The 57,671-nt window shown below is 36.4% G+C and carries 48 protein-coding genes (2 of these 48 cut by a window edge); 27 read left to right on the top strand and 21 right to left on the bottom strand.

Annotation, left to right across the window (positions count from 1 at the left end; genetic code table 11):
* Positions 1–657 carry the 5' portion of a carbohydrate-binding family 9-like protein gene (locus DCS95_RS07570; RefSeq protein WP_116770216.1) on the bottom strand. Its footprint begins 432 nt before the window's first position, so 657 of the gene's 1,089 nt are visible here — the first part of the coding sequence; its start codon is at positions 655–657; its stop codon lies beyond the left edge, outside the window.
* Positions 658–991: 334 nt separating this feature from the next.
* On the opposite strand from DCS95_RS07570, the gene DCS95_RS07575 reads away from it, so the two are divergent.
* The 4 genes from DCS95_RS07575 to DCS95_RS07590 are packed head-to-tail and all read left to right on the top strand — an operon-like array spanning position 992 to position 4,766.
* Positions 992–2,077 carry a sensor histidine kinase gene (locus DCS95_RS07575; RefSeq protein WP_116770217.1) on the top strand — a complete coding sequence of 362 codons (1,086 nt, stop codon included), beginning with the start codon at positions 992–994 and terminating at the stop codon, positions 2,075–2,077.
* The gene (locus tag DCS95_RS07580; protein ID WP_116770218.1) at positions 2,074–2,787 is read left to right on the top strand and encodes a LytR/AlgR family response regulator transcription factor; all 714 of its coding nucleotides are present in this window, start codon (positions 2,074–2,076) and stop codon (positions 2,785–2,787) included. The genes DCS95_RS07575 and DCS95_RS07580 overlap by 4 nt, the downstream gene beginning before the upstream one ends.
* Positions 2,788–2,818: 31 nt before the next feature.
* Positions 2,819–3,532: a tRNA1(Val) (adenine(37)-N6)-methyltransferase gene (locus DCS95_RS07585; RefSeq protein WP_116770219.1), complete on the top strand. Its 714-nt coding sequence runs from the start codon at positions 2,819–2,821 to the stop codon at positions 3,530–3,532.
* Positions 3,533–3,587: 55 nt separating this feature from the next.
* On the top strand, positions 3,588–4,766 hold the full coding sequence (locus tag DCS95_RS07590; RefSeq protein WP_116770220.1) for an acyl-CoA dehydrogenase family protein: 1,179 nt from the start codon (positions 3,588–3,590) through the stop codon (positions 4,764–4,766).
* A 126-nt stretch (positions 4,767–4,892) separates the two neighbouring features.
* On the opposite strand, the gene DCS95_RS07595 is transcribed toward DCS95_RS07590, so the two are convergent.
* The 6 genes from DCS95_RS07595 to DCS95_RS07620 all read right to left on the bottom strand — a co-directional run bounded on the left by DCS95_RS07595 (position 4,893) and on the right by DCS95_RS07620 (position 12,263).
* Positions 4,893–6,260 carry a GH1 family beta-glucosidase gene (locus tag DCS95_RS07595; RefSeq protein ID WP_208630754.1) on the bottom strand — a complete coding sequence of 456 codons (1,368 nt, stop codon included), beginning with the start codon at positions 6,258–6,260 and terminating at the stop codon, positions 4,893–4,895.
* Positions 6,261–6,276: 16 nt separating this feature from the next.
* The gene (locus tag DCS95_RS07600; protein ID WP_116770221.1) at positions 6,277–7,275 is read right to left on the bottom strand and encodes a glycosyltransferase family protein; all 999 of its coding nucleotides are present in this window, start codon (positions 7,273–7,275) and stop codon (positions 6,277–6,279) included.
* The gene (locus DCS95_RS07605; RefSeq protein ID WP_116770222.1) at positions 7,272–8,135 is read right to left on the bottom strand and encodes a UDP-2,3-diacylglucosamine diphosphatase; all 864 of its coding nucleotides are present in this window, start codon (positions 8,133–8,135) and stop codon (positions 7,272–7,274) included. The genes DCS95_RS07600 and DCS95_RS07605 overlap by 4 nt, the downstream gene beginning before the upstream one ends.
* A 239-nt stretch (positions 8,136–8,374) precedes the next feature.
* The gene (locus DCS95_RS07610) at positions 8,375–10,672 is read right to left on the bottom strand and encodes an FdhF/YdeP family oxidoreductase (RefSeq protein WP_116770223.1); all 2,298 of its coding nucleotides are present in this window, start codon (positions 10,670–10,672) and stop codon (positions 8,375–8,377) included.
* Between the two features lie 83 nt (positions 10,673–10,755).
* The gene (locus DCS95_RS07615; protein WP_116770224.1) at positions 10,756–11,121 is read right to left on the bottom strand and encodes a DUF7009 family protein; all 366 of its coding nucleotides are present in this window, start codon (positions 11,119–11,121) and stop codon (positions 10,756–10,758) included.
* Between the two features lie 263 nt (positions 11,122–11,384).
* The gene (locus DCS95_RS07620; RefSeq protein ID WP_244178416.1) at positions 11,385–12,263 is read right to left on the bottom strand and encodes a nucleotidyltransferase family protein; all 879 of its coding nucleotides are present in this window, start codon (positions 12,261–12,263) and stop codon (positions 11,385–11,387) included.
* 142 nt (positions 12,264–12,405) lie between these two features.
* Between DCS95_RS07620 and DCS95_RS07625 the strand changes: the two genes are divergently transcribed.
* Positions 12,406–13,758, top strand: coding sequence for a Gfo/Idh/MocA family protein (locus DCS95_RS07625; protein ID WP_116770225.1), 1,353 nt, complete (start codon positions 12,406–12,408; stop codon positions 13,756–13,758).
* 3 nt (positions 13,759–13,761) lie between these two features.
* On the opposite strand, the gene DCS95_RS07630 is transcribed toward DCS95_RS07625, so the two are convergent.
* From DCS95_RS07630 to DCS95_RS07645, 4 genes are all read right to left on the bottom strand, one after another.
* The gene (locus DCS95_RS07630) at positions 13,762–14,949 is read right to left on the bottom strand and encodes an AEC family transporter (protein WP_116770226.1); all 1,188 of its coding nucleotides are present in this window, start codon (positions 14,947–14,949) and stop codon (positions 13,762–13,764) included.
* A 120-nt stretch (positions 14,950–15,069) separates the two neighbouring features.
* Complete coding sequence (locus DCS95_RS07635; protein WP_116770227.1) at positions 15,070–16,260, bottom strand: pyridoxal phosphate-dependent aminotransferase; 1,191 nt, start codon at positions 16,258–16,260, stop codon at positions 15,070–15,072.
* Positions 16,261–16,291: 31 nt separating this feature from the next.
* Positions 16,292–16,792 (bottom strand): hypothetical protein, encoded by a 501-nt coding sequence (locus DCS95_RS07640; protein WP_116770228.1) that lies wholly within the window; start codon positions 16,790–16,792, stop codon positions 16,292–16,294.
* Between the two features lie 30 nt (positions 16,793–16,822).
* A complete protein-coding gene (locus DCS95_RS07645) occupies positions 16,823–19,765 on the bottom strand; it encodes a TonB-dependent receptor (protein WP_164674150.1) in 2,943 nt (980 codons plus the stop codon).
* Positions 19,766–20,298: 533 nt separating this feature from the next.
* Here DCS95_RS07645 and DCS95_RS07650 point away from each other — a divergent pair.
* Positions 20,299–20,772 (top strand): Lrp/AsnC family transcriptional regulator, encoded by a 474-nt coding sequence (locus tag DCS95_RS07650; RefSeq protein ID WP_116770230.1) that lies wholly within the window; start codon positions 20,299–20,301, stop codon positions 20,770–20,772.
* Here the strand turns inward: DCS95_RS07650 and DCS95_RS07655 are convergent, their stop codons facing one another.
* Positions 20,773–22,164 (bottom strand): Gfo/Idh/MocA family protein, encoded by a 1,392-nt coding sequence (locus DCS95_RS07655; RefSeq protein WP_116770231.1) that lies wholly within the window; start codon positions 22,162–22,164, stop codon positions 20,773–20,775.
* A 226-nt stretch (positions 22,165–22,390) separates the two neighbouring features.
* On the opposite strand from DCS95_RS07655, the gene DCS95_RS07660 reads away from it, so the two are divergent.
* Both DCS95_RS07660 and DCS95_RS07665 read left to right on the top strand, forming a co-directional pair.
* A complete protein-coding gene (locus DCS95_RS07660; protein ID WP_116770911.1) occupies positions 22,391–22,849 on the top strand; it encodes a COG2426 family protein in 459 nt (152 codons plus the stop codon).
* 106 nt (positions 22,850–22,955) lie between these two features.
* A complete protein-coding gene (locus DCS95_RS07665; RefSeq protein WP_116770232.1) occupies positions 22,956–23,309 on the top strand; it encodes a pyruvate kinase in 354 nt (117 codons plus the stop codon).
* 184 nt (positions 23,310–23,493) lie between these two features.
* Here the strand turns inward: DCS95_RS07665 and hutG are convergent, their stop codons facing one another.
* The 4 genes from hutG to hutH form a co-directional block, all read right to left on the bottom strand.
* Positions 23,494–24,450, bottom strand: coding sequence for a formimidoylglutamase (hutG, locus tag DCS95_RS07670; RefSeq protein WP_116770233.1), 957 nt, complete (start codon positions 24,448–24,450; stop codon positions 23,494–23,496).
* Positions 24,451–24,620: 170 nt separating this feature from the next.
* Positions 24,621–26,621: a urocanate hydratase gene (locus DCS95_RS07675; RefSeq protein WP_116770234.1), complete on the bottom strand. Its 2,001-nt coding sequence runs from the start codon at positions 26,619–26,621 to the stop codon at positions 24,621–24,623.
* A 55-nt stretch (positions 26,622–26,676) separates the two neighbouring features.
* Entirely contained in the window at positions 26,677–27,930 is a 1,254-nt protein-coding gene (hutI, locus tag DCS95_RS07680) for an imidazolonepropionase (RefSeq protein WP_116770235.1), read from the bottom strand.
* Positions 27,931–27,934: 4 nt separating this feature from the next.
* Positions 27,935–29,509, bottom strand: a complete 1,575-nt coding sequence (gene hutH / locus DCS95_RS07685; protein ID WP_116770236.1) for a histidine ammonia-lyase — start codon at positions 29,507–29,509, stop codon at positions 27,935–27,937.
* Between the two features lie 84 nt (positions 29,510–29,593).
* Between hutH and DCS95_RS07690 the strand changes: the two genes are divergently transcribed.
* Complete coding sequence (locus DCS95_RS07690; RefSeq protein WP_116770237.1) at positions 29,594–30,481, top strand: LysR family transcriptional regulator; 888 nt, start codon at positions 29,594–29,596, stop codon at positions 30,479–30,481.
* A gap of 235 nt (positions 30,482–30,716) precedes the next feature.
* Positions 30,717–31,274 (top strand): nitroreductase family protein, encoded by a 558-nt coding sequence (locus DCS95_RS07695; RefSeq protein ID WP_116770238.1) that lies wholly within the window; start codon positions 30,717–30,719, stop codon positions 31,272–31,274.
* 7 nt (positions 31,275–31,281) lie between these two features.
* On the opposite strand, the gene DCS95_RS07700 is transcribed toward DCS95_RS07695, so the two are convergent.
* Entirely contained in the window at positions 31,282–31,797 is a 516-nt protein-coding gene (locus DCS95_RS07700; protein WP_116770239.1) for a DUF456 domain-containing protein, read from the bottom strand.
* Positions 31,798–31,940: 143 nt separating this feature from the next.
* Between DCS95_RS07700 and DCS95_RS07705 the strand changes: the two genes are divergently transcribed.
* From DCS95_RS07705 to DCS95_RS07785, 16 genes are all read left to right on the top strand, one after another.
* The gene (locus DCS95_RS07705) at positions 31,941–32,303 is read left to right on the top strand and encodes a BlaI/MecI/CopY family transcriptional regulator (RefSeq protein ID WP_116770240.1); all 363 of its coding nucleotides are present in this window, start codon (positions 31,941–31,943) and stop codon (positions 32,301–32,303) included.
* Positions 32,300–34,744: a M56 family metallopeptidase gene (locus DCS95_RS20505; protein ID WP_244178417.1), complete on the top strand. Its 2,445-nt coding sequence runs from the start codon at positions 32,300–32,302 to the stop codon at positions 34,742–34,744. The genes DCS95_RS07705 and DCS95_RS20505 overlap by 4 nt, the downstream gene beginning before the upstream one ends.
* A 3-nt stretch (positions 34,745–34,747) precedes the next feature.
* Complete coding sequence (locus tag DCS95_RS07720) at positions 34,748–35,887, top strand: tetratricopeptide repeat protein (RefSeq protein ID WP_116770241.1); 1,140 nt, start codon at positions 34,748–34,750, stop codon at positions 35,885–35,887.
* Between the two features lie 41 nt (positions 35,888–35,928).
* A complete protein-coding gene (locus DCS95_RS07725; RefSeq protein ID WP_116770242.1) occupies positions 35,929–36,405 on the top strand; it encodes an energy transducer TonB in 477 nt (158 codons plus the stop codon).
* Positions 36,406–36,410: 5 nt separating this feature from the next.
* On the top strand, positions 36,411–36,971 hold the full coding sequence (gene ruvC, locus DCS95_RS07730; protein ID WP_116770243.1) for a crossover junction endodeoxyribonuclease RuvC: 561 nt from the start codon (positions 36,411–36,413) through the stop codon (positions 36,969–36,971).
* Between the two features lie 44 nt (positions 36,972–37,015).
* Entirely contained in the window at positions 37,016–37,378 is a 363-nt protein-coding gene (locus DCS95_RS07735) for a four helix bundle protein (RefSeq protein ID WP_116770244.1), read from the top strand.
* Between the two features lie 36 nt (positions 37,379–37,414).
* Positions 37,415–38,548, top strand: coding sequence for a radical SAM family heme chaperone HemW (gene hemW / locus DCS95_RS07740; RefSeq protein ID WP_116770245.1), 1,134 nt, complete (start codon positions 37,415–37,417; stop codon positions 38,546–38,548).
* Between the two features lie 125 nt (positions 38,549–38,673).
* The gene (locus DCS95_RS07745; RefSeq protein ID WP_116770246.1) at positions 38,674–39,420 is read left to right on the top strand and encodes a cyclase family protein; all 747 of its coding nucleotides are present in this window, start codon (positions 38,674–38,676) and stop codon (positions 39,418–39,420) included.
* A gap of 2 nt (positions 39,421–39,422) precedes the next feature.
* Positions 39,423–39,782, top strand: coding sequence for a DUF4260 domain-containing protein (locus DCS95_RS07750; RefSeq protein ID WP_116770247.1), 360 nt, complete (start codon positions 39,423–39,425; stop codon positions 39,780–39,782).
* Positions 39,775–40,401: a DUF4230 domain-containing protein gene (locus DCS95_RS07755; RefSeq protein WP_116770248.1), complete on the top strand. Its 627-nt coding sequence runs from the start codon at positions 39,775–39,777 to the stop codon at positions 40,399–40,401. Before DCS95_RS07750 ends, DCS95_RS07755 begins: the two co-directional genes overlap by 8 nt.
* Before the next feature lie 17 nt (positions 40,402–40,418).
* Positions 40,419–40,814, top strand: coding sequence for a Dabb family protein (locus DCS95_RS07760; protein WP_116770913.1), 396 nt, complete (start codon positions 40,419–40,421; stop codon positions 40,812–40,814).
* Positions 40,815–40,824: 10 nt separating this feature from the next.
* A complete protein-coding gene (locus tag DCS95_RS07765) occupies positions 40,825–41,373 on the top strand; it encodes a GNAT family N-acetyltransferase (protein ID WP_164674151.1) in 549 nt (182 codons plus the stop codon).
* A complete protein-coding gene (locus DCS95_RS07770) occupies positions 41,370–41,723 on the top strand; it encodes an MmcQ/YjbR family DNA-binding protein (protein WP_116770250.1) in 354 nt (117 codons plus the stop codon). The genes DCS95_RS07765 and DCS95_RS07770 overlap by 4 nt, the downstream gene beginning before the upstream one ends.
* 69 nt (positions 41,724–41,792) lie before the next feature.
* A complete protein-coding gene (locus tag DCS95_RS07775; RefSeq protein WP_116770251.1) occupies positions 41,793–43,565 on the top strand; it encodes a MutS-related protein in 1,773 nt (590 codons plus the stop codon).
* A gap of 50 nt (positions 43,566–43,615) precedes the next feature.
* Positions 43,616–46,015, top strand: a complete 2,400-nt coding sequence (locus DCS95_RS07780; RefSeq protein ID WP_116770252.1) for a hypothetical protein — start codon at positions 43,616–43,618, stop codon at positions 46,013–46,015.
* 75 nt (positions 46,016–46,090) lie between these two features.
* Positions 46,091–47,092, top strand: coding sequence for a metal-dependent hydrolase (locus DCS95_RS07785; protein WP_116770253.1), 1,002 nt, complete (start codon positions 46,091–46,093; stop codon positions 47,090–47,092).
* Between the two features lie 3 nt (positions 47,093–47,095).
* Here DCS95_RS07785 and tamL read toward each other — a convergent pair whose 3' ends face one another.
* Both tamL and DCS95_RS07795 read right to left on the bottom strand, forming a co-directional pair.
* The gene (gene tamL / locus DCS95_RS07790; protein ID WP_116770254.1) at positions 47,096–49,417 is read right to left on the bottom strand and encodes a translocation and assembly module lipoprotein TamL; all 2,322 of its coding nucleotides are present in this window, start codon (positions 49,415–49,417) and stop codon (positions 47,096–47,098) included.
* Complete coding sequence (locus DCS95_RS07795; protein WP_116770255.1) at positions 49,407–54,395, bottom strand: translocation/assembly module TamB domain-containing protein; 4,989 nt, start codon at positions 54,393–54,395, stop codon at positions 49,407–49,409. The genes tamL and DCS95_RS07795 overlap by 11 nt, the downstream gene beginning before the upstream one ends.
* Before the next feature lie 427 nt (positions 54,396–54,822).
* Here DCS95_RS07795 and DCS95_RS20595 point away from each other — a divergent pair, with 427 nt between their 5' ends.
* Positions 54,823–54,951 (top strand): hypothetical protein, encoded by a 129-nt coding sequence (locus DCS95_RS20595; protein WP_279629385.1) that lies wholly within the window; start codon positions 54,823–54,825, stop codon positions 54,949–54,951.
* 60 nt (positions 54,952–55,011) lie between these two features.
* Here the strand turns inward: DCS95_RS20595 and DCS95_RS07800 are convergent, their stop codons facing one another.
* Positions 55,012–56,115 (bottom strand): DUF4407 domain-containing protein, encoded by a 1,104-nt coding sequence (locus DCS95_RS07800; RefSeq protein WP_116770256.1) that lies wholly within the window; start codon positions 56,113–56,115, stop codon positions 55,012–55,014.
* A 116-nt stretch (positions 56,116–56,231) separates the two neighbouring features.
* Positions 56,232–57,671, bottom strand: the 3' portion of a protein-coding gene (locus DCS95_RS07805) for a M56 family metallopeptidase (RefSeq protein WP_116770257.1). The gene runs 873 nt beyond the window's last position; the window shows 1,440 of its 2,313 coding nt (coding positions 874–2,313); its start codon lies beyond the right edge, outside the window; the stop codon is at positions 56,232–56,234.

A 57,671-nucleotide genomic window follows, 5' to 3' on the forward strand; every position in this document is an offset into this window, starting at 1 on the left:
CCTAGAAAAGTTGATTCTCCAAAATTCATTTTCTGGTACTTTGGTAGTACCGCCCGGGGCTGTGGTAAATGACCATGGAATGGCTATTTCAATGTTCCACCCTTTATCTATGTCAGATGAGTTATTTAATGTACCATTTATATTCACTGCTGTTTCAATTCCCTTAAAATCCCATCCATCCATAATATACCCATGATTTCTATAGGGTTTTGATAGGTACAGATCCCAAATGGTATTTAGGGCATTCATCTCGAATTCATAATAATTATGGGTATCACCATCTGGATCTATAAATATTTCAAAATCATTGTTGTAGAAGATAATGGTGTCTCTTTGCTTTAAGTTAGCCCAAACATGGGACTCTTCAAGTTGTGCAAAAAAGTACATGTACTGTTGGTCCCATAACATTTTAAACTTTGTAGGGTAAGTAGGTTTTTTAATGCCTTCTATATCAATGAAGTTACTTGACCAGTTAGCAGACTGCCATGCATCTTCGTTCATTTTACCATCAATTGAAATAGGTTCAGTTGTGTTTTCTGCTATATAGGTACGTGGTGTTTCTTGAGCTATCAATGATATTGCACCAAGATAGATAAGAAACAATAGTAATGCTATGGCTTTCTTTGTTTTTAGTGATTTTTTATCGGTTATTTCCATAGCCTAATATTTTGGTCTGTTCTTGTTGTCTAACTCATAACCTAAAGAATAGGGAAAATAGAAGCAATTAATTAGGCTAACTTCTATATTTAGCAGTGCTAGGCACCAAAAACAGTATTGCAGTATAAAGCTTTGTCTTTTGTTTAGACTTTTAAAATGCGCTTTTGCTCAAGTTGTTTTAACTACATTTAGCAATAATTAGCTTTTATGGTTATTCTGAGATTATTGTTGAATATTTTTAAAATTCTTCGTAAACTGAATATTTTTAGCCTAACAACTATGGATCGTTGCCCAACGTCATATTAGGGCAGAATAAAATTAGTGTTTGAAGCCTATGGATATTAGATTAATGAAGTTATTGAGAAGGCCCAAATTTTTTGGTACCAGTGAGATCAAACCTTGGCACCATATTTTATTTTGGTCGGTCTATTTTGTCTTCAATACTTTTAGGTGGACGTTTATACATGACGATTTCTTACTTTCTTTACGAACTAACCTTATCGGTTTTCCTATTCATATGTTTTTGGCATATTTAAATGCCTATTACCTAATGCCCAAGTTTATTTATACAAAGAGGTATTTGGAGTATACGGTGTATATACTGCTATCATTGTTTATAATGCTTTTGGTGAAATATAATCTTACCTATTATTTGGTGAGTACAGATGTAATGCCAGAAGGACCAGAAGTTATCAATACCCTTACTATTGGCTATGCCGTGCAAACTATGATAGGCGAAGTTTATGTAATCTCTTTCTTTACGGCGATAAAACTGACTATAGATTGGTTGAGGGAAAGTAGTAAACTACACGATTTAGAGAAGCGACAACTTAAGACAGAACTTCGCTTTTTGAGGTCGCAGGTATCACCCCATTTTTTCTTTAATACATTGAATAATATTTATTCATTGACCTTAGAAAAATCTGATCAAGCCCCAGAGGTAATTTTGAAACTCTCAGAACTAATGCGCTATTTACTATACGCAACGAAGAAACAGAGGCAAGATTTAACCAGTGAAATTAATTGTATTAGAAATTACATAGATTTGGAACGTATTAGGTTCGATGATTCGTTGAAGATAGATATGAATATATCTGGTAATCTAGATAATTGTAAAATACCACCAATGCTATTGATTCCCCTTATTGAGAATTGCTTTAAACATGGGGCTAGTAAGAATATAGGGGATATGAAAATTAAGATTGATGTAAAGGTTGATGATGATTGGATGGATTTTAAAGTGTCCAACTCTATTCCACTTGTAAACAAAGAATACGTATACCCTGTAAAAAGAGGAGGCATAGGTCTTTCTAATGTCAAAAAAAGGTTGGAGCTGGGGTATGCGAAGAACGAATATGATTTAAAGATTTTCGAGGAGGATAAAATGTTCAATGTGTTTTTAAAGCTTAAGGTAATATGATTTTAAAAGTAATAGTAGTAGATGATGAGCCATTGGCGGTAAATGTGATTAAGAACTATATACTGAGGGTGAAAGAATTGCAGCTGGTCGGTACTTTTTCCAATGCTTTGGATGCATCTACTTTTTTAAGGGATAACGAGGTAGATATTATGTTCTTGGATATTAATATGCCTTTTCTTGACGGATTGGAGTTTTTAAGCACCTTGCACAAAAAACCTTTTGTAATTATGACAACCGCTCATGAAGAGCATGCCTTAAGGAGTTTTGAACTGGAGGCTATTGATTATTTGGTGAAACCAATTTCATTACCTCGATTTTTCAAATCTGTTGATCGTATCATCGGTCTTAGGAAAATAGGCAATAATGGTGGTGCTGACAAAGATGAGAAGCCTTCCATTTTTGTTAAGGTGGATAAAAAGAAATTGCAGAAAATTTACCTTGATGAGATTATGGTGATAGAAAGCCTTAAGGACTATATCAGGATTATTACACCTACCGCTAAATATATTATTCATAGAACCTTAAGTAGCTTTACGGATGAGCTACCTGGTGATAATTTTATTAGAATACACCGTTCGTACACTATAGCCGTTGATAAAGTAAGTGTAGTAGAAGGTAATAGTGTGGAGATTGGGGGTATTAGATATACTATTGGAAGAAGCTATTTAGCCGATGCCAAAAGTAGAATACTCAATAACCTGACGGACTAAAATTTTCTACTAATTTTAGAAATAAATTACGTTGAGCAAGCTATTTAAATTTAAACAATTCAATATTGAACAAGACCGTTGTGCTATGAAAATTGGTACAGACGGTGTTCTGTTGGGTGCTTGGGCGCCAATTATAGGTTCGCCCATATCTATTCTTGATATTGGGGCAGGTACGGGTGTCATCGCTTTAATGTTGGCTCAGAGGAGCAATGCAGAGGTAATTGATGCTCTTGAAATCGATGCTGAAGCCTATGAGCAATGTGTGGAGAATTTTGAATGCTCCCCTTGGGGAGATCGACTGTACTGTTATCATGCCGGTTTAGATGAATTTGTTGATGAGATCGATGATGAATATGAGTTAATAGTATGTAATCCGCCTTTTTATTCTGAAACGGTTGCATCTGGAAATTTACAGCGTGATCAAGCAAGGCAAAATGAATTTCTTCCTTTTGATGAACTTTTAGAAGGCGCTGCCAAATTATTGGCGGAAAACGGAACGTTTGCCACTATAATTCCTTTCAAGGAAAAAGATGCTTTTTTAAATATGGCGGTAGGGCTGGGCTTGTTTCCCTATAAATGTTTGCATGTAAAAGGTAACCCTAAGGCAGAAGTTAAGCGGGTGCTGTTGGCATTTTCTAAAGAACAAAAAGACTGTGAAACTTCTGAATTGATTATTGAAATTGAAAGACATCGGTATACTACTGAATATGTAGACTTGACAAAAGATTTTTATTTAAAAATGTAACTTTAGCGTTACTTATTGTTATATTTCTTTATTTATCTTTGAGGAAAGCTTTGTTATGAGACCAGATTTATTTGAAGCACCAGACTACTACAATTTAGATGATTTACTTTCTGAAGAGCATTTGCTAGTTCGCGATGCTGCACGCCAATGGGTGAAAAGAGATGTATCTCCTATTATTGAAGAATATGCCCAAAAGGCAGAATTCCCCAAACAGATTATTAAAGGTCTTGCCGAAATTGGTGCCTTTGGTCCTTATATACCCGAAGAGTATGGTGGGGCTGGGTTAGATCAAATAAGTTACGGACTTATCATGCAAGAAATTGAGAGAGGGGATAGCGGCGTTCGGTCTACGGCATCGGTACAATCTTCTTTGGTGATGTACCCTATATATACCTATGGTACGGAAGAACAACGTAAAAAATATTTACCCAAACTAGCAACTGGCGAATGGATGGGGTCTTTTGGGTTGACCGAACCCAACCACGGTTCTAACCCAAGCGGTATGGAAACCAAGTATAAAGATATGGGAGAATATTATCTACTGAACGGAGCCAAACTTTGGATTTCCAATTCACCCTTCTGTGATATTGCCGTAGTATGGGCAAAAAATGAAGAAGGTCGTATTCACGGATTAATCGTAGAACGTGGTATGGAAGGCTTTACTACGCCAGAAACCCATAATAAATGGTCATTGAGAGCATCAGCAACCGGTGAATTGATTTTTGATAATGTAAAGGTGCCGAAAGAAAACTTATTGCCAAACAAATCTGGATTGGGAGCACCATTGGGTTGTTTGGATTCTGCAAGATTTGGAATTTCTTGGGGAGCTATAGGTGCCGCTATGGATTGTTATGATACTGCTTTAAGGTATGCCAAAGAACGTATTCAATTTGGTAAACCTATTGCCGCAACTCAATTACAACAAAAGAAATTGGCTGAAATGATTACTGAAATCACCAAGGCGCAATTGTTGGCTTTTAGATTGGGACAATTAAAAAATCAAGGGAAAGCTACCTCTGCCCAAATTTCTATGGCCAAACGAAACAATGTGGAAATGGCCATAAAAATAGCACGTGAGGCAAGACAGGTGCTTGGCGGTATGGGTATTACCGGTGAGTACAGTATTATGAGGCATATGATGAATTTAGAAAGTGTGATCACGTATGAAGGTACACATGATATTCATCTATTGATTACAGGTGCCGATATTACCGGAATGCCTGCTTTTCAATAACTTAACGGTTTGCTTTAATCGGCATAACATTTAAAAAAGAAAGGCAATCTATCTTTGGTATGCGCGTGTAAGATGTGTGCATGTTTTTTTAGATATAAGCTATGGCCGATGGAAACATCGGCTTTTTTATTGCTGATTTTTCGAGGATAAAAATTGGGAGAACCATTTGCCGGAAGCTTTTATAGTTCTTTTTAAAGTTTTAAAATTGATATGTACCAAGCCAAATCTAGGATAATATCCTTCTGCCCATTCAAAATTATCGGTAAAGGTCCAAACGAAATATCCGTGAACATTCAACCCATCTTGTTTTGCTTTTAAAACTTGCTCTAAATAGCGTTGTAAAAAGTGTACTCGTTCGGTATCTTTTACGGTATCTCCAGTAAAGGTGTCCTTAAAAGCAGCACCGTTCTCCGTGATTATTATTTTCTTTATTTGGGGATACCCACTGTATTTCTTAATCATATTGTAAATGCTGGGTGGGTAAACCTCCCAATCCATCAACGTAGTTTGTACGTTTCGTTTACTTGCTTTAACAATTTTTGCCCTTATATACGGTACCAGAATACTATATTTTACTTTTTCACGTGTGTAATTCTGAATCCCGATAAAATCAAAATCGAACTTACAGTCCTCCATGTCCGATGCTTTAATGTAGGGCTGTAGTTTCTTTAAGACTGGAGCGTCTTTTACGGGATAACCTAAACCTAAAGCCGGTTCAATAAACAACCGGTTCAATAATGCATCAACTTTAATAGCGGTTTTTCGATCTCTTTTGTTCTGTCTATACGGTGTAATTTGAGAGCAGGAAAATGTAGTGCCTATTTTAGCATTGATCACGGATTTTCTTAGTATTCTGCCTCCTTCGGCTTGGCATAATACAGCATGGTGGGCAGCAGGTAGAAAATTCTTCAACCTTTTTTTGCCAGGAGCATGAACGCCTAAAAAATATCCCGCACCTGTAAAAACCATAGGTTCGTTCAAGACCATCCAATGTTTTACCCTATCTCCAAAAGCGTTGGCACATACTTGTGTAAATTCTGAAAACCATCGTATAATGTTTCTATTTGTCCATCCACCTTTATCCTCTAAAACCTGTGGTAGATCCCAATGGTATAATGTTATCCATGGGGTAATGCCCTGTTCTAAGCAGAAATTGATGACATTATTATAAAATTGAACACCTGGATCGTTTATAGAGCCAATGCCATTCGGAAGAATTCGAGCCCATGATATTGAGAAACGGTAGTTGTCAATATTCATGGATTTCATCAGTAAAATATCTTCTTTATACTTATTATAGAAATCGCAAGATACCTTGGCATTGTCCCCGTTTAATACTGCTTTTGGTTTGGATGTAAAATTATCCCATATAGAAGGTCCTTTTCCATCGGCATTATACGCCCCTTCAATTTGGAAGGCTGCGGTAGAAACGCCCCACGTGAATTTTTTGCCAAAGTCTTGTGCATTCAAAAAGAATTCTTCTTGTTCTCTCAATGGAGTAGGGGCTTTTTTAATGTGTTTTTAGAGAGGTCTCTAAAAGTTGGGTTACAATTTGGTCGGTAATATCTGGGTAGTCTACCGGTACAATCGTTTCTGTATTCAGCCAATGTTGTAGTTTGGCCAGGTGTTTTGTTTTTAGGGATTTTATGACGGGTACACCCATATCTGCCAAGGCTGCGGCATTGCATTGTTGTTCATATTGCCCTTTCATTGGTATTACCAGTAGCTTTTTTTGCATATACAGGCTTTCTGCCGGTGTTTCAAAACCAGCACCACATAGTATACCTTTACTGGTGGCCATGCTATGTACAAATGCTTCATTGGTAATAGGCTTTATATGTATGTTCTTTTTAAAATATTCATATGTATTGTGCTTTGAAAAGACTTCCCATTTAACCCTTTTCATCTTACTCAAAAATTTCAGTAATTTCTCATCGCTATATGAAGGTAGGTATACGGTGTAGTGTTCTTCCTTACTAATGGTTGCAGATCGAATATCACTTCTAATTATTGGGGTATAGATATTAGGTTCATACGATTTAAAATGAAGCCCGAATTGATGACTTGTAGGTGCATAATTATTTAAGATCCATTTACCCATACGGTCCTTTTTTTTAGGTTTTGGGGCTAATGTAGAAAGAACTGCCGCTTGGTGGCTAAAGCTGTAACAGGGAATGTTCTTTAATTTACATGCCCACGCCGTAACAGGCTCAAAATCATTAATGATCAAATCATAATCTTCTACCGGTATACTTTTTATCTCTTTTTGTAAACGCATAGAGTTTGCCCTATAGTAGGTTTTCCAAACATCTACGCCACCTTTTTTTCCAAAAATAAAGCTAAGTCCTTTTAACTGGTACTTTACGGGATAGGGCAATTTAATATCTGCCTGTATACCACTTACTAAAAGGTCTAATGAAACGTTATGTTTTAAAAGTGCCGGTATTACATCTCTGGCCCTGCTTAAATGGCCGTTGCCGGTACCTTGAATTGCGTATAGTATTCTCATTTACTTTGATGGGTCATTCCACTTATTCTAAACTCTTCAAGTAGGCTTTGAAAGAGTTCTGCTTTTTCTAGAACGTAGGTTTCTTCTTTTATGTCTTCTTGGTGGTCAATGGTTAATTGATCTTCAAGATAAGAGTATAGTTTCCATGTGCCGTTATGGTATTCTAGAGCGGTTAAATTTTCTATCCAATCTCCAGAATTTAAGTAGGTAACTTCGCCTTTGTCGGTTTTTATTTTTCGAATTTCCGGTTGGTGAATGTGACCGCAAATAACATAGTCATAGCCATTTTCTATAGCAATATCAGCAGCTATTTGCTCAAAATCGTTAATGAATTTTACTGCGGATTTTACACCGTTCTTTATCTTTTTTGACATGGAAATAGGACCCTTGCCCATTTTCTTGCTAATAAAATTAATGGCTCTGTTCAATAATATTAAAAAGTCGTACCCTTTGGCACCAAGTTTGGCTACCCATTTAGAATGTTGCATGGTTACATCGAACACATCACCATGAAAAATCCAAGCTTTTTTGTCCTCAAGCGGAATCACCATTTTGTTGACAATGCCCAAAGATCCCATGCTGTTACCAGAAAATTTGCGCAAAAGCTCGTCGTGATTACCCGTAATATAATGTACAGGCACTCCTTTAGCCACCCATTCGAGTAATAGCTTAATCACCTTCATGTGAGACTTGGGCCAATAACGTTTGCTAAATTGCCAAATGTCTACAATGTCACCGTTGAGAATAACCTCTTTTGGTTTTATTGATTTTAAATATTTTAAAAGCTCTTTGGCGTGGCAACCGTATGTTCCTAAGTGAACATCAGAAATGACCACAATGTCAACTGGTCTTTTTTTCATAAATAAATGGAAGGTTCCTTAACTAGGAATGTTAAAAAAATAAAAGGGGGCAGAACGACCACAAACTTGGCATGGAGTGCAAGAATGGCAATAGGGAAAGCGGCCAATTCAATAGATTTCATATACTGAAACTTATGACCGTAAAGTTTCAAAAATTATAGCTATAGTAAGGTTACTGCTAACTTATTTTTTAGTTATCAGATTGTTAGGTAATTGAACTTCAGTACTGTATTTGGTAACTATTTCTTTACCAATCGAACTTTGACAGACTTGCTAATGGGTGTTTTGCTTTTGTCTGCAAAATGATTGTATGGCACCAGTACATTTGTTTCGGGAAAATAGGAAGCCAAGTTCCCCGAAGGAATATTATAAGGTACAATCTTAAAATTATGTGCGGTTCTTACCTGTCCGTCATACGTGCTGGTAATGTCTACAATGTCTAGCTTATTGACACCTATGGCTTTCATGTCATCTACATTCATAAAGACGACCCTTCTTGCATTATAAACTCCTCTATAGCGATCATCTAAACCGTAAATGGTAGTGTTGAACTGGTCGTGAGAACGTATGGTCATTAACATGTACTCGTCTTTTTCAAGGGTATGTTCCGGTAGTTTGTTAATGGTAAATTGAGCCTTGCCGTTAGGTAACATGCTAAAATCCAATTCACGAACATTATTTGGCAAATAGTAACCGGCACCAACAGACCGTTCTTCTGTTTTACTAAAGCCTTTGGCTACTTGGTCAATTTGCTTTCTTATTAATTCGTAATCTTCGCCTAAAGATTTCCAGTTCATTGGGTGTTCTTCTCCAAATAAAGCATGCCCCATATTGGCAATGATTTCTGGTTCGCTCATTATGGTATCTGCAGCAGGCTTTAATATTCCTTTGGATCTTTTTACCCTTCCCATGCTGTTCTCTACAGTAAAGTGACGAGGTTTACCATTTTTCATATCCTTTTCAGATCTTCCAATGGTCGGTAGAATTAAAGCTGTTTTGCCGGTGATTAAATGTGTACGGTTCAATTTTGTACTGATCTGTACGGTAAGGTCACAATTTTGAATACCTTTTGCGGTATACTCAGTATCGGATGCCGCCATTAAAAAATTACCCCCAAGACACATAAATACTTTTGCCTTGCCTTCATACATAGCTTTCAACGTACCTACAACATCTACACCTTCGTGATCTGGCGGTGTAAAACCTAAGTGCTCTTTAATACGGGCATTCATGTCTTTGTCCACAAAATGCTGAATACCAACACTACGGTCGCCCTGTACATTACTGTGACCGCGAACTGGGCAAGTGCCTGCATTTGGTTTGCCAATTGCTCCCTTTAATAAAAGCAGGTTTATGAACTCTCTAATATTCTCTACACCATTCTTATGTTGGGTAAGACCCATGGCCCAACACACGATTATTTTAGATTTATTTGCTAATAAATCTACGGTGTCATTTATTTTTTCTTCGGATACACCTGTGTGACTTAGTAGGTCTTCTGAATTATAATTTTTTAGATCGGCAATCAATGCTTCATAGCCATCTGTATATTTTTTAATGAATGCATAATCGAAAACGGATTTACCTTCTTCTTCTAAGGCAACTAGTTTCTTCAATATCAATTTCACCAATGGGATATCTTGATTGATGTTGACTGGTAAATGAATATCTGCCATGTCTTCACCACCACCGATCCATCCGCCCAGGTGTTGCGGATTTTTAAAATTGACCAATCCTGATTCCTCTAGTGGGTTTATACTGATAACCTTACCGCCGTTTTGCTTACATTTTTCTAAAGCAGATAACATTCTTGGGTGATTGGTACCTGGGTTTTGTCCAACAATCAAAATAACCTCAGCTTCGTAAAGATCTTCTAAAGTTGTGGATCCTTTACCGATGCCTAAAGTTTCTCCTAAGGCAACACCACTACTCTCATGGCACATATTAGAGCAATCTGGTAAATTATTGGTGCCTAATGCACGTGCAAACATTCCATATAAGAATGCGGCTTCGTTACTAGATCTCCCAGAGGTGTAAAAAATAGCTTCATCTGGGTTGTTCAGTTTTTTTAATTCAGATGCTATTAAGTCAAAGGCATCTTGCCATGAAATAGGTTGATAATGAACGCTGCCCGGTTTTAATACCAATGGTTCTACTAAACGCCCAAATTTATTAAGCTCATAATCTGTTAGTTGAGATAATTCTTCTACGGAATTTTTTTGGAAAAAACTTGCACCAATTTGTTGTGTTGTAGCTTCATCACCAAGTGCCTTTGCTCCATTTTCGCAATATTCGGCAACGGGCGATGGGTGTTCTGGGTCTGGCCACGCGCAACTAGGGCAATCAAAACCGTCTTTTTGGTTCATGCTAAGCAAGGTTCGCATAGATCGTAAAACCCCCATTTCTTTAAATGTATGTTTTAAAGCTTCACGCACACCTAAATAACCAGCGGCATGTGTAATAGGGTCTTTTACTTCAATGTCAAGAAATTCTTCCGATCCTCTAAATGAGACCTTGCGTTCCGTTTTTGCATCCATACCTTAAACTTAGTAAATGTAAAAATAACGGCAGTGCTAGAATGCACTAAAACTGCCTTGAAAATGTTAGAATATAGTAGACTTTAACTCAACTTTGGGTTAGGGTAGTTGTCAGACTGATCTTCAATAGTATTGTCTAAACAGGTAAAATCTTTTTCCAGCAATAAGTAAAGATCATTTCCTGAAGAAGTCTTTAATGTATGGTCGTAGGTGATAATATCATTTGAAAACCATTCTTCACCTGTTTTTTTTGGCATTTCAAGTACGATGGCATTTTTCTCATAGCTTATGTGTAATTGGTCTATGTCACTATTCAGCACTACGCCATAATTAAATTTTATAGACCCAAAATTAGTACTGTCGAAAATCTTTCCATTTTCAGATAGCGATTTTACTTCTGTTTGAGTAAGTCTAAACCGTACGGAATCACCTTTTATTCTAATTTTCATGGCTATAAATTGAGTTCACAACAAAAATAGCCCATCTGACAACAAAATATAAGGGGTTGACATCAAATTGTTTCTATTATTTAACCTTACCTATATATTTACGATGTAATAAAAAACGAAATAAATTTTTTCATTTTCATATAGTGTTCTCGTAAAAGAGTCCGGTCTAATAAGATCGGACTCTTTTTAGTTTAGGTCAATCAAGGATATAAAAAAAGCCCATTAAATAGTTTTTAATAGGCTTAGATAAACGTTTGTAAGTTTTATTTCCAAATAGGTGCAGGGTATTTACCTGTATCTGATTTTTCTTTTAAACTGTTCATAGCCTTTTCTTTATCGCTTGCGTAAGTAACCCCAAACCAATCTCCACCAGAAGGAATACATTTTACTTCAATTTCATTGGCCTGTAACATTTCTTGTATCATTAAAGGAATGTAAAGCTCGCTATTTGCAATACGGTCTTCATCTTTCAAGAAAATTCTAAATTCAGATTCTATTTTATCAAAGATAGACGGTCTGCATACCCAAAAGTTCATACTGGCTTGTTCGTCGCCCGTAAATTCTAAATTGGTATCCTCGTCGATTATTTTATCGCCTTGTTGAACAAGTTTTAAGCGCTCTTGTACAGAAATAAGGTTGTCGCCGTTTACTTCGCAAACACCTCTAGATACAGAACCGTGCTCAGACAAGGTATCTTTTAAGGTGTAACCCAATAATGCATATGCACTATCATCGGACTTCATAAAATCAGCTGCTTTTTTGTATGCAGATTGACCATAAAAATCGTCGGCGTTGATTACCACAAAGGGGCCGTTGATTACATTTCTTGCCGTCCAAACCGCATGGGCAGTACCCCAAGGTTTCTTACGTTCGCCGGTGAACGTAACTCCGTCAGGTAAATCTGTAAGTTCTTGAGCAAGAACGTTTAGTTTAATATTGCTAGGTATTCTTTTAGAAAGATGTTCTTCTAAGAAAGAAACATTCTCTTTTTTGGTGATAACTACAATTTGTTCAAAATTATTTTGAATAGCATCATAAATGGCAAATTCCATTAAGAACTCACCGTTTGGACCTAAATCATCAAATTGTTTCAGTTTTCCATATCTACTACCGCTACCGGCAGCCATTAAAAGTAATGTCATGATTTTTGTGTTTAAATATCAAAAATATGAAATGCTAATAGAAATTATGGCTCATTTAAGATGTATGATGGTTAAAATTGATAATTAGTTAATATGAATCATCAAGATTTTTATAAATTCAAAGTTCAAACAACCACCAAATATGACATCAAGAAGAAAATTTATCAGAAATACATCTATAGCAAGTATGGGTATGGTTACAATACCGGCATTTGCCCATAAAACATTTAGTGCCGCAGATAAACTTAATGTCGGTCTAATCGGGGTAGGTCTGCGAGGAACCAATCATTTACGTAATTTATTGCTTAGAAAAGATGTAAACGTTACTGCTATTTGTGATGTTGATGATAATAGGATTGCCATTGCCAAAAAACATATTGCTGAAGCGAATGGTAAGACACCTAAAATATTTGGGGCTAATGATTTTGATTATAAGAATCTTTTGTCCTTAGCAGAGGTAGATGCCGTAATAATAGCAACGCCATGGTTATGGCATACCCGTATGACAGTGGATGCTATGGAAGCTGGTAAGTATGCTGGGGTTGAGGTTTCTGCATCAAATACCTTAGAGGAATGCTGGGATCTGGTGAATACACATGAGCGTACCGGAACACATATGATGATTCTAGAAAATGTGAATTACAGAAGAGATGTTTTGGCAGTTCTCAATATGGTGAAGCAGAATGTATTTGGGGAAATGGTGCATTACAGATGTGGCTATCAGCATGATTTACGACATGTTAAATTTAATGATGGTAAAACTGCTTATGGTAAAGGTGTTGAATTTGGCGATAAGGGTATTTCTGAATCTAAATGGCGTACAGAACATTCTGTAAAAAGAAATGCCGATGTTTACCCAACTCATGGGTTAGGTCCTGTGGCTGTTATGGCAGATGTTAATAGAGGTAATAGGTTTGTGTCTATGACTTCTCATGCATCTAAAGGTATAGGGCTACACAATTATGTTGTAAAGGAAGGTGGAATAGATCACCCGAATGCAAAAGTGAAATTCAAGCAGGGTGATGTAATTACCTCAACCATTAATACAGCAAATGGCGAAACAATAATCATTACACACGACTGTAATTTGCCAAGGCCTTATTCATTAGGTTTTCGTGTACAAGGCGCAAACGGACTCTGGGAAGTGGACGGAGGCCGCATTTACCTGGAAGGTAAGTCTGAACCACATACATGGGATGAAGCCAAACCTTGGTTAGATACTTATGATCACCCCTTGTGGAAAAAATATGGTGAATATGCCTTAAATGCTGGGCATGGCGGAATGGATTTCTTTGTGCTTAACTCATTTGTGGAATCTGCCAAACAAAACATAGCACCGCCTTTAGATGCATATGATGCAGCAGCTTGGAGTGCCGTAACACCACTTTCAGAGGCTTCCATTGCGAATAATGGCGAACCACAAGATTTCCCTGATTTTACTCGAGGACTTTGGATAAAAAGAAAGCCTTACGAATGGATGAAAGAAGCGTATTAGAATTTAACTAGCCTTAGCTTCTTTTATATTCTCATTTTTTTCAAATTCATCTGTGGCTATTGTCATTTTCGATTTTTTTTTCCAGATGTTACGTGAAATTTTACGTTCGCGATCAGCTCTAAAGCTGGTTGACTTAATAATATCTGGAGCAAAAGTAACACCTAAAATAATTGCACCTAAACCAAGAAGGGTAATAGGGTTGATAAAATATTCGCTAAAAGAGAATATCCCTATTATTAAAAGTGTTGAAAAGGGTAGGGAACAAGCTAGAATGTTTAATCCGAAATTAACGTCGAATGTAGGTTTTGGCTGTTCATCTTTTTCTTCCATAGATTGTATTGCACTCATATGGGCAAATGGCCAAAAGCTACAGGCACTCTGCGGAAATACTACTAAAAGTAAAATCATTGCAGGAGTTAAAGCAGGCAGAATATAGGCGAAAACACCACTAAGTAAAAATGCCAGACCCATTCTGCGTAAAAGCATGGAAATAATCAATTTAAACTCCCCCTTGTTTATTCTCACTGCCATACCTATGAATAATAGTACTAACGGAGTCATAAGACCTTTAATGCTCAATGCGGTATTTTGAAAGAAGGTAGGCAGGGAAGATAGATCCCATCCAAAACCTAACATGACCAAGCCTATTACAATGACCATATTAATGGGTTCGTTGATTAATGAAATGAAAAGTCCTTTTAATTTACTTTTGGAAGATTCTTGTTTTTTAATAACCGAATTTTTTCGGTACCAATGCATGGCGAGCATGTACAATAAAATAAGAACGAATATTTTATTTCCTATATCGGCAAGAGCGGCTAATGCAAGTGTATCATCACCTAAATAAGCAACTATAAAAGGAAAACATGAAAGACCAGGTGCTGTTGATGGCAACAACATCATTAAGGTTCGCTTTTTGCTTTTTTCTTCTTTATGTAAAGATGCTGCCAAGAAATATTTGGTAGCCGCCAGCATTAAAAGATTAAAAGTTAGGGCAATTAACGGAAATACCAATAAGGTGCCGTTAAGTTCTATTTTTAATAGTGCAACAAAAATCGTTGCGGGCAATGCTACACTTAGTATTAGAACCTTTACACCTTTTAAATCTTGTTTTGCAACTTTTTTTTGTAGTAGTAAACCAAGACCTATGATCAGTATTAATTCGAGGGTTTTCTGTAGTGCAAAATTCATATTTTGAGAAGTTTAGTTTGAGATAGTTTGGTGTACTATGAATAGTCCTTAGGAGTTGAACTCAGGGTATTTGTGTCAAGGCAATTATCCTTACTGCCAACTCCCGGACTAATTCAAAACTTAAACGAGCACTTTTTCAAGGGCTGCAGTAAACAACTTCATCTCTTCCATGGTACCCATGCTCACGCGGCACCAGTTTTTTCCGTAGATTTCAAAAGCTCTTACACCAACACCTTCGGCGGTCATTTTCTCTAAGAAAGGTTTACCGTCCATTTCGATTGGAAATATGATAAAACTTGTTGACGAGGGTACATATTCAAACCCCAATCTGTCTAGGTTCTCATATACGTATTCCCTACATTCTTTGTTCAATTTTCTAGATTTGTCTTTAAAGGCAACATCTTCCATACTTGCCATGGCTGCGTAAACTGATGGTAATGATATACCCATGCCACCACGTGTAATTTTTTGGATAATGTCTAAAGTTTCTGGTTGTGCCACTACATAACCAACACGTAAACCGGCCATACCCTGTATTTTAGAAAATGTACGGGCAATAATTACGTTTTTACCTTCATTGATAAGTGATACCATACTCTTTTTCGCGGCATCTTCTAAAAAGCCTAAATAGGCTTCATCAATGAAAATTGGAGTCTTTTCAGATACACGAGAACAGAAATCAACAAGTTCATCATGGTCTGTCATACTACCTGTTGGGTTATTTGGGTTACAGATGTAAACCAACTTGGTGTCTTCATCAACTGCGGCCTCCATTGCAGCTAGATCATGAGACCAATCTTTTTTTAATGGAATTGGTTTCCAAGTTGCGCCGGTTGCTTCTGCTACTTTAATAAGTGACATATATGCAGGATCTGCAGAAACAATATTTCCTCCGTTTTGAAAGAACACCATAGCCGTTTTTTCCAATAGATCAGATGAACCAGGACCCATCATTATATTTTCTTGTTTAACACCCTCTTCAACCGCAATTTTGTCCATTAACTCATACAGTTCTTTCCAAGCATAACGATTACCTTTTGGTGCATACTCTTGCATTGCCGTAACCGCCATTGGTGATGGACCGTACGGGTTTTCATTTGCATTAAGTTTAGCTGCCAGTGCCAAAGGTTGCATAGGTGCTTGTGGAAGATATTCCTTAAAGAACGGTGTGTAAGGAATATTTCCTTTCGCATCTAAGGATATGGGTTGTGACGGGAAAGCCCCGTAGGTCAAATAAGGTGCTGCCATGACACCTGCTGCTGAAAGAACGCCTTTTTTAAGCCAATCTCTTCTGTTTACATTTGTTTTCATTGTGTGCTATGTTTAAGTTATTAATATTCTGTCAGTTTGTTTCCACAGGATCTGCATTTGTACCAATATCTCCTGTGGCAACGATAGTATCATCATCGGTACTTAAGTAAATACTAACATGGGCATCCAACATACCAAGTGAATCATAAAAGGTTTCATCGGTAATCACAAAGAATTTGCTCGAAGAAAACTCACCCGATGAACCATCTATATTATCTAAGGTTATAGATGTTGTGGTTCCTGTACCAGATGGACCATCTAGAATTAAGGCAGGATGCATAAGACCATCAATAGTATTATACAATGATATTTGAACTAATGTTTGGTCTAATGTCGTTTTATAGAAAACCACTCGGCCATATACATTGGAGCCCATTGGGTCTGTAGATTCAATAGTGTATGCAGTGTACGTACTTAGCGTTCCTCCACCTTCTGCAGTTGTTAGTTCAGGTTCTAGACGTTCTTGTTCACAAGAGACCATCGCACCAAAAACCAATGTTAATATCAGTATGTTCTTTATATATTTTCTCATAATTTTATCTTTAACGGTTTAACTAAATAATTATAGGCTAAATGTTAGTCTACCAAAATAATAAGCACCTGCTGATCCTTGTTGATATTGAGAGTACAGGTTAAAAGTACGTAGCTCATATCGTATGATTTCTGGGTACTCATTGAAGATGTTATTACCACCTACCGTTAAGCTAATAGCATCTGAAAATTTATATGTAAGTCCTATATCCGTAGTAAATTCCGGTGTAAAATATTGATCGGCATAATCTGTGGTGCCATCCAATAAAGTTCTTGTTCTACTGTCTCTAGTTTGTACAGAACCGTAGCGTGTACCCCTTAACATTGCTGAGAATTTGCCGATGGAATAGTTAAGTGTACCAATGATTTTAGAACTAGGTGTACCAGTTTCAAATTGACCTATTAGTGATCGGCTTACATAAAGATCTACCAACTCATCATCCGTTAGTGTGGTATTCAGATCGGGTACATTGGCACCTTCAAATTTGTTCTCTCTAAATGTACCGGCAAGTACCATACCTAGTTTACCTGCGCCAAGGCTTGTGTTGTAATTTACAACGGCCTCAATACCTTTTGTGCTTACATCTCCACCATTGATTCTGAAACTTGCCAATCCGCTACCAATTATTGGTTCAAGCACTGGTGCGCTTGCTGCATCAAATTCACCCGTTTCAAATATTCTATCAAGAATGTCAATTTTATAAGCATCAACGGTAATGTCTAATTTTCCAATTTTAGTTGTAAAACCAATACTCATATTTCTTGATCTTTCTTCGGTCAACTGCCCTATGCCCAAGGCTCTTGCCGCAGAACTACTGTTAGGGTACAATGTGCCATCAAAAGGTACAAGACCTAAAAAGAAAGTATAGCTATGAGAATAGTTCAGTTCTTGTAATGACGGAGCTCTAAAACCGCTACTGTAAGAACCTCTTAAGGCAAAATTGTCTCCAATTTTATAACGACCGGCAATTTTACCTGTCATTACATTTCCAAAATCTGAGTAGTTTTCAACCCTAAGTGCACCTGATACCAAAAAGTCGTCGGTTACATCTAGTTCCATATCAAGGTAAGCTGCCATAACAGAACGCCAGCTGTCGCTTTCGTTCTCTGGAGCAAAGCCTCTAAAACATTGACAGTTCAATGCGTAATTTTTTACCAATAGCTGACTTACACCTGCATACTCCAATGTTTGTGGGGCACCTGAATCATCTACATAAGGGTTTCCGCTCAAATCTTCCAAAGGAAAACCATCTGGACCAACCAATGCTTGGTTATCTTCGGTTGCAGTAACTACACCGTAAGTTCCAGAGGTGTAACTTTCTTCTTGTCCTGCTTCTATTGCATAGTTCTCGAATCTAAGTTCGCCGCCAAAGGCAACGTTTAAACCAGATAAGATATCTTCATAATAATGAGATGCATCTAAGTTAATAGTGTTTTGTAGAAAACTGTGCGTACCTAAATTCATTTCGGTAGGCGAACCGGGACCAATACTGGCGTTCCATGTATTGAACATGCCGAACTGTGCGGCATTGTTTCCAAAAGTATTACTAAGATCAAACTCATAATCGCCCATAGTACCAGATACTCCTGTTGCCAGGCTGATATTATATTGGTCATTGTAGATTTGTGGTCTAAATCCGTTAGGGTAAAGGTCAAAACTTGCACGGTCAGATTGTGCGGCCCTTCTATAGAAGCAACTATATGCGTCTGAGTATTGGTAACCCACATCACCAAAAGCGTAGAAGCTTGCAGTATCAGATAAAGGTGTTTCCAAATTAAAAGCAAAACTCATATTTGTTTTTGCAGGTAGTCCAGAGTATGTAGCAACATCGATTTGTTCAATATCCCTTGCCTCCATTAAACCTCTTACCGTTTGTAGGCTTGCAATGGCTTCGGCGTCTCCGGCAGCTTGGGCTGCAATTAATTCTGGATTGGTAATTATAGGTAGTCCTTCTGTCGTTGTTCTACCGTTAGAAAGGTAAAGATCATCATAAAGCGGAGCTCTGTCGATACCTAATACTGTTGGTCTTACCGTTCGTTCCGATTGTGCTACCATAATCGATGCATTGAAATAACCACCGTTTTCGAATCCGATACCATAATTACCATCGAACTGAAAGTTTTCACCATCCCAGCCATCTAATGATCTAGTGAGTTCTCGTTCGCCTTCGGTAAGGTCAGATTCGTCATAATTTGGTTTGTTTGTATAGGCACCTGCTGTTAAGCTACCGGTAAATTCGCCCGTGCCTTTTTTCATTACCATGTTGATTACACCGGCAATGGCATCTGACCCGTATTGAGCAGATGCACCATCTCTTAGAATTTCAATTCGTTCTACACCAACTGAGGGTATAAAACGCATATCAACACCAGGACCCGGAGTACCTGTTTGGTTTGCGGCTAAAATAGCCGATGAGTGTCTTCTTTTGCCATTTACCAATACCAACATTTGACTTGCAGCCAAACCTCTTAAACTAGGTTGACTTACAAATGATGACAGGTCACCGCCACCACTTGTAAATGCGGTGAACGAGGGTGCTGCGGCCGCTAACATTTGAGAAATGTCTTGCTGGGGCATGTTGATGGCATCTTGTGCTATATCAATAACATCTACCGGTACGGGAGTATCTAGTTTTGTACGCCCCTGTTTTCTAGAACCTACTACTACGGTCTCAGTAAGTTGCTGGGCAGATTCTTCTAAAATGGCATTAATAGTAGTTTTGCTGTTAACAGGTATTTCTAATTTTGCATACCCTATAAAGGAGAATACGAGTATGGCATCACTTGATGCGCTAATGGAGTACATACCGTCAAAGTCGGTAATGACTCCTTTAGTGGTTCCTTTGACCATAACGTTAACACCGGGCAAGGGGCCTTGTGCATCGGACACTTTACCGTTTATGCTTATTTCTTGAGCTTGAACTATGTAGATATGTAGTAAGGACAAGACGGTTATAAATAGAATTTTCTTCATAATCATGTGAGTTTAGTTGTTTCTCAATGATGCATTACCTTTTAGTGTTCCTGTGGTTAATAGGAATACAATAGGGGGAATACATTATGCGTAAAAGAAAAGTTCCGGACACTTTACTGGTCAGATAATCATGTTATTAGGTGATCAAATGACTTAGACAATATTATCAAATGTAAAAGAGATAAAAAAACACGGTGTTTTTACAAATGATTGTTTTTGAAAGGGTTGTGAAGGTTTAAATTGTGGTATCGGTAGATTTTTGAATAAAAAATAACTTTTATTCAAACTTTTTAGATTTTAAAATTGATAATGTGACAATTTGATATTATTGCCCAAAAATGTGCTTTTTATGCATTTAATAATTTGATCAGAGGAAAATAAATAAAAACGCATTTATTGGCTTGTTTATTGTCATATTAATACGAAAAATTCTAATAGTATGAATTAAATTTGTTAAAATGGGTTAAAAGCCTATAATAGTTTAATGAATATTCAGTTTTTATAGCAAAAGGATTTTAAAAAGATTAGGACAGATGAGGAACAAACTAGACCATGTAGACTTTAGTATTTTAAATATTTTGGCCGAAAATGCCCAGACCCCGTACACTGATGTTGCCAAAAAGTTGATTGTTTCTCCAGGTACTGTACACATGCGAATGCGTAAAATGAAAGAGATGGGCTTGATTACCGGGGCTACCTTAAGTCTTGATTATGCTAAAATGGGTTGGAAGATGACCATTTTCTTAGGTATATTTTTAAGTGAAATCAGCTTATTTAAGAAAGTGATGCAAAGATTGAACGACATTGAGGAAGTGGTGAAAATACACCACGTAACCGGAAAATATGATGTCTTTATAAAAATGCATGCAAGAGATAGTTTTCATTACAAACAAGTGTATCAAGATGAAATACTAAGTATTTCTGGTATACGTGGTATAGAATCATTTATTTCAATTGAAGAGAATTTGGAGCGCCATATTCAATTCGTGGCAACTGAAGAGAATTAACTATAACAATTTCATTTCGGTAGGATTCCAGTGAACCGGTTGTTTTTTTGAATAGCTTTCATTGGCAAGTAGTGCCGCACCTGCTGCTCTTAGTCCAAACTTTGGGTCTTGTATAACTTCACCATTGGTTCTAATACTTCTAAAAAAATTGAAAAAATGATCGTAATGCGCCCCTTTGTAATCTCGCGGTGCTTGCCAGGTTGTAGTACCGGTAGCCAAATTACTTATTCGGGTATCTATTTTTTTAGCGGCATATTCTTTTCTTATTTGTGCCTGCATATCTTCGGTAAATGATATCATGGAATATCCACTTGGTTCCATGCCAAGTTTTGAACGGTTTACGGTAACCGAATTCTGCCCTATTTCCATTTCTCCTTCGGTACCTATTAATTTGAATCCGCCACCACCGCCACTACCAGCAATGAAATTGATACGGAAAGCTGCGTTAAAAGGGGCATGATTTTCCGTTTTTGGGTAGTCATAAAGTGTTATAGAAACATCTGGCACATCTCTGCCGTCTTTCCAATAGCGGAGTCCGCCTGTTGCCATAGCCCTATTTGGACCCTCTGAACTAATCACATAATTTAGGGTAGAGAATGCATGAACGAACAAATCTCCAGCAACCCCGGTGCCGTAATCTTGATAATTTCTCCATCTAAAAAATCGGTTGTTATCAAAAGGTACTTTTGGTGCACTTCCTAAAAATCTATCGAAATCTACCGTATCATTATTGGCATCTGTTGGTATAGGGTATTGCCATGCACCTTCAGATGAATACCTATCATTATACATGTCTAACATCACAATATCTCCGATAGCACCATCTTCATAAAGTTCTTTTGCTTTTTCATTCCCTAAAGAGGCCATTCCTTGACTTCCTATCTGGCATATTTTACCCGATTTTTTTTGAGCTCTTATAATTTCTTGTCCCTCGTTGAAATTTTGAATCATCGGTTTTTCGCAGTATACATGTTTACCCGCTTTTAATGCGGCAACCGTAATGGTTTGGTGCCAATGATCAGGTGTGGCGATTAAAACGGCATCTATGTCCTTTCTACTTAAAATTTCGCGATAATCTCTGGTTACAAAAATATCTTGACCCCAAAGTTCTTTGGCGCGGTCAAGTCTGCCGGTATACAGGTCGCATGCAGCAACTATGTTTACACCATCAACCTTTAAGGCGGCCTGTGTGTCGTAAATACCTTGAATACCCGACCCTATAAGAGCAATGTTTATTTGGTCATTACTATTGTATTGTTCTAATGCATATGCTCTAAATAAAACTTGTGTTTTGTTATTGGAAGCGGATAATATATAAGGAGCCGTACCCAAGGCTGCAGTGGTCAATGATGCCCGTTTAATAAATGATCTTCTAGAGTTCTTTTGATCCATGTTGTTTAAGTTGTTGTTTGTTGTTAGCTACTAAAAATACCAAATAATTAACCTTGCTACGTGGTCATGTTTGGATAATTTGAATTTATCAATTGTAAAATGACAAGGTGTTTTTTTATGTGGGGTAGTTCATCTGTATATTTTGTTAGTTGACAACATTTATGATATAAATGGCAAACAAATTTTCTGGATCACCGTAATTTTGCGTTCGCTTAAAAAGAAAATTTTGTTGAAAGATATATTTATAGCAGCACTTTGGAGTATCTCGCCGTTAGGAGAGGCTAAAGTTGGTATACCCTACGGTCTTTTTCATGGGGTTAATATTTATGTGGTTTTTTTAGTTTGTTTTTTAGCGAATGTTCTGGTATTTCCTATCATGATGTTTTTTCTGAATACGGTAAATACGTATTTGCTTAGATGGCATTTTTATAAAAAGAATGCCCTGTTTGTTGCCAGAAGGGCAAAAACGGGATCAGGTGATAAAATCAAAAAATATGGTTTTTACGGACTCATATTTTTCGTAATGCTCCCTGTGCCTGGCACCGGTGTCTATGCAGGTAGTATTGCCAGTTACTTGTTTAAGATTGAAAGAAAGAAAGCCTTTTTGGCTAATACCATCGGTATATTTTTATCATCGGTCATTGTTTGGGCAACTACTTTGCTGACCATGAAGGGTATGGCATAACCTTGTTGTATTCATATATTCTATTCATTTATTTTGTGGATAACTATACCTTGTTTTAATTTCATTAACAGATTTGGCCTTTTAAATTTGCAGCTTTTTTTGAGCTATGGATACCCTTAAAATTGGTGATAAATTATATAATGTTGAACAGAACGGATTCAACGATTTCGCTAGATATTCCTTTTCTGAAGTAGTGCGACTTACCGAAACTTTGGCGATTCTAAAAAATGGAGTTCGATTAATCAATAGACCTAAACAATCTTATATTATGGAAGATGTTGGCTATTCGGTTTCTCGTAATAAAGGCACGCATTGGCATATTGTTTCTTTGAAAGCAATTAGAAATGCACAAATAGAAAATGAAAAAATTAAGGTTCATGACTGGTTTGAGAACAAGCAATTTACACTGAAAGAGAAGCAGTATATTTATAAGCTTTTTAAAGGAGAAGAGGACCAATAAAATACAGAAGGGAACATAGTTTTTACAAGAAACGTACAGACCGTTTTTTTATTAGAAAAGCTTTACTACCTTTACGGCGTTGTGTTGTGTCTCAAAGAAATTTGAGGCAATTGTGTTTATCGGATTTTACCGATAGAACCCAATGAAAGGCTTTCCATTAAGGGAGGCTTTTTTTGTTTCTACCCTAAAGATTATGTATAACGTAATGTACTAAAGAAGCCGCTAGTTTGGCTGTTTGATTGTCTATATCAAAGTTTGGGTTTAACTCTACGATATCTAAACCTACTAATTTGCCCGAATCAATAATAAGCTTTAGACTTTCTAAAACAATATCGGGTGCAAACCCCATGGGCGAAGCTGCACTAACCCCGGGTGCATAAGCAGAAGAGAATCCGTCTAAGTCAATTGTGGTATAGATATAATCTACATCTTCCATAAATTGAATAAGCCTTAGTTGCACGTGCTCCAAATAGCTCATACTAAAATGATCCTGAAGTAGATAATTGACCTTTTGCGATTCTGCAAAATCAAATAGTGTTCTTGTGTTGGCATCTTTTCGAATACCTAATGCCATGTATTTTATTGCTTCATTTTTGGCTTCATGTTCCAATGCTATTTGGTAGAAGGGAGTACCGGAATTGTTTCCGTCAGTATTAGCCCTTAAATCAAAATGAGCATCAAAATTTATAATGCCTATTTTTTCCTTAGGTTTTATGTGTTGTAGTAATCCGTTATAATGGGCATATGCAAGATCATGACTTCCTCCTAGAAGTATTGGGGTTGCCCTGTTCTTTATTAATTTACTTACTGCAATTGTACATTCTTCTTGTAATTCCTCAAGATTTTGATCCTTACATTCTAAATTCCCAAAATCTATTAATTGTGTATTTTCGTTTAGGTGATTGGGCATTTTCCCTAATTGCTCACGAATGGCATCAGGACCTAAGGCCGACCCAGTTCTGCCAAGATTTCTTCTTACTCCTTCATCACTGCTATACCCTAAAAGGGCGTATTTTTTATACTCTTTTTGATATTCATATTCTTGCAAGTTCAACAACTTGACTTTCTCATGTAGGTAAAGTTGTTGGTCTGAAGAACGACCAAACCAATTATCGGTATTCGCTAATTTATAAATGGACATATAATTCTGTGTTTTTTGAATTATAAAATCTTAAATCACCTAAAATTTGGGGGGAACTTAAAATCTTAAATAATGTTTTAACCTAACGGAAAAGCAATAGCTAATGTTACGTTGCACCTGTTAAATGTGGTACTTTTTGTTTGGGGTATCCCTAATGTTGTGTTTAAAATTCAGAATAGATTTTCTAGAATATTGTCTTCCACCAAAATAGGGAAAGTAACTTTTAAATTTTCTGTTCTTTTCATTTCGCGTTTTATTGCGAACATTGCCTCTGGATTTCTTGCCCAACTACGTCTAGAAATACCGTTGTTAACATCGTAAAAGAGCATGTTTTTTAATTTGCGCTCTGCATCTTTAGAGCCATCTAACACCATACCGAAGCCGCCATTGGTGACTTCACCCCAACCAACTCCGCCACCGTTATGTATTGACACCCAAGTTGCGCCCCTAAAGCTATCGCCAATAACATTATGTATTGCCATATCGGCAGTAAATTTACTCCCGTCATAAATGTTACTGGTTTCTCTGTAGGGTGAATCTGTACCACTAACATCATGGTGGTCGCGACCTAAAATTACAGGAGCACTTAATTCTCCATTTTCAATTGCTTCGTTAAAAGCCAAGGCTATTTTTGCCCTGCCTTCGGCATCTGCATATAAAATTCGAGCTTTAGAACCAACAACTAGCCTGTTTTGTTCAGCTTCAGCTATCCATTTAATATTGTCTGATAATTGTTGCTGAATTTCTGCCGGAGCATCTTTTTTAATTTCCTTTAAAACTCGTAATGCAATCGCATCGGTCTTTTGTAAATCTTCTATTTTTCCAGAAGAGCATACCCAACGAAATGGTCCAAATCCGTAATCGAAACACATGGGGCCTAATATATCCTGTACATAAGACGGATATTTAAAGTCTATTTTGTTCTCTGTCATTACATCGGCACCGGATCTTGAAGCTTCTAACAAAAAGGCGTTGCCATAATCAAAGAAATATGTGCCTCTTGCCGTATGCTGATTGATGGCATCTGCATGTCTGCGTAGCGAATCTTGCACTTTTGATTTAAATGCGTCAGGATCCTTATTCATCAATTCGTTGGATTCTTCAAAAGTCAATCCGACAGGGTAATAACCACCTGCCCACGGATTATGCAAAGAAGTTTGGTCTGAACCAAGGTGAATGAATATGTCCTCTTTATAAAATCGTTCCCATACATCGACAACATTACCTATAAATGCAAGTGATATGATTTCGTTTTTAGAGTTGGCTTCTTTTGTTCTGGTTATTAGAATATCTAAATCATTAATCAATTCATCTACCCAGCCTTGCTCATACCTCTTTTTTGCCGCAAGCGGATTCACTTCTGCGCAAATAGTAATGCATCCGGCTATGTTACCAGCTTTTGGTTGTGCACCGCTCATTCCGCCTAATCCTGCAGTTAAGAATATTTTTCCATTGGGATTTTCATCCGACTTCAACACCTTTCTAAAAGCATTCATAACGGTGATCGCTGTACCGTGAACAATGCCTTGCGGACCTATATACATATACGAACCCGCTGTCATTTGACCATATTGGGTGACACCTAGTGCATTGTATTTTTCCCAATCATCTTGTTTGGAGTAATTGGGAATCATCATTCCGTTTGTGACCACAACTCTTGGTGCTTCTTTGGATGATGGGAATAATCCCATTGGGTGACCAGAATAGATATGCAAGGTCTGCTCGTCGGTCATTTCAGACAAATATTGCATAGTCAATAAATACTGCACCCAATTTTGGAAAACGGCTCCGTTACCACCATAGGTAATGAGTTCTTGGGGATGTTGTGCAACGGCAGGATCCAGATTATTCTGAATCATGAGCATAATTGCGGCAGCGTGACTCGTTTGTGCCGGATAATCTGAAATAGCACGAGCGTGCATCTTATATGATGGTTGAAAACGATACATGTAGATTCTGCCATAGGTCTGTAATTCTTCTGCAAATTCAGGAGCCAAAACTGAATGCCAGTCCGCCGGAAAATAACGCAAGGCATTTCTAATTGCCAATTGCTTTTCTTCTTTAGAAAGTATCTGCTTTCGGTTTGGTGCGTGACTAACCGCTGAAGAACGCTCCTTTTTTGGAGGTAATTCAGTAGGAATCCCTTGTTGTATTTCTGACTTAAAATCCATTTTTTATGTTTTGAGCTATAGAATTAGAATATTTTAAGAGTTCCCCCTTTGGGGGCTAGGGGGCTTTATGTCTATCAAAAACCAACTCACCATTTTTCCAAATCATACATGGTTTTAGATTTCCTTGGTTGTATAGAATATCTTGGTAATTGTCTGAATGAAATACCGCCAGGTCAGCTAAAAGTCCCGCTTCCAATTTGCCGCGATCTTCTAGTTTTAAAGCTGCCGCTGCTCTAAATGTGATTCCTGCCAAGACCTCGGCATTGGTCAGTTTTTCAAAGGTTCCCAGAATACTGGCTTGGGTCAGTAAATCGCCCATTGGTGCGGATCCTGGGTTGTGGTCACTGGCGATGGCAAGTGCTGCTCCCGCATCTAACAGTTTACGTGCGGGAGTAAAATTGTATCCTAATCCTATGGAAGCACCTGGTAATGCAACCGCTATGGTATCGCTGTTTGCTAAAAGTTCAATTTCTGTATCTGTACTAGCTTCAAGATGGTCTGCGCTAATAGCTTTATGGTCCACGGCAACTTTGCTTCCGTTTGTTGAAAACTGATCTGCGTGCACGGTAATATCAAAATCTAGTTCACTTGCTTTGGTGAAATACGCCTGAATATCATCGGCAGAAAAAGCGCTTTGTTCTATAAAAGCATCTATTCGATGGGTTAGATTTTCCTCTTTAAGAACAGGGAATAGCTCCTCACTTATCATTTTTAAATATTCCTTCTCTGAACCTTTAAAATCCTTGGGTAACATATGTGCAGCAAGGCATGTAGCTATCAATTCTGGTAATGCCTTTTCATTAGCTTCTTTAATTGCGCGAAGCATTTTCAATTCTTCATCTATTGTTAGTCCGTAGCCACTTTTAACCTCTAGTGTAGTGGTGCCATTATTTAAATGCCGATTGGCTCTTTTAATGGTATTTTTGGTCAACTCTTCAATACTCGCTTTTCGGGTTTCGGTAACGGTATCCCAAATGCCACCACCGGCATGTGCAATTTCTAGGTAAGATTTTCCGGCATTTCGCATGGCATAATCTTTGGCGCGCGAGCCACCAAAACAGATATGGGTATGGGCATCTACAAAGCCAGGAAGACAAACATGATTTCCTTTTAATAATTGGATGTCCGCTTCTGGATATTCTGATTTTAATTCATCAAAATTCCCTGTGGCAAGTATTAGGTTATTTTCTATCACAATTCCGCCTTCAGCAAGCACCTCAAGCTCATGGTCGGAAATTGCACCTTTCAATGCCAACCCGGTCATGGGTATGATTTGTTTAAACGGACCTATAAGTGTTCTTTTTGTCATTAGATTAGTAGTTTTCGAACTCTTCTGAGTGTTTTGTCTTTAAAGATATGTTATGTTCCGCTTGTACACGATCTATAACTTTAAGTATGGTCTGATCTTTTATCATGGCAATACCTTTTTCAATATCGTCTGCAAATACGCGGTCTTTACTTGCAAAAGCTACTTGCTCACGTACTGCATTATATACCTCGTCCAAATAAATGCCCGATTTCAACGGTTTTCTAAATTCAAAAGCTTGTGCAGCGGTCAGTAATTCAATTGCCAAAATCTTTTCAACATTACTAATAACCTGCAACGCTTTTCTACCACCAATAGATCCCATACTTACATGATCTTCTTGACCAAGGGAAGTTGGGATACTATCTGCGCTTGACGGAAAACAAAGTCCCTTATTTTCACTTGCCAATGCTGCAGTAGTGTATTGTAAAATCATGTATCCGGAATTGATGCCGGTGTCGTTCATAAGTAATTTGGGTACACCGGGACTGTTTCCTTCTAAGGATAAATAAATACGCCGGTCGGAAATGTTTCCGATTTCCGATGCAGCCAAACACGCATAATCCAATGCCATGGCTAAGGGTTGACCGTGAAAATTACCGCCGCTAATGGTCAATTCTTCATCTATAATTACGGGATTGTCAGTAACCGAATTTAATTCTACTTCCAATAATTTTTTTAAATGCAACCAAGCTGTTCTAGAAGCCCCATGAATTTGTGGTATACAGCGAATGGAGTAGGGGTCTTGAACTTTTTCGCAATCTACATGGGCTTCCATAATTTCAGAGCCCTTCAATAATTTCTTTACGCGTTTTGCCACATGCACATTACCTTTGAAAGGTCGAAGTGCATGAAGCTCGTTATAAAATGGTTTAACTGAACCCTGTAGACCTTCAATCATCATGGCGCCAATAACATCTGCCTGAGCTAGAATTGAATGTAGTTGTGCTACCACTTTTACGGCATGTGCCGCTATAAATTGTGTTCCGTTTATCAATGCTAGACCTTCTTTTGGTCCTAATTCAATTGGAGCCAATCCTGTTTTTTTGAAAAGTGCTTCAGTAGTTATCGTTTCATTCTTGTATTCTACCTTACCTAAACCAATTAGTGGTAAGAACAAGTGGGATAGCGGAGCCAAATCTCCCGAAGCACCCACCGATCCTTGAGAAGGAACTACTGGAATAGCATCGTTCTCTATATGCCATATAATACGTCTAAGGGTGTTCAATGCTATACCGGAATATCCTTTTGCAAGAGATTGTGCTTTAAGGATCAACATTAATTTAGCAATATCTTTTGCTATAGGTTCGCCAACACCTACACTATGGCTTTGAAGTATATTGGTCTGTAATATATTGGTTTCCGATTTTGATATTTTTGTTGTGCATAATGGTCCAAAACCGGTATTGATACCATACACAGGATGCCCTTTCTCTACAATGTTCTGTACAATTTTCCAGCTCTCGTTTATTTTATGTTCTGTAGCTTTAGAAAGTGTAATAGTATAGTCATGGTTTACAATTTGCATTGCTGTACCTGCAGTAAGCCAATCTTCTCCCAATTTAAAGGTCTGTTTGCCCATAGCTTTTACTTTTCAAGATTTTTATTAAAATTAATACCTATTTTTAATACTTGGTAATATCAATTTTATCATCAATTCATAACTATGAGTAATCAAATAGAATTGCGGCATCTTACCTATTTCCTGGCGGTAGCGCAAGAATTGCACTTTAGAAAGGCTGCTGAAAAGTTGTTTATTTCTCAACCGGGTCTAAGTAGGCAAATAAAGCAAATGGAAGAGATTCTAGAAACGCAATTGTTTGAGCGAAACAAGAAAAAAGTGGGCTTAACACCTGCGGGGCACTACTTAAAAAAAGAGGTTGAATTTATATTCAACCATATGGAAAAAGTAGAGCGACAATTAAAATTGGTTGGAGATGGCGATAGTGGCGAATTACGTATTGGATTTTTAGGTTCTGCCATGCAACAGGTAATTCCAAAAATGCTATTGCAGATAAAAGAGAAGTATCCCAAGGTAAAAACATCTTTAGAAGAGCTTTCTAATTTTGCCCAGGTAGATGCCGTTTTAAAAAATCAGTTAGATATGGGTTTTGTGCGAGTTTCTAGAGTACCAAGTACTTTGGAAATGAAAACCGTTTTCACCGATACCTTTTCTTTGGTTTTACCAGAAAGGTACCCTATGCTAACCAGGGAATTTGACGGTATGGAACGATTTGCCAAAGAAGACTTTATTCTTTTTAGTCAGGCGTATAGTCCGTTGTATTATGATACCATTCTCAGTATTTGTAAAGATGCGGGTTTTGCTCCGAAAATTTCACACAAATCGGTTCATGCCCACACGATTTTTAAATTGGTAGAGAATCATATGGGCATAGCTATTGTTCCTACTTCATTGCAAAACGGATTTCAGATGCGGGTAAAGTTTGTTGAACTGAAGGATATTCCTCAACGAGCAGAATTATCGGTGATATGGAAAAAGGAACATACGAATCCGGTTCTTAAGAATTGTATGGAGTTGCTTTTAGAAGGATAGAGTGATACTATCGAGTAAATTTTAATACTTATCTAACAGTGAGTGGTGATTTGAAAAGTTAATTTTACTTTTTTGAGAAAAGAGAAAAGAGAAAAGAGAAAAGAGAAAAGAGAAAAGAGAAAAGAGAAAAGAGAAAAGAGAAAAGAGAAAAGAGAAAAGAGAAAATAGAAAATAGAAAATAGAAAATAGAGCGTGCTGCGCTTAACGTAATGCGCACAGCGAATAAACGAAAAATATGATATTTGATATAATAAAGAAGAGACGATCGGTATTTCCGGTACAGTATAACGGTACACCAATTGCAAAAGAAGATATTGAAAAAGTATTAGAGGCCGCAAACTGGGCACCAAACCATAAATGTACAGAGCCATGGCGATTTAAAGTAATTCAAGGTGAGTCACAGGCCAGACTTGGTGCGTTTTTGGCAAAGAAGTATGAGGAGCTTGATCCTAAGCCAAAAGCAATGAAGATTAAAAAGTTGCAGGAAAACCCTAAAATGGCCGGAGCCATTGTAGCAATTTGTATGCAAAGAGACCCAAAAGAGTCGTTGCCGGAGTGGGAAGAGGTAGCAGCTGTTTCAATGGCCGTACAGAATATGTGGTTACAATGTACGGAAATGGGAATAGGTTCGTACTGGTCTTCACCAGGACTCATAAAACACATGGGTGAATTTTTGAATTTAGCAGAAGGGGAAAAGTGTTTAGGCTTTTTCTATATGGGTAATTTTGATGGAGAATTAGGTGAAGGTAAACGTGCGCCCATAGAGACCAAAACCGAATGGATTACCGAATAACCGTATGCTAATTAAAAAAGGGAAACAGGGCATTACTGTGCTCCCAAGCTTTTGAAATGAAGAGTCCCAAATAAACAATGGCGACCATAAATTTCAAAAATGTACCTGTTAAGAACCCTAAGAATGAACCAAAAGCCGCTTTCGTAGCGGTTTTTTTGTCCGCCTTATTTAATAACTCTCCCACTAAAGCACCTACAAAAGGCCATATGATAATTCCGAAAGGACCTAATATTGGAAATATCAAGGCAACCAATAACCCTACCGTGGTACCGATAACACCGGCTTTTGTACCGCCAAATTTTTTGGTGCCCATTGCGGGGATCACATAATCCAACCCAAATACAAGTAGTGCTATGGCAAGGGTTATGCCCAAAAATGTCCAATTCATTGCTATTGCGCTGGTAGAATACAGTAAAAGTAAACCTACCCAACTAATCGGTGGCCCTGGTAAAACAGGTAAAAAGCTTCCTAAAATGCCTACGAGCATTAAAAGGAATCCAAGAACTAATAAAAATATATCCATTGTAAATAGTAAGTGTTACCTATAAGACTAATATAGGTTTCATTTGTTACATGATTACCTATCAAAAGTAATTTTTCAACTATAAAATTAGTTTAAACTAAATATTTAGTTATATTTGAGCGTAGAACTAAAAGATTAGTTGAATGAAACAGTTGACAAAAGCAGAGGAAGAAGTAATGATTGTGTTATGGGAATTACAGAAATGTAACGTAGCATCGATCATTGAAAAGTTACCTGGACCAAAACCGGCATATAATACCGTTTCTACAATTGTTAGAATTTTAGAAAGCAAGGGTTTTGTTGATCATGAACAAGTAGGTAAAGGATATTTGTATTTCCCTTTGGTGAAGAAATCAGATTATAGTAATCAGTCCATCAACAAATTGGTAGACGGCTATTTTCAAGGTTCTTTTAAAAGTATGGTGTCATTTTTTATGAAGAAGAATGATATGAGCCTGTCGGAATTGGAATCTGTTTTAAATGAAATTAAAAAGGAAAAACCATGATACAGTATATTTTGGAGTGCATTGCCTTTCAACTTCTTTTCTTGATTATTTATGACTTTTTTCTAAAGAAAGAGACCTTTTTTCAATGGAACAGATTGTATCTGCTAGGAACGTTTGTATTGTCTTTGATTTTACCTTGGGTAAAAATAGAAGCTTTTAAACAACAAGTACCACAAACTTTTGCCCAATACCCAGAATATTTATGGGAATTACAAAATGAAGCGGTTGTGGTTCAAGTTCAGGAATCTGCGGACTGGAATCTTACTTGGCAAGAAGGTGTTTTTTATGGCGGAATGCTTGTAGCATTAGTGTTATTCGGATTAAAAATTAGACAATTATACCTCTTGAGAAAGAGCGGGGAAAAGATTTCTTACCCTTTGTTTACCCAGATTGTTATAGAAAATAGCAGCATTGCTTTTTCATTCTTTAAATCCATTTTTATTGGAGATAAGGTGTTGAAAATGAAGCATGATACCATAATTGCTCATGAATTGGTACATATTAAACAAAGGCATACGTACGACTTGTTGTTCTTTGAGTTGATGCGAATTGTAGGCTGGTTTAATCCGCTGGTGTACGTTTATCAGAATCGCATTTCAGAATTACATGAGTTTATTGCCGATGCTCAAGTATCAAAAGAGCACAAATCAGATCATTATGAGCAGTTGTTAGCTCAGGTTTTTCAAACCGAACATATATCCTTCATCAATCAATTTTTTACAAAATCATTAATCAAAAAACGAATAGTCATGTTACAAAAATCAAAATCGAAAAAAATCTGGCAGTTGAAGTATTTGCTCCTTGTGCCAATGGTGATGGGAATGCTTCTATATACTAGTTGTAAAATGAATAAGACCACAACCGATAGTCAAGTAATCAATGAAAATGATGAGCTTTTAATTTCAGAAGTAAAGGATGAAATTAAAGTGAATAATTTGGATATGAATTACTTATATACTTCTGGTTTAGCGGAAAAATTTGAGGATATTGACCAAGAAATTACTAAACATGAATTTTTTCTATATAAAGTCTTGCAAAATGAAGTGATGGAGAAGGTATTTAAAGGTTATATTAAAGAAAACCCGGGTAAAGACATTAAGTTAGCAACGTTACAGCCACCTTCTACTGATGGCTATAATAGTTTTGTAGGTCAAAGAAAAGCGTATAAATTAATAGATAATGACTTAAAATCATCGGTTCAAGCATTCGGAAAGGATATTGCTTTTTATGATAACAGTTTAGGGGCTTATCCATCAAATTTTTTAGAATATAAAGTAAGTAATACATCGAAGCTTAGTTCAAATGAATTGCAAAAAATCAATGAATTGTTAGTTAGTTTAGAAAATGAACCTGATTATTTATCGAATATCATACTTTCTGATGATACAAATATATTTTTGATAAAGACCGATATTAAAGATTTAAAGGGTAGTATTGAGTCTCGAACAGTTAAAATTGTAAGCGAAGAGGAATTTGAAGAAATGGACAATGTCAATGTTGCTTTTGCAATAGTGGAGGAAGCCCCAATTTTCCCCGGCTGTGAAAATGCAGCTGATAAAAGAGCTTGCTTCAATGAGAAAATTCAAAAACATATTAGCAAACATTTTAATTATCCGCAAGCAGCACAAGATGCTAATATAGAGGGACGAGTAAGTACTATGTTCACTATTTCCTCTGAAGGAGTTATTGAAAATATCAAAATGCGTGGTCCGGACAAGCTATTGGAAGATGAGGTGGAACGCATAATAAAAAGGTTGCCAAAGATGACTCCTGGCAGGCAATCTGGTAAAGCCGTTAATGTTCCTTTTTCTATTCCAGTACAATTTAAGTTAAAGGATAGTGATGATTCTGAAGAGGAAGTTAAAAAAAACATCTATGATAATGATGTACCTTTTTCTGTTATAGATGAGGTTCCAATTTTCCCTGGGTGTGAAGATGCTACTGATAAACGAGCTTGCTTTAATGAGAAAATGCAACTACATATTAGTAAACATTTTAATTACCCAAAAGAAGCACAAGATGCTAATATAGAGGGACGAGTAAGTACGATGTTCACTATTTCCTCTGAAGGAATTATTGAAAATATCAAAATGCGTGGTCCGGACAAGCTATTGGAAGATGAGGTGGAACGCATAATAAAAAGGTTGCCGCAAATGACTCCTGGGAAGCAAACAAGAAAAGCAGTTAATGTTCCTTTTTCTATTCCTGTTAATTTTAAATTACAAGAGAGTAGTACGGCCAATATGGTTTCTGAAATTTCTAAAGAAAGTGAGGTGGAGCCATTGTACTATATTAATGATAGAAAAATCACTAAACTAGAAATGGAAGCTATTGATCCAAATACTATAGAAAGTATTTTTATTTTAAAAGATGAAAAAGCCATAGAAAAATATGGTGAAGAAGGTAAAAATGGAGTTGTTGAAATTAAAATTAAAAAGTAATAAGTGAAGCATCTTTTTATATTTACACTGCTATTATTACAGATTAAAGTCGAGGCTCAAACCTCGGCTTTAGCTATTGCTGATAGCTTATATACTTTAGGGAATTATTCAAAGGCGATTAATGAATATTCCAAAGTTGGCGGACTTTCTGCTGCGCTTCAGATAGCAAGAAGTTACAATGCCGTTGGCAATTATGAGAAAGCTATTACACAGTATCAATATGTGGTCGAGGTAGATGTCAAAAATCAACTCGCACAATTTGAACTTGGAAAATTATTGCTGAAAGTAAATAGGTTTGACGAGGCAAAACCTGTGTTTAAAAATTTGTCTAATCTCAATACGACTAACCCTGAGTTTCAGTTTTATTTGGGGGAAGTCAATCGTCATTTAGATGCTACAGACGCAAGTTTAAAACAATATAAAAAAGCAATTAATTTAGATAGTACGCATCTAAGAAGTCTGTTTCAACTCGCAAAACATTACACTATTAAGCAAGAGCGAGACAATGCCTTAAAGTATATTTTACAAGGATTGCGTTATTATGAGAATGATGTCTCGCTAATTAATTTACATGCGTTGGTTCTCTTTAACGATTATCAATATGAAAAGGCTATTCCATTGTTTGAAAAGCTTTTAGAATTAGGGGAGGACAAAGATTATGTGTACGATAAATTAGCTTTTTCGTATAACAGAAATTGGGAATTTAGTAAAGCAAAAAAAGCTTATCATATTTTGATAAAACGGGATGATACCAATTCACAGACGTATTTTGACCTTGCGAGTGTTTATCAGAAGGAGAACAAATTAGATAGCGTTAAAATTTACATTAACAAAGCAATGGAAGTTCAAAAACCGATTTTTGCGAATGGTTATAGTCAATTGGCATATATTGCTCGTGAGCAAAAAGATTTTAAAACAGCATTTAAATTCTTCAAAATGGCTCATCAAGAAGATACATCTGATGCGCGTACATATTATAATATAGCTACAACATACGATCAGTTTGGTACTGATTTGCAGAAGAAATTAGTCTATTATCAGAATTTCTTAAATGATTACCCGAATGAGCATCCGTATTATTACGAAACCGCTAAAAAACGTATTTCTGAATTAAAGGAAGAAATCCATTTTACCAAAGATTAACTCCTCAAAAAAATCGTAATTTCACCCGTAGAACAGGTGTAATGAAACGAGTTATCTATTTTCTTGTGTTAATTTTTATAAGTTCTTGTTCGTTCTTTGAGTCTAAACAAAAAAGAACGCAGAAGCTTATAGATGAGGAGTTGCGCGATATGGATTGGAACAGTGTAGACTCTTATCCTTTTTTCTATACTTGTGAAGAAGCGATTACCAAAGAACAACAGAAAATTTGCTTTGAAGAAACCTTAATCTCTCATTTTCAAGAAACCTTAAATGATTTTGAATTCATTTTAACCGATAAAGAAAGTGAAACTGTAGATGTTATCTTTGTCATTGACACTTTAGGAAGAATAAAGGTATCTAACATAGAAAAGAATATCTTGGTGCTTGATCAAATGCCAGAATTTGATGGTGTGGTTACCCAAAGCTTAAAGAATCTTCCTAAACTTGCACCCGCTATAAAAAGAGGAATTCCGGTGAATTCCAAATACCGAATTCCTATTCAATTAAAAACAAACTAAAAATTTTGGCGCACGAAAAGATAATATTGGGTATTGACCCGGGTACCACCATTATGGGTTTCGGACTCATTAAGGTAGTGGGTAAAAAGATGGAGTTCGTTCAAATGAACGAATTGCTTTTGCAAAAGTATAACGACCCATACACCAAATTAAAGCTGATTTTTGAACGTACTATTGAGCTTATTGATACTTATCACCCAGATGAAATTGCTATTGAAGCCCCTTTCTTTGGTAAAAATGTACAGTCCATGCTCAAATTAGGCAGGGCACAAGGGGTTGCCATGGCAGCCGGACTCTCACGTCAAATACCAATTACCGAATACCTGCCTAAAAAAATAAAAATGGCAATTACCGGTAATGGTAATGCCAGTAAAGAACAAGTGGCTAGAATGCTACAAAGCGTATTAGGACTTAAAACACTCCCAAAAAACTTAGATAGTACAGACGGACTAGCAGCTGCCGTTTGTCATTTTTATAATCAAGGTAGAATTGATGTGGTCGGTAAAAGCTATTCTGGCTGGGATGCTTTTGTGAAACAGAATGAGAAAAGGGTTAAGAAATCTTAACAATGACCAATAAACAATTAACAGTTAACAATAATTAATTGGCAATGAATAATGAAAATCCTCTTTTGAGTAAATCTTATGATTTTGCTTTGCAGATTGTTAAACTTTTTCAAGAACTAACTAAGAATAAAAGGGAATATGTTCTATCTAAACAACTTTTAAGAGCAGGAACTTCTATAGGTGCGAATATAGCAGAAGCTAATGGCGCGATATCAAAAGCAGATTTTTCTGCTAAGATTTCAATAGCTTATAAAGAAAGCTTAGAGACTAAATATTGGTTAAACCTTTTAAAGGATTCAGAATATATTAAATTGTCAATTGCGAATGGTTTAATAGAAAAGGCTGATGAACTTTCTAAAATTATGTTCGCTATACTTAAATCGACAAGAATTAAAAAACAAGTATAATTAATTATTGGTAAGTGTTTATTGTTAATTGAAACTATGTCCGGAATCTACATCCACATTCCATTTTGCAAGCAGGCTTGCCATTATTGCGACTTTCATTTTTCTACCTCTATGGGGAAGAAAGAGGCGATGGTGAAGGCTTTGTGTAAAGAACTGGAGCTTCGTAAAGAAGAGTTCGCAGGCGAGAAGGTAGCTACTATCTATTTTGGTGGAGGTACACCTTCTGTTCTGGAGACCGAAGAAATAGCGCGATTGATTAATACCGTTCGTGAGCACTATGATGTTGTGGACAATCCGGAGATTACGTTAGAGGCGAATCCTGATGACCTGTCCGAAGAAAAAATATTGCAATTGGCAGCCAGTCCTATAAATCGTTTAAGTATAGGCATTCAATCATTTTTTGAGGAAGATCTAAAACTGATGAATCGCGCACATAATGCTTTGGAAGCTGAAAAGTGTTTGCAATTGGCGAGTCAGCATTTCGATAATATTTCGATTGACCTGATTTACGGAATGCCGAACATGACTTTAGAACGGTGGAAACAGAATATTGAAAAAGCGTTGGGTTTTGGTATACCGCACATCTCCAGTTATGCCTTAACGGTTGAGCCAAAAACGGCACTGGCTAAATTTGTTGAAGACGGATTGATTATTCCCGCTACCGACGAAGAAACTCAAGAACATTTTAACCTGCTGAACGAGACTTTACTGGCAGAAGGATTTGATTGTTACGAGATTTCCAATTTTGGTAAACCAGGGTATTATTCTCAAAATAATTCCGCCTATTGGCAACAGAAAAAGTATATAGGTATTGGTCCGTCCGCTCATTCCTTTGATGGTGTACAACGTGGGTGGAATATTAATAACAATCCGAAATACATTAAATCCATAGAACAAGATGTAGTACCTATGGAAGTTGAGGTGCTTTCTGCGACCGATAAATACAATGAGTATGTCATGACGGGCTTGCGTACGATTTGGGGTGTTTCGTTATCTAGAATAGCGACTGAATTTGGATCGAAATACAAAGAGTACATCTTAATGCAATCCGATAAGTTTTTAGAAGAGCATTTGCTTTTCGTTGATGGTGACATCCTTAAAACCACAAAAAAAGGCATGTTTTTGGCCGATGGCATTGCCGCAGATCTGTTTATGGTGAATTTGAAATAACAAATAGTATCGAGAACAAGCTAGGAACACGAATATTCACCTCTTCTTAAATCCTTCAAAATAACCGCCCAAAAAGTTGTAATTTTCTTATCTCAAACCTGCCTTATAATTTGAGCGTAAGTAAAATGAAGACTACCATAACCTATAATGCCAACGAGTACAAAATAGACCTATCTAAACCATTGGATATTTCTATTGCCCTAACTAATAAAAAGGACAATGTAAACGCTTGGTATATTGATGCCCCAAAGATAGAGCCACATCGAGAGAAGGATTTTGTTGGGAGTATTCCGGCAGGGGCGAGCACCAATTTTTATGATATATGGTTTAATCCGCATGCACATGGTACGCATACCGAATGTGTGGGGCATATTTCAAAAGAACATCAATCTGTAAATCAGCATTTAAAGCAGTTCTTCTTTTTGGCTGAGGTAATTACCATAACACCATCCGTAGAACAAGGGGATTTCGTAATTACAAAAAATCAACTTCAAAAAGCGTTGAGTAGCAAAACGCCAACAGCTTTAGTGATAAGAACGCTTCCTAATGCAACATCAAAACAAAACAGGCAGTATTCACATACCAATCCGCCTTTCATTTTAGAGGATGCCATGATATTCTTAAAAGAACTGGGTGTTGAGCATTTGTTGGTAGATCTACCATCGGTAGATAAAGAAAAGGACAATGGTGCTCTTTTGGCGCACAAGGCATTTTGGAACTTTAATGGAGCAGTGAGATTAAACGCTACGATCACTGAGTTTATTTATGTGCCAGATTCAATTACTGATGGTACATACTTTTTGAACTTGCAGGTAGCACCTTTTGAGAATGACGCTAGCCCAAGCAGACCAATACTTTATAAAATAGAATAACTATGAAAAATCTATTAAAATTAGAGGAACTCGCCTTAATGGTACTCGGTATTTTTATGTTCGGCCTGTTAGGTTACCAATGGTGGTGGCTACCGGTTTTAATACTCACTCCAGATATTTCAATGTTGGGCTATTTACTAGGTTCTAGAATAGGTGCGTTGTGCTATAATGTTTTTCATCATAGGGGTTTTGCCATACTTTTATACTTTGTAGGCATATATTTTATGTTGCCCATAGTACAATTAATAGGTACAATTCTTTTTATACATACGGCTATGGACCGTATCTTTGGTTACGGACTTAAATACGATAAAGGGTTTAAGTTTACGCATTTAGGAGAAATAGGTAATAAAAATGGATAATATTTTTGATACGATTCTGGGTCTGGTTTTAGGAGCCATTGGTATGTATTGGCTTTTTAATTTTTTTAAAGGCAAGAAAAGTAAAGAGATTACAACACACCAATCTACCGTGTTATTGGAGAAAATGAAAAGTGTTTGCAAATTGATATCTGTAGAAGGCGAGTTTGCCGAAATCTATAAGTATGAAAACGTAAAGGACTTTATGAGTTTGGTGAGCAGTAAAAAGAAGGCACTGGTTGTAATTAAAGCTAAGGCTCATATCGGTTATGATCTCAGTAAAATTTTGATGCACGCCGATGAAGGAAAGAAAACAATTGTTCTTGATAATTTTCCACAGCCGGAAGTATTAAGTATTGAACCGGAGTTGGAATTTTATGATATTAAAAGCGGATTTTTTAACTTTTTTGCTCCGGATGATCTCACTAAATTGAACTCTGAGGCTAAAACCCATATCAGAGAAAAAATACCGGAAAGCGGATTGATGGAAACCGCGAGAAAAGAAGCATTGCAAACTGTTTTAATCATGGAGAAAATAGTTGAAACCATTGGTTGGACGCTTGATTATTCGGCACTTAAAATTCCGCAGAAACAAATAGAATTGTTAGAAGAAAAACAATAAATTAAATGAAATTTAAAATGAAAAATGTAATTTGTATCCTTGTAATAACCTTAATGACCACTGTAACTTTTGGTCAAAATGATGATAAAATGACAGAATTCGATGCTAATTTTTCACATACCGTATTTTTTTGGTTGAAAAATCCTGATAGTCAAGCAGATCGTACCGCTTTTGAAACTTCCTTACGTAAGTTTTTAGATAACTCAGCCTATGCGAAAACACAGTTTATTGGCGTGCCGCCAAAGGCGAGTAGAGATGTTGTAGATGGTTCTTTTACCTATTCTTTGATCGTAAGTTTTGACTCTGCCGAATCTCAGCAAGCATATCAAGATGAAGCACCTCACAAGGTATTCATTGCAGAGTCGGAAAAATTATGGTCAAAAGTAATCGTTTACGATTCCACCGGAATCTAAATTTGAGGGGGTGATCTATAGAAAGGCTACGGCGGCTGATGTAGCCGATATTGCAACCCTGCATGCCAAAAGTTGGCAGCAGAATTACCGTGCATCTTTTAGTGCCCATTTTTTAGACCATTTGGCATTCGAAAATAGGCTAAAAGAATGGGAAAATCGTTTTCAGCATCATACAGATGATCAGTTTGTTTTGTTAGCAGAAGACGAGGGTGAATTATTAGGTTTTATGTGTGCCTATTTTGACCATGACGACAAATACGGTACGTTATTGGACAATTTACACGTAAGTCTTCAAGCTCAAGGGAAAGGTATTGGTACAAAACTGATGACCGCATTGGCACAAGAGATTCTTGCTATAGATAGTGGTAATAACTTTTATTTATGGGTGTTAGATACCAATGCTGCCGCAATAGCATATTATGAAAAAGTAGGCGGTGTTGCTATAGAACGTGTAGAATCTAACGATATTGGCGATAAGACCTTTGTAAAAATTAGGTACTATTGGGATGATGCCTCACAGTTTTTGGATAACATGAAAGACAAAACGGTACATAAATGAACGTTGAAGAATACCGAGAATATTGTATTTCAAAGAAAGGAGTTACGGAATCTTTCCCTTTTGATGAGGTAACCTTGGTTTTTAAGGTAATGGGCAAAATGTTCGCCCTTTGCGGATTAGATCACGTGCCATTACGTATCAATTTAAAATGTGACCCAGAAAGAGCCATAGCACTTCGTGAAGAGCATGATGGCATTATAGAAGGTTGGCACATGAGTAAAAAGCATTGGAATACTGTTTACCTGGACAAAATTTCTAAAGACCTTACGAAAGAACTTATTGACCATTCTTATGATTTGGTGGTCTCTAAATTGACTAAGAAAGTTAAGGCAGAGTTGGAGGCACTTTAATTCATCATTCCATTTATAGAAACCATTTTCTAAGGTTATCTTTACCTTTTCTATAATAGTTTATTTTGAATGGATAATTTACAGCAATTTTATACCAATAAAGTAAAGGGATTCAGCATACAGATTGAAGCACTTAACAAAACATTATTCACCTTTAGTTTACTTCGTTTAGTTATATTCTTGAGTACTATCGTAGCTATTTATTTTGCATCGGTAAATGCCAAATATGTTATTGGTGTGTTGTGCGTAGGTATTCCTTTATTCCTATTTCTGGTAAGTAAATACTCGAATCTAAAACATCAAAAAGAAAAATTAGAAGCTTTAAAAGATATCAATACAGTTGAATTACAGGTATTGAAAAGAGATTATTCCAACTTGTCCAACGGAAAAGAATTTGCAGACGATATCCATTTTTTTAGTCAAGATATAGACTTGTTCGGTGAGGGGTCTTTTTATCAAATTTCCAACAGAACAAAACTTGCAGAGGGTAGTTTATTATTGGCAGATATCTACAAAGAAAATTCCATCAGTGACATAAGGCAAAAGCAAGAAGCTATTGCCGAGATTGGTGAAAAAGTAGACTGGCGACAAGAATTTTCTGCCATGGCAGCATTGACCAAAACAGAAACTTCAACACATACTATTGCTAAGTGGCTTAAAAACTATGAGTCTTTTGTACCCAAGGCAATGAAATTTATTCCGCTAGTATTTTCAATTATTTCAGTAGTTATATTTATTGCATATTTTTTAGATTACCTACCAGAATCGGTTTTGATTATGTGGTTGGTACTAGGTATGATTATCGTTGGTGTTTTTTCAAAGAAAGTTACCAACTTAGGTCAGAATGCTACCAAAATGAAATCTACTTTTGATCAGTACAATCAATTGCTGTCAATGATAGAAACAACGGAATTTTCGTCTGAACTATTAAAGAAAAAGAAATCCAATATTTTAAGCAATGGGGAGAATAATTCTAAAGTACTAAAGAAATTCGCTTCGCTTTTAAGTAATCTAGACCGTAATAATAATCTTCTATATCTAATTTTTGCAAACGGATTTTTCCTCCGTTCGTTGACCGATTGCCTTGCGGTAGAAAACTGGATCCAAAAACATGGTAAGAGTGTAGAAACATGGTTCAATACTATTGCATTTTTTGATGCTTATAATAGTTTAGGAAATTTCGCTTTTAATCACCCAACATTTACATACCCTAACCTTACTGATGATGGTGTAGTACTAAAGTCAAAAAATGCTGGTCACCCGTTACTGGACCCCAAGAAAAGCATATTGAATGATATCACGATAAAGGGCGGACAGTTCTTTATTATCACAGGAGCAAATATGGCAGGTAAAAGTACTTTTTTAAGAACAGTTTCCCTGCAGATTATGATGGCAAATGTTGGTTTGCCAGTCTGTGCTGAATCGGTCAGTTATTCTCCTATAAAGTTAATTACCAGTATGCGTACTACAGATTCGTTGACAGATGATGAATCGTACTTCTTTTCAGAATTAAAGCGCCTTAGATACATTGTAGATGAAATACAAACAGACCGTTATTTTATTGTGTTAGATGAAATTTTGAAGGGAACCAATAGTACCGATAAGGCATTAGGTTCACGAAAGTTTGTAGAGCGATTGGTAAAGAGTAAATCTACCGGAATTATTGCTACTCACGATCTTAGCCTTTGTGAGGTTGCTAATGAATATGATGCGGTTAAGAACCATTATTTTGACGCGGAAATCATAGATAACGAACTACATTTCGATTACACGTTTAAAGATGGTATTTGTCAAAATATGAACGCTTCTTTTCTGTTAAAGAAGATGGGGATAATAGAATAAATCTTTTTTATTCTTAGATTTAAAATTGTAATCATTTTCCGTCTTTTTTTATGCATAGAATTTCGCTTTTACTCTTTTTTCTACTTTCTAATATTATTTTCGCTCAAAATGAAATTGGTAACAATTTGGTCAAGGATAAATTCTTGAAATATTTTGAGTTGCCAAGAGAGTCAATATTTCTACACACGAACAAAACAACGTATATAGGCAACGAAGAAATATGGCTAAAAGGTTATGTATATGATAGGCATAACAATAAACCCTTTAACCAAACTACAACAGTTCACGTAGGGTTGTATAATGGGTACGGTAAGAAATTTAACGACTACCATTTTAAAGCAGGTGATGGTTATTTTAAAGGTAATATTGCTGTAGATTCAATGCTTGCTAGTGGTGAATATTATCTTCGTACAAGTACGAATTGGATGAAGAATTTTAAAGAAGATGATTCATTTGTTCAGAAAATCACCATCCTAAACGAGAAGCCGATTAAAAAGGCTAAACCCATCAAAGATTATGATATCCAGTTTCTACCCGAAGGCGGTAACTTCGTTGAAGATGCGCCAGGTGTTATGGGAGTTAAAGTTACCGATGCTAACGGATATGGTGTTAGAATTGTTGAAGGGTCTATATTCGATAATAAGAATACTCAAGTAGCCAGATTTTATACATCAATTTTTGGCTTGGGAAAATTTAATTTTAATCCTAAGGCAGGTATTGAGTACGTGGCTAAAATAGAGTTTGACGATGGTAATGTGGAAATCACTACACTTCAAAAACCTTCTAAAGTAGGCATCTCTTTTAGTGTAAAGAATGTTGATGATAACAGGTTCATTATTAGTTTGACAACAAACGCGACGACAAAGGAAATTATTAAAGAAAAACAGTTTTATTTGTTGGTGCACAAAGATGGTCATGCAAATAGAATACCTATTACCTTCCCTAAGAATAAACTATTTGTATCAAAAGTTTTAAATAAAGAGGTGCTTAATAAAGGTATGAATATCTTGACGTTATTCAATCCAGATGGTAAGCCAATTGCAGAACGATTGATTTTTAATCATGCAAATCTTTTAGACACTAAATTGAGGGTAAGCAAAATAACTACCGAGGGCGATTCTTTAAATATTCAAGTCAAACTTCTTGATAACGGTAATGTACAACAAAATTTAAGTGTCTCTGTTTTACCTGGCAATACAATTTCTTACAATCAAAAAAACTCTATTTATAGTGCCTTATATTTAAAACCTTATGTAAAAGGATTTATTGAAAATCCAAAATATTATTTTAAGGATGTTACCCCTAAGAAAGAGAATGATCTAGATCTTTTATTGATGACCCAAGGTTGGTCTAAATATGATTGGACAGATATTTTTAAAGGTCCTCCTGGTCAGTTTTATGAATTTGAAAAGGGAATAGATTTAGAAGGAACTATTTATAATAAAGGAGTTACATCAGAAGAGAAGCTATTAGTTAGTTTTCCTGATGGTCGTAGTAGATATTTAGACATCTTGGACAATAGATTTTTAATACAGAAAAAATTTCCTGTAAAAGGTGAAACCTTGGATTTTACCCTCATTGTAAATAATGGAAAATTGGCAAAACCAAATATAGGTTTGAATATGAAGTTGGGAGTTGTACCGAATGAAATTGCTACTATTTGGAAAGAAAAAATAGAATTTGAAGATGAAAATAGTTCTAAAATAAATAATGTGCCAGATCTAATTTCTTCTGATAATACCATAAGTTTAAATGAGGTTACAGTTGTTGAAGATAAGGTCCAAACTACTGTTGCAAAGAATTCTTTAATTCCTAAATATTTGGTGAATAGGATGACTGAAGTTACTGAAAATTTGGAATTTAGTTTACCGTATGTTACCGATATCATTAGGTCTAGGGGTTACTATGTACTGGAGAATCTTCAGTTTGGCAGTGTGAGTCGTGTAATTATTAGGTCAATTATACCATCTTCCTTTATGGGGGGTAATATTTACCCTGTTCCTATTGTATATCTAGATAATGCCCGTTTACCAAACTTTGACATTCTATATAAAATGCCTACAAGCGAAATAGAAAGTTTTATGATAGATAAATCTGGGGCTAGAGAAGGAGCAAGAGGCGCCGGTGGCGTAATTCGTATTTATAGTAGAAGATTGCCAAGAGATTATAATGGTCAATATGGTAAAGATGAGAATGTTTTTAAGTACGAACTTAAAGAAGGATTCGAACCTGTTAAGAAATTTTATACCCCTAAATACACTTCATATCTTTCTAATGAATTTGAGAATTTTGGTACTATACATTGGGTTCCTGAATTAAAGACCGATGAAAATGGTATAGCTACATTCAAAATACTAAACACCTTACAGAATAATATCAATTTTTATATTGAGGGCATGGGGTCTGATGGTAGTTTGATTTCTTCTGAACAAAATCTTGTAATTGATTGATTTAATATTTTATATAAAATTATATAACAACACTTATTAATTGCCCCTTTGGGGGCTAGGGGGCTCGGCATCATTATGGATTCACTAACACAAATAGTACTCGGGGCAGCGGTCGGTGAGGCGGTTCTTGGTAAAAAAGTGGGCAATAAAGCTATGCTTTACGGTGCTATTGCAGGTACAATTCCTGATTTAGACGTAATAACACGCTATTTCCTAGATACCGTTACGGCAACCGAATGGCATAGGGGAGTTAGTCATTCTATATTTTTTTCCGTAGTATTTGCACCCATTTTTGGTTGGTTGGTTTGGAAGATTAATCAGAAAAAATCGGCTTCCTGGAGAGACTGGTCTTGGCTCATGTTCTGGGGTCTCTTTACGCATCCGTTATTAGATGCATTTACTACTTGGGGAACACAATTATTTTGGCCATTTAAAACAAGATTAGCTTTTCAAAGTGTATTTGTGATCGATCCATTGTATACAGTTCCGTTTTTTATTTTCTTGATATTGGCTATGTTTCAAAAACGGACGTCTATAAAACGCAGAAAGTATGTAAAACTCGGACTCCTAGTTAGTACATCATATTTAGTATTAACATTAGTTTTAAAAGGTATCGCTTTTCAGAAATTTGAAAATGCGCTTGAGGAACAAGGTGTTTCTTATAAAGAAATGAATACCCGCCCTGCACCATTGAATACGGTATTGTGGATGGCAAATATAGCTACTGAAGATGCTTATTTAATGGGAGATTATTCTTTTTTTGATACGCAGCCTATCTCGTTTACATCGTATCCTAAAAATAATGAATTACTGGGTAAATGGTCTAGTAACGATAAAATAGTGCGACTTATAAAAATAACCGAAGGTTGGTATACCATTACCGAAAATGATGGGCATCTGTATTTCAACGATCTTAGATTCGGACTCATTAGTTTAGATGAAAACGAGACCCAATTCGCCTTTAGCTATAGATTAGTGCCTAATGGTGATGATTTAATAGTAGAAGAAAGACCTAAATTTAAAAGGGATGCAAAACGATTATTGTCCGCTCTTTGGCAACGTATGTGGGGTAACTAATATTTAAAAAGGATAGCCTATCGCGAAGTTCAAGGTCATATTATTATCTGCATTACCAAAGAAGGGTACGTTCCATCGTTCGTTTTCGTCTAAATAGGGTATACGTAAAGGGGAAGCCAAATCTAACCGAATAACAAAACTTTGAATATCTAAACGTAAACCAAAGCCTACACCGGCAGCAACTTCGTTTAACCAATCTTTTTCAAACTTTCCGTCGGTAAAAAGTGATACTGAAGAAGACGAAGTTGACTCATCTTCTACAAGGCTGGAATAATCTCCTGTTAGCCACACGTTACCTGCATCCACAAAAAAGGCTCCTTTTAAATAGGAGAATAACGGAAACCTATACTCTACATTGGCCTCTAATTTTAAGTTACCCGATTGGTCGTAGTAATCAGTAGAATCATCCTCGGTATCCGGATAAAAACTACCAGGTCCTATTGAACGGATGTCAAAGGCACGCACACTATATGGTCCGCCAGAATAAAATTGTTTAACGAAAGGTAAAGTGGAACTATTTCCATAAGGTATTCCCCAACCTGCATATATACGTGAAACTAACGTACGTTCTTTTTTCCAGCGTAAGTAGAGTCGTAAATCGGCATCCACTTTTGCATATTGTGCATATTCTGATCCAAAAATGGTATTGGAGCCTCCGCTAAATAGACTTAAGGCATTTCCTGCCAAATCAAAATTGGTGGAAAAATAAATGGGCTTTTCTTTGCTAAGATTAGAGACTTCATCATATGTGAAACTATATAGCAAACCAGCTATAAAGCGCTGTTCAAAACTTTGGCTTAAATATTCGTTATCATCTAGAATTTCCTGAAATTCATCGGTTACGTTAGATAATCTAGAATAGTTTATACTGATTGGGTCTAATGTATGGTATACGTATTGATTTTCCTTCCAGGTATACCCAAAACTACTATTTACGGAACTTAGGGTGAACAGATCGCTACGTTGTAGAAAATCGACCCCTAAAGATATTTTAGTTTTAGGCACGGCATATTTAAACCTACTGGGAGAAAATGGTATGGATCTAGGTATGATCAAATCGGCACTTAAACCACCGGCAATACTACTGAGATTGTTATTGCTATTAGACAGTTGTAGCTCATAAGAAAAGTCTGCCGAGACACTAAAAGTTTCGCCACCGTTGAAAACATTTCTGTTGGTATGGCTCAACAAGATTCCTGGACCTGTATAACCGTTAGATCTAGAGACAGCTTGTAATTCTGCTCTAATGGATCGTTTTGTAAGAGGAGCTAAATAGATATCTGCCGCTAACGACCCTCCATTACCGTCGGTGCCAGTGGTGTCTAGCTCGGTGTATTGTATGTTTACGTACTTGTAACTGCCCAAAGCAGATAGTCTGTTGCTTGTTTGTTTTGATGTGTTGGCATCGTATAGGTCACCTTCATTGAAGAGTAAGTACGACTCTAAGAGTTCTGGTTTAAAATATAATTCGTTCTGTACAAAATCTATACTGTCTACTTGAGTTACATTTTCTTTGGTCAAGGGCAAAGTGTCACCTTCAATAGTATAGTTGGGGTAAACGGTAATGGAATCTATGGTGTACGGTATAGAGGCACGGCTAGGCACTTCTTTTTTAAGCCTAAGGAACAAATCAAATTTTCTATTCTTGTATTGATTGGTATCCGCTTCAAAAATCAACAGGTCTTCTTGACTGTTGTAAAAACCTTTTTGTTTTAAACCATTATTAAGGCGTACTCTTTCAGCTTTTAATAGATCTAAATCAAAACGGTCTCCTTTTTTTAACGCGGTTTCCGGTAGCAATTTTTCTATTTCCTTGTACATAGGTAAAGTATCCGACTCTAGGGTGTAATTCTCCAATACGTAAGGAGCCGGTAGCTTGGCGGAATAATTTACCGAGGCAAATTGCTCATCGATGACCGTTTCAGATTCGGATTCACTGTAGAAGAATCCGTTATTATCTAGTCGGTTCAATATCAACTCTTCTACGCGTTCGGGGTTTACATCTGAAAAATAAACAGGTTCTTCACCAAAAGATTTATTTAGAAACCTATATAAGAACCCGGGTTTTTCTCGCTGTGCCTTATAATGAAAAAACAAGGCAGGTTTCATTCCTAAAAATTTGGTATTAGGGTTTGGTTCTATAAGATTCAGCAATTCTGCCTTAACTTCCTTACTGTCTTGTAGTTCTCCTTCATAATTTAAATCAAGGGTTGCTCCTGTATATAACTGCTCTCCTTCGGGTATATATTTTTTTATCCCGCAAGAATAAACAAACAATAGTGCGAGGCATAATAAAGTACGATATGTGAATTTTTTATTTTTCAATGTCCTCTTCTTTCTTTTTAGAAGTTTTTTTCTCAGGTTCTTCTTTTTTCAACGGACTGAACAATTGACTGAATTTATTAAACTCCCGATTAAATATAAAAGCGACTCCGGTTATAATCAACTGCCCGTCTATAATATTTTGATACTCTTGCTTTCTGAAGCCTTTTAGTCGATATGTACCTTCTTCGCTCAGTAAATACTCTAACGTAACATTGCCAATTAACGGGGTTTCCGTTTCGCTAGAGGAGGCACTACCTTCTACATCCACGGCACTACCGGCAGTAACAATCAATCGGTCATCGAAAAGTTTTTTACTTGCACTTATATTCAATTGGGTTCTGCTTTCAGCAGTGCCACTTTCATAATCCTCAAAACTGTCTAGGTCAAAACCAAGCTCAAAACCGGTATTGCCCAATAGTTTATTCGAGATGGAATTGAGTTCGTTAGAGAGTACTTTGTTTACATTGTTTCTTGCAATAGAAATAGCACCGCCACTACTACCGTCACTACCCGTGGTGGGATAAAATCGATTTAATGCCAATAGGGAAAATACCTGCTTGTTCAGTTCAGACTCTTGCTCGTTCAATTGTTGAATACGACCATAAACGGCACCGCCAAAATTACCTTGTTCACTTTCGGGCATGTCTAAAGCAAAAGATATTTCTGGTTGTGTTAGCTGTCCATCAATATTTAGATACACCAAAAAATCGGCAGCCTGTTGGTATGAGCCAGAAACACTGCTGTCTGTACCATAACTTATTGAAGACATTAAAGACGATGCTGAGGTTTCTATCTCATAGATTGCGGTAACGTCCATTTTGGCATCATAAGGGTCGCCACTCCAAACTATACTACTGCCTTTCTGCAATTGAAATTCGCGACTTACCAAGTTATATAGGCTGGTTCTGTAGAATCCTGAATTTAATTCTAACCGCCCAGATAATCGAATGTCTTGATTGGGGTCTATGTTCAAATTCAATGTAGCATCACCAGATGCTTGTAGTTTATCTTGTGTTTTTTCATCAAGAACGATAGTAAATTTTGCCTCGTTTCCTATTTCTAGAATGGTATTGATATCCATACCTGCAAAAAATGAATTTGTTGTTTCTTCATCCGTTCTTGTGAGAATAGCATCAGGATTTTCCCTGTTTACAAAAATGACCACTCCGTCTCGTTCTTGAATATCCAATTGGTCTTGCGGTACCACATAGGTAAGATCGGTAACATCGCGAATACGTAATTTACCATCGATAACAGGTAGTTCCAAATCTCCCTTAACAGTAACATCTGCCTGTATACTAGCAATGCCGTACACCAATTCATCGTCTCCTTTTTCAGAATCAAGTACCCTAAACTGGTCTGTTTTTACCGAAAGGTCAAAACCTGGATATATAAAACTCTCTGTATCTACCGTGCCATCTATGGTCAACGTACCCTGGTTGAGGTCATTTATGGCAAATGAATTAAAACTGATGGTCTCTTGGTCAATATCTATGTATTGATTATCGATTTCCAATGCAGATTTGTAGGCATTTAGACTTAGACCGAATTCATTGAAGTTTATTCTTCCTGAATATTTAGGCTCTGCAAGGGTACCTTTCACCAAAAGGCTTCCGTCTAAATAACCTTTGGCATTGGTCAACTGGTCATTTGAGAACCCTTGTATAATGCTGGCTTCCAGTTTTTGAATATCAAGCTCCATGTTTAAATACGCAGTATTTTCCTTAGCGGTATAGTCCCCTGTTAAAGTGAGGTTTGCACCACCATCTTTCATTGCCAAGTCAAAATCATATTCAGACAGCGATTTGGACGATGCATCAAGGGTTAAAGTACCTAACGGATTTTGGAGCACGTGAAAATCTTTAATATCAATATCGGCTACCAGACCCGATGCGGCATACGGATTAAGAACTACGAAATCTCCTTCTACTTTTCCTTTCGACAATGCTTCATCAGGATTGAAAAAACTAAGGAAAGTCTGTAATTGAAAGTTCTCGAACAGAATACCGATATGTTCGGTATTCATTTTTGGAAATTTGTTCGATATTTCCATTTTTTGAGCATTTCTGGTCAAGACGACATTCTCAAAGTCAGAATATGCTTCGGCAATTACTATACTGTTATCCTCTGGTATTTCCCATTGCTTTTTATTCAGTATTAAATCTTCAGGATTGATATGGAGTTTTAAAGTGTCCTTTTGAAATGATAGTCCCGATTCTATATGCATTACTTGTAAGGAGTCATTCTGAGAAGTAAAGTCAAGTAACAGCTCTTTGTTTTTTAAGCTTCCTTCTAAATAAGTCTGTTTTAGGTGGATGGGCTCATAAATTAAATCTGCCAAACCAGCAGAGAATTTAAGGTCGACAGAATCTCCCTTTATATATGCATTTAAACTATCGACAGAACTACCGGCATATGCAATGTGTGGTACAGTGACCTCGGCAGAAATTTTTCGATTTTTAGAATTGAAACTAGCATCTATATTCAACGAATCTAAATCTTCGACACCATCAAAAAATACTTTAGATAGAATAGGAGTGGGGATAATTGCTAGAGCCAGCTTTGCATCTATATCATCTTCTACTGTAAAACTAGTTGTGTCGTCTGTAGTGAAATACTGCTCTATTTGTTTCTTTAAGGCGTTGGTGATTCTATTGGGTGATGCGTTCGATGCCAATTGTCCTTTCAAGAAATTACTCTGTACGGAAACATCGGTAATAGTATCTTCTATATGAGCTTTTAAGACAATAGTAGACACTTGGTATTGCTCATTATCGGCAATGGCAATACCTTCATCAATTGTGGTGTTTATGGTATAGTTTGATGGCGAACCAGTATAGTTTCCATTGATATTCGCTGCAATTTTAATATCACTTTTTGTAAGCCCAAGCTCTTGTAAAGCTGCCCCAATAATATTTGACGTAAAAACAATGTCATTTTCTTCTGATGAAAGTACCATAGTAGCATTTGCTTTCATGTTCAAATTTGGATCGTTGATGTTGGCGGTTATAGTACCATTCCCGTCTTTTAGATTTCCATCAATAGTCACTTCTTTGTAGTCATATCCACTGTACTGAAATTGCGAAACTGTACCGTTGATATTAGCATCAAAATTACTTGGTTCACTTCCTGATCCTTTACCTTTTATATCAAGTGAAATTTTACCCAGTTGATTATTTTGTAACAGCTGTCCCAGTTGTAAACTATCTACTGAAATAGCACCGTCAAATTTCATGATATTTCCAAAATCTACTAGTGCATTTATGTTAGCGGAACCTTCAGGAATTTTGATATTCATATTGGGTTTTACCCATGTAGTTCCACCAGATAAATCACCTTCCGCTAGTATGGTTTCAGGAATTGAAATACCTAGTTCTTTAGATGATATTATTTTATTTATTGCTTTTTCAGTGCTTTTAAAGCTAATATTGTTCAAATTGTATTGTAGTGAATCTGGTTTCGTTAAATTATTTATGCTTCCCTTTGCACTAAGTTTGGTGTCATTTCCCCATTGTAATTCGGTACTGAAGTCATCTACTTTTTTCAAAGTTCCTTTAGCTTTTAAGTTACCAATAATTGGATATGCCGATAAGGAATCTAAATACTGATTTTGGGCTAATTCAGGTTGTAGTTGTAGCACATCGTCAAGCTCTAAATTAAGGTCTGAAATAGTGGCGGACAAGGTACTTTTCTTAGGATTTTTAATTGCTCCTTTCAGGGAACTAAACTGTACATAAAAATCTGCCTTTACTGAACTCTGATTCATTTGAAAAACAACATCTGAAAGTGATGCTTCGGTATTGGTTAAGCCTGCATTAAATGCCAATTGGTTTAACTTTATGCCACTAGGTTCAAAAAAGGAAAATTTAGAAACGTTCAGATTAAATTTCTCGGGTTGGTATTTTAAATCTTCAGCTAGCAGACGTAGCTTTTCAATTTTAAAAGCATTTGGATTAAAGCTTTCAGTGTTTTGCCGGTTTCCATTTAATGAATAGCTAAATGTATTTTTAGCAATATCTATAGTGTTTGCGGCGAGGATAAATTCTGGCCATTCAAATGTAGCTGTATTGGAAGCAGTTACTTCAGTTTCTTGACCATTTATTTCTAGTTCTATTTGTGAATCATGTAAAACAAGGTCATCGGTCTCGTATCTATTTTTAGAAACATCTGCTAGTATATCTGTGAGTTCAATAGTACCTAATTGTAATTTAGTTTGTAAACCATCTGGCTGACTGTCGTAGTTGACATGAACATTTTTTACAATAAAATCTTCAACTTCAATATATGGTAGTGCTGTACTGGTGGTGTCTTCGGTTATAGGAAATGCTTGCGATTGTACATATTTAAACTCGGTATCGCTCAACTCAAAATCATCCAAAGAAAACTTCATGGCATCTAAGTCAAATTCAGATATATCTACATCTAATTTTCCGAGTACTAGGTTAATGTCCGTGCCAAGATAGGCATCTGTATAGGTCAATTTCCAATCAGCTATATCTACACTACCCACGGTAATACTCATGGGTTCGCTGGTAGTTGTAGTAGTATCGGTTGGTGTGGTCAGTGCATCGATTAAGAATGTGAAATTAAACTCTTCGGGATTGCTTTCTCGACTTATTTTGGCGACAACGCCATTTGAAACCACATCATCAATGGAAAGTTCATTATTGAAAATAACAGGGTATATAGGAATATCGGCCTGCAGAGATTGTGAATAGAAAAGTGTATCGCCTTTTACATCTTCTAAATAAACGTCTTCTATTTGAATGTCTCCTGAGAAGGTAAGGTATAGATTGCCAACGGCTACTTTGGTATTCGTTTTGTCAGATATATAATTAGTGACTTTAGAAACAATGAAGTTTTGCGCCCAGGGTGTTCTAATGACCAATACCAGAATAAAAAACAGCAATAATACCCCGAGGATAATTTTTCCTAAGCGTTTTAAATACTTTTTGAATTTCGCATTTTCGTTGGCCATATAGTGAGCACTAGAGGGTTGAATGCAAACATTCAATTTTTATCAATGACAAACTATTGTTCAAGTTGTGCCATAAAACCTGTAGCAATTATAATTAGTAAGACTATTATGATCATAAGGTTGTAAAACCTTCTTTTCTTTTTCTTGGTTTCTTTAAGTGATGCCATAAAAACGCAAAGTTAAACCTACCAAAATATAAATTTAGCTTATTTGCCACGAAGATTATCGGTATACAACATAATCAAGCAGTTTGTGCCTTTATTACCTATTTAAATTATTGGCTAAAAACTGTTCATCTACACTTTTTGTTGATTCGTCTACAGTTGCTGTGGGTTAATCTACGATTGAAAAATTGAACGCTATCTACACGATACCTTTGGAGTGTAATTAACGATTAACTCAAAAAATATCACCAATACGAAATCATATGAAAACAGTTATAAACTCAAAAAGATGCTTAGGGTATTTCGAAACAGCCAGCCAAGATGAAATTTATGAAATCTGCCAATTTAATATAACAGATTCTGAATTGATCGTAGAGGCCATGGCAGTGTAAAAAAGTTGTTCAGGTAGTTCCCCCAAACCGATGAAGGCCAATAGAAATATTGGTCTTTTTCTATTTTAAGGCTTTCGTCTGTATTTTATGAAAGCTGTCTGCTTGTAAGCGTAGCAATTCCTCTGCTTTTTTCTTTTTGTACCCGTACAATTCCTCTTCTCCCTTCAAATCTTCGTATATTTTCTGATTGATTTCTCCGTCAGTTGAAGCTATTAATTGACGTTGCGCCAATTTTTGCTCTACCCAAGTAGAAAGTACACTTTCTTCCTCTTCTAATTTAATATCATATTCACCTTTTGGTGCCAGTAATTTGGCAATTATAGGCGAAGTTTCAATCGCTAAGAATAGTAGAAATATGAAAAAGGATGGTAGCCACGGCAATTCATCTAAAGCTGATATTCTTGCCATTAATCCGTCAAAACCATCTATAATGGGTTGCGAAGTTTTTACAACTTCGGCATATTCCGTATTTAAATCGGTTATCTGGGCTTCTAATTCTGTAATCTTTTCTGCATTCGTGGTCTTTAATGCCTGTAGTTCGGCAAGAGAAGCATCATGTTTTTCACGCTTTTCTTCATACACAGGTCCTTTACCCAATAACTTTGTGCCAGCAGTACCTTCAGCTTCATTGATGTAAATATCATAAAGCGCGTTTGTTTCTGCTTCTTTAGTGTCAATTTCGGTTTTTAGGGCTGTAATATCTTGATTTAATTGTTCAACCTTTGGGGTGTATTGCAATGCGAGTTGTTCTTTGTTGGCAAGGGTAAGCTCATTCTTTTGTTCTAATAACACCTGATTGATCTCTTTCTCAAAAATTTTCATTTCCAAGGGTTTTGAAATCACAATGGCGATTATAACGGCAAGAATAATTCGTGGTACGGCCTGTAAAAACTCCTGACCAAAATTCCCTCTTTTTTTAATGGTAGAGACTATAAAGCGGTCTAAATTGAAAATTAGTAATCCCCAGATAAAACCAAAAAATATAGCTGCATAAACATTGTCAAAAACAGTATATAGTGCATAACTACTGGCGATAAATGCCATGACCGCAGTAAAAAAAACCGTTGCGCCAATACCCGCATATTTGTTCTGTTCCCCTTTAGAACAAGTTTGTAATAATTCGGCATCTGCGCCAGAGCAAAGAATAAAGAAGTTTTGAATCATGATGAAAATTCGTTTTTTGATTGATGATGATGTATACTGGGTGAACGTAACTATTTCACTTTTGGTACGCAAAAAGCCCTCGAAAAGAGGGCTTTAACATATGTTTGACGTTGTTGTTACCTTATTGTTACAGGTTCTTTGGTAATTCGTACTTCTGCTTTACCATTTTTCTTTCTAGATTCTATATTTAACGCTTTGTTTTTCTTTAGTAGGTCAATGGCTTTATCAGACGAAATGGCTTTGCCTTCGTAGAAAAACGTTGCTCCTTTTTTTGCCATGCTTATAACATAATCTAACGGTGACGGCGGAGTAGGAGGTGGAGGTGCAACCGGACTGCTAGGCTTAGAATGAAAAGTTTGGGTGTTTGAAGGAATTCCGTTTAAAGCCTTTACATCGAGATTTAAATGATCATATGGGTCTTGATTTTCAATGATTTCATTAATCTGACTGTCTGCATACTCAGAAGTGTTTGGGGCTTCAGGAACTGGTGGTGGCTCTGGGAAATCTGGGAATGGCTCTCCATTCTCTTTTTGTTTAGCAGACATTAATCCGTAGATATAAGTTAGTCGATCCACATCAGCTTTTAGTATGCGTATATTTCCGCCTTCGGAAATCATGGTGTTGTAACTTTTTGCCAACTTATTGTAGGTGGATAATTGCTCTTTTGTAGTACCATCTTGATTTTGTTTAGGCAAACATTCAGGAAAAGGTTGAGCTGATTTTCTTTCCTCAACAGTCATATTTTTATAGATAGATTCTAACATCCTTAAATCACTAAGTGGAATACTTCTTTTCTCTATAGGGATTGCATTGTATTTTTTTGCAAGAGTATTGTAGTTGTTAAAAGCTCTTTTGTTTAGATTCTTATTAATGTCACCTGAGGATGTGTATATGGCAAATTGTGCATTATCATAATCCTCTAAAGGCGACATAGCTTTTACGCTATGGCGCTTTACTATTGCATTTAGTTGAGTAGCGGGTATAATTTTGTTATCGTTAACTGAAATAAAATCGTTAAGGTTGTTTAATTGTATCCAGCCTGATGAACTTACTAAGTAGTGTATATTATCTATTTCAATAACGATTTTTTCATTGCCTTTTTTAGCATTTTTTAGTTCCTGATTAAAAGCATGTTCTTTAATAGCATTAACCTTAAATTCTTGAATTGATGAGTTTGAAGAATCACTGTTGCTTGTAAAAAGTTTTGAAAATTCTGGTACATCCGAATTTTTATTTTGAAGCCCAAAATAAAATGTACTAGTGATTTCTCCTTGTAAATTACCCCAGTGTTCTTGTTGTATAAGTGGTTTATACCCATTTTTTTTAACCGAAAGCGAAAAGTAAATTTCTCCGGGTTGTTCTATTTTTAATTTAAGTGAGTAATTTCCGTGGTTGTCTGTAACAGCGAGTAAATTTCCTTCTTTATCTCTTATTTCGGCATTTTCTAAGGGCTGTAAAGTCTTTGAGTCTACTACTGAACCGGCTAGTTTTATTATTCTTTTAGTGTCTAATTGGTTATTACTAGTTCTATTGGCATTACTATACTTTGTTGATTT

Source organism: Maribacter litoralis, from assembly GCF_003075045.1.
Lineage (GTDB): Bacteria > Bacteroidota > Bacteroidia > Flavobacteriales > Flavobacteriaceae > Maribacter > Maribacter litoralis.

Coding starts and splice junctions, on each gene's coding strand:
- DCS95_RS07575 (WP_116770217.1), top strand. CDS start 992: ATGGATATTAGATTAATGAAGTTATTGAGAAGGCCCAAATTTTTTGGT.
- DCS95_RS07580 (WP_116770218.1), top strand. CDS start 2,074: ATGATTTTAAAAGTAATAGTAGTAGATGATGAGCCATTGGCGGTAAAT.
- DCS95_RS07590 (WP_116770220.1), top strand. CDS start 3,588: ATGAGACCAGATTTATTTGAAGCACCAGACTACTACAATTTAGATGAT.
- DCS95_RS07600 (WP_116770221.1), bottom strand. CDS start 7,275: ATGAGAATACTATACGCAATTCAAGGTACCGGCAACGGCCATTTAAGC.
- DCS95_RS07605 (WP_116770222.1), bottom strand. CDS start 8,135: ATGAAAAAAAGACCAGTTGACATTGTGGTCATTTCTGATGTTCACTTA.
- DCS95_RS07610 (WP_116770223.1), bottom strand. CDS start 10,672: ATGGATGCAAAAACGGAACGCAAGGTCTCATTTAGAGGATCGGAAGAA.
- DCS95_RS07615 (WP_116770224.1), bottom strand. CDS start 11,121: ATGAAAATTAGAATAAAAGGTGATTCCGTACGGTTTAGACTTACTCAA.
- DCS95_RS07620 (WP_244178416.1), bottom strand. CDS start 12,263: ATGACATTACTTTTAATGGCTGCCGGTAGCGGTAGTAGATATGGAAAA.
- DCS95_RS07625 (WP_116770225.1), top strand. CDS start 12,406: ATGACATCAAGAAGAAAATTTATCAGAAATACATCTATAGCAAGTATG.
- DCS95_RS07630 (WP_116770226.1), bottom strand. CDS start 14,949: ATGAATTTTGCACTACAGAAAACCCTCGAATTAATACTGATCATAGGT.
- DCS95_RS07635 (WP_116770227.1), bottom strand. CDS start 16,260: ATGAAAACAAATGTAAACAGAAGAGATTGGCTTAAAAAAGGCGTTCTT.
- DCS95_RS07640 (WP_116770228.1), bottom strand. CDS start 16,792: ATGAGAAAATATATAAAGAACATACTGATATTAACATTGGTTTTTGGT.
- DCS95_RS07645 (WP_164674150.1), bottom strand. CDS start 19,765: ATGAAGAAAATTCTATTTATAACCGTCTTGTCCTTACTACATATCTAC.
- DCS95_RS07650 (WP_116770230.1), top strand. CDS start 20,299: ATGAGGAACAAACTAGACCATGTAGACTTTAGTATTTTAAATATTTTG.
- DCS95_RS07655 (WP_116770231.1), bottom strand. CDS start 22,164: ATGGATCAAAAGAACTCTAGAAGATCATTTATTAAACGGGCATCATTG.
- DCS95_RS07665 (WP_116770232.1), top strand. CDS start 22,956: ATGGATACCCTTAAAATTGGTGATAAATTATATAATGTTGAACAGAAC.
- hutG (WP_116770233.1), bottom strand. CDS start 24,450: ATGTCCATTTATAAATTAGCGAATACCGATAATTGGTTTGGTCGTTCT.
- DCS95_RS07675 (WP_116770234.1), bottom strand. CDS start 26,621: ATGGATTTTAAGTCAGAAATACAACAAGGGATTCCTACTGAATTACCT.
- hutI (WP_116770235.1), bottom strand. CDS start 27,930: ATGACAAAAAGAACACTTATAGGTCCGTTTAAACAAATCATACCCATG.
- hutH (WP_116770236.1), bottom strand. CDS start 29,509: ATGGGCAAACAGACCTTTAAATTGGGAGAAGATTGGCTTACTGCAGGT.
- DCS95_RS07690 (WP_116770237.1), top strand. CDS start 29,594: ATGAGTAATCAAATAGAATTGCGGCATCTTACCTATTTCCTGGCGGTA.
- DCS95_RS07695 (WP_116770238.1), top strand. CDS start 30,717: ATGATATTTGATATAATAAAGAAGAGACGATCGGTATTTCCGGTACAG.
- DCS95_RS07700 (WP_116770239.1), bottom strand. CDS start 31,797: ATGGATATATTTTTATTAGTTCTTGGATTCCTTTTAATGCTCGTAGGC.
- DCS95_RS07705 (WP_116770240.1), top strand. CDS start 31,941: ATGAAACAGTTGACAAAAGCAGAGGAAGAAGTAATGATTGTGTTATGG.
- DCS95_RS20505 (WP_244178417.1), top strand. CDS start 32,300: ATGATACAGTATATTTTGGAGTGCATTGCCTTTCAACTTCTTTTCTTG.
- DCS95_RS07725 (WP_116770242.1), top strand. CDS start 35,929: ATGAAACGAGTTATCTATTTTCTTGTGTTAATTTTTATAAGTTCTTGT.
- DCS95_RS07735 (WP_116770244.1), top strand. CDS start 37,016: ATGAATAATGAAAATCCTCTTTTGAGTAAATCTTATGATTTTGCTTTG.
- hemW (WP_116770245.1), top strand. CDS start 37,415: ATGTCCGGAATCTACATCCACATTCCATTTTGCAAGCAGGCTTGCCAT.
- DCS95_RS07745 (WP_116770246.1), top strand. CDS start 38,674: ATGAAGACTACCATAACCTATAATGCCAACGAGTACAAAATAGACCTA.
- DCS95_RS07750 (WP_116770247.1), top strand. CDS start 39,423: ATGAAAAATCTATTAAAATTAGAGGAACTCGCCTTAATGGTACTCGGT.
- DCS95_RS07755 (WP_116770248.1), top strand. CDS start 39,775: ATGGATAATATTTTTGATACGATTCTGGGTCTGGTTTTAGGAGCCATT.
- DCS95_RS07760 (WP_116770913.1), top strand. CDS start 40,419: ATGAAAAATGTAATTTGTATCCTTGTAATAACCTTAATGACCACTGTA.
- DCS95_RS07770 (WP_116770250.1), top strand. CDS start 41,370: ATGAACGTTGAAGAATACCGAGAATATTGTATTTCAAAGAAAGGAGTT.
- DCS95_RS07775 (WP_116770251.1), top strand. CDS start 41,793: ATGGATAATTTACAGCAATTTTATACCAATAAAGTAAAGGGATTCAGC.
- DCS95_RS07780 (WP_116770252.1), top strand. CDS start 43,616: ATGCATAGAATTTCGCTTTTACTCTTTTTTCTACTTTCTAATATTATT.
- DCS95_RS07785 (WP_116770253.1), top strand. CDS start 46,091: ATGGATTCACTAACACAAATAGTACTCGGGGCAGCGGTCGGTGAGGCG.
- DCS95_RS07795 (WP_116770255.1), bottom strand. CDS start 54,395: ATGGCCAACGAAAATGCGAAATTCAAAAAGTATTTAAAACGCTTAGGA.
- DCS95_RS20595 (WP_279629385.1), top strand. CDS start 54,823: ATGAAAACAGTTATAAACTCAAAAAGATGCTTAGGGTATTTCGAAACA.
- DCS95_RS07800 (WP_116770256.1), bottom strand. CDS start 56,115: ATGATTCAAAACTTCTTTATTCTTTGCTCTGGCGCAGATGCCGAATTA.